The sequence below is a fragment of the Flavobacterium sp. 245 genome, from assembly GCF_004362055.1.
GTDB lineage: Bacteria > Bacteroidota > Bacteroidia > Flavobacteriales > Flavobacteriaceae > Flavobacterium.
On sequence record NZ_SNXB01000008.1, the window covers coordinates 1 to 57,671 of the forward strand.

Genomic DNA, 57,671 nt, shown 5'->3' on the forward strand with positions numbered 1-57,671 from the left:
TACGGCGGAACACCGGCAACAACAATCGGAAGCACGACTGATGCAAGCGGTGGCGATGCGCCTATAACGTATTCATGGAGATCTTCTGCCGACGGTTATACAGCTGACGTAGCAGGCGCTACACTTTCAACTTATACACCTCCGGCAGGACTTACTGCAACGACAAGCTACAGGCGTTATGCAAAAGATGGATCGTGCAGTACTACTGCAGCAGTTTCAATAGGCTCTTGGACAGTAACTGTAAACCCACTCCCAACCGTAAACCCAATCACAGGAGGAGCAACCTCAACTTGTGTTGGTTCATTAACTCCAGCCTTTACAAATACAACGCCTGGAGGAACATGGTCTATTGTAGATGGGACCGGTTCAGCAACTGTAAATGCAGGAGTTGTAACAGGAGTTACAGCAGGAAATGTAACAGTTGTGTATGCCGTGACAAGCGGAAGCTGTTCAAGCACTGCAACAATTCCTTTAATAATTAATCCAAATCATCCCGCACCAACTGCTGCAACACCATCACGACCAACTTGTTCTGCAGGAGCAAGTGTCGAATTAAGTGGTTTACCAGCTTCAGGAAATTTATTACAAAATGATGGTACAACAATAACAACAATTGCTTTCACATCAAGTACACATACTGTTACAGGATTAGTTCCAGGTACTTATAGATTTGCGGTTGATAACGGTTGCACGATAACATACTCAGCACCAGTTGTAGTAGTAGCAAATACTTATAGTGGTGGCACATGGACATATGGTGCTCCAACTTCAGATGACTATATTGATTTTGCAAGTGACTACACTGTAGCTGCAGATGTAACGTACTGCTCTGTTAGAGTAAGCAATAATGCAATTGTAACAGTAGATGGTAAAAAAACATTAACCGTTACAAATGGAGTACATGTTGTTGCTGGAAGTCAATTAATTTTTGAGGACAGCTCAAGTTTAATGCAGACTACTACAAACAAAACGATTAATACAGGAACTATTAAATATAAACGTAAAAGCACCAAAATACGTCAGGCCGATTATGTGTATTGGTCAACACCAGTTTATAATATGACTTTGGGAGCTGTTTCACCATTAACAGATCCTACAAAAATGTATGCTCATAATGGTTCTGGATGGATTTATAAACCAGGAAGTACTATTATGGTTGAGGGTAAAGGTTATATCATTCGTGGCCCGGAAGGAACTTCAAATACGGTACGAAATGATTTTGAGGCAACTTTTACAGGAACTCCTATAAATGGTAGTATTACAAGTGAGGTAATGACTGGTAATAAATTTTATTTAATTGGAAACCCTTATCCTTCAGCTTTATCTGCTGATGAACTTATAAGCAACAATTCAAATTTAACAGGAACACTATACTTTTGGACTCATAATGTTCCAGTAGTTTTAGGCGGTGCTTATCAGTATGGAGCAGATGATTATGCTGTTTATAATTTGAGCGGTGGTACAGGAGTTGGAACACCGGCAGGATCTGGAACTATTCCTAGTTCAGGAAACAACAATAGCGCGCCTACTGGTTTTATTGGAGCTGGACAAGGTTTCTTTGCTGGAATTAAGACTACAGGTACTATAAGTTTTACAAATGATATGCGAACTGGAGGTTTAGATATAAATGGACTACCACTAAACGGTCAATTCTACAAACCTGGGAAAAATTCGAAAGGAACATTGTTAGAGAAACACCGCATTTGGCTGAATATGACGAATACGGAAGGAGCTTTCAAACAACTTCTTGTGGCATATGTACAAGGAGCAAGCAATGCTTATGACGATCGATACGATGGAGAAAGTTTTGATGCTAATAAATATGTAGACTTTTATAGTATTAATGAAAATACCAAATTAGCAATTCAAGGACGTGGTTTGCCTTTTGCAGATACTGATACAGTTCCGTTAGGTTATCGTTCTGCAATTGCTGGAGATTTTACAATTTCGATCAATAATGTTGATGGTAATATGACGACTCAAAAAATTTATATTGAGGATAAATCTACTGGTAAGATTCATGATTTAACAGAAAGCAATTATACGTTTACTACAGCAATTGGAACTTTTACAGATCGTTTGGTTTTAAGATATACGAATAAATCTTTGGGAACAGGCGACTTCGAAAATATTGAAAAAGGTATTACGGTTTCAGTAAAAGATAAAGCGGTGAAAGTGGTTTCTTCAAACGAAGCCATCCAAGATGTTACGATTTTTGATGTCGCTGGAAAATTGCTTTATACTAAAAAGAAAGCAGGAACATCAGAATTGGTGATCTCAAATCTACAATCAAGCAATCAAGTTTTATTAGTTGATATAACGCTTGAAAACGGATATAAAACAACAAGAAAAATTATTTTTCAATAAATAAAAAATAGCTTTAATGCAAAAAAGCCATTTCTCAATCAGAGAAATGGCTTTTTTTATTGGCCTATAAATATCACTAAAAGTGGGTATTGTACAAATATAATCGAGTTCTTAAATTTCAGAAAATTCGCATATTATTAATTAATCTGATTTTTTGGCTTTGATTAGAAAATTACTTTACGCAGTCACTCTGACTGTATTTTTGGGAAATTTTGAATTTTATGGACAACAAGGGAAAGTTGATGTCACTTTTAATACCCTCGACGATGGTTCAATTGGAGATGGATTTGATAATTCTGTTCAGACTTTATCTTTGCAATCCGATCAAAATCTCATAGTTGGCGGTGAATATTTAAACCTTAACGGAATTCCATCTCCTTATTTGACCCGCTTAACGCCAGATGGTACTATAGATGAAAATTTTAATACAGGAAGTGGTTTCAATGGAAAAATTTATGCATCATATATACAGCCCGATGGCAAAATACTTGTAGGTGGTAGTTTTACCTCATACAACGGGATAAATGCAGGAAGACTCATTCGTTTAAATCCAAACGGCAGTATTGATACCTCATTTAATACTTCAATTGGAGCAACCACAGGAATAATCTATGATATTGCAATTCAGTCTGATGGAAAAATAATCATTGGCGGCAGTTTTACAAAATACAATAATAGCACAGCAAATTATGTAGCCCGAATTTTGACGAACGGATCTTTAGATGCTTCTTTTGTAGGTTCGGGGGCATCGACTATAAAAAATGTCAAAGTTTTGAATAATGACAAAATACTGCTGTCAGGAAACTTTACTGTTTTTAATGGTACACAAATCAATAGAATTCTTCGTTTAAATAATGATGGGCGAATTGATTTAACTTTTAATGTAGGAGAAGGTTTTGATAGTGAGGTCAGCACGATGACAGTGCAGTCAGACGGCAAAATTCTTCTAGGAGGAAAGTTTACTAGTTATAATGGCATCACAGCAAACAGAATTATTAGAATAATGCAAGACGGAAGTGTAGACACTTCTTTTTTTGTGGGTTCGGGTTTTAATTCTGGAGCTGTTTTAGCTTTTAAAACAGATTCCTTTGGGAATATAATGGTTGGCGGATCTTTTACAGGAAATTATAATGGAACCAGCGTTAATCGTGTTTGTTTATTAGACAGTTTCGGTCTTTTAAAAAACGATATTGATTTTGGATCGGGCCCGGCAACAGCTTCTGTTTTTGCATTAGAAACTGATGCTGAAGGAGCGTGGTATATTGGAGGTTCATTTTTGGTTTTTGACGGTTTAAACCAAGGAAGATTGGCTAAGATTAATTCAGATGGTGAATACGATACAGGATATTTGGCATCGGGAATTGGGCTTGATAATTCGGTTTATAAAATTTTGTCTTTGGAAGAAGGAAAATCAATGGTATTTGGCAATTTTAAAAAGTTTAATGGTGCTAGTGTTTCCAGAATTGCTAAGCTTTTGGAAGATGGTTCTTCTGATCCTGATTTTAATTTTGGACAAGTCGGTGCTAATAATTTAATTAAAGCAGCGGTTTTGCAGCCAGATGGAAAAATTGTTATAGGCGGAAATTTTACAAAGTACAATGAAACAATGATCAATCGAATAGTACGGATTTTACCAAACGGAGCAGTTGACCCCTCTTTTAATGTGACTTCTGGCTGTAATAGCCAAGTTTATGCAATGGCAATACAACCTGATGAAAAAATTATTGTTGCGGGTGGCTTTACTAAATATAATGATGTAAGTGCTGGCCGAATTGTACGGCTTATGCCTAATGGTTTGAGAGATACTAGTTTTAATTCTGGTGTTGGTGCCGATGCCATTATTGAAGCAATTTTATTGCAGCCTGACGGAAAAATTCTGGTTGCGGGACGATTTACTGCTTTTGATGGAATTCCTTTTCTCCGTTTAGTACGCTTAAATGCAAACGGAAGTATTGATCCAACATTTGCGATTGGAACTGGATTTAATAAAAACATATATGCATTGGCATTGCAGTCTGATCAAAAAATAATTGTTGGTGGCTCTTTTACCACTTTTAATGATGGAGCCCAGAAAAGAATTTTACGATTAAATGCAAACGGAAGTTTAGATGCCACATTTGAGTCAGGTTCTGGTTTTAGTAAAGGAGATGTGCGAAGTATTTTAATACAGGCAGATGATCGTATTTTAGCGGGCGGCACTTTTTCAGGAAGTTATAAAACTACTCCATCGTTGCGATTGATACGATTATTAAAAACAGGAAGTATTGATATGTCTTTTGATGCTCAGCTAAACAACAAATTATTTGCAATGAGTTTTTCGTCAGATTTTAAACTCTTGATTGGAGGAGATTTTAATTCGGTTTCTGGGATTTCTAAACACAGAATTGCCAGATTGAAACTTTGTTTAGAATCAACAATGTGGAATGGAAATTCTTGGTCAAATGGTTTTCCGTCAGGCGGAAAAGAATTATTTTTTAAAGAAGATTATCCAGAATTAACAACAGCTAATGTTTGCAGTTGTACTATTGATGTGGGCAAGAAAGTTACTTTATTGAGCGGAAATACACTGGGAATTGAGTTTTCATATTCTGGCTTAGGAACTTTAATTTTAGAAGATTCAGCAAATTTATATCAATCAGATGATGATATCATCAATACAGGAATTATTCATTTACAACGAAATTCATCACCTATTTTAAAATCAGATTATACGTATTGGTCTTCTCCTGTAAAGACTCAAAAATTGGTTGATGTTTCGCCTTCCTCAACCAAATATTATTCTTACGATCCTGTGGTACGGGTTTGGAATCAAGAAAATGGAACAAATATAATGTCACTTGGCAAGGGATATATTATTCAAGGACCAAAAGATTTCTCGGCAAATGTTCCAGCAAGTTATCAGGCAACTTTTAAAGGAATTCCGAATAATGGAAAAGTGAATGTTAATTTAAAGATTGGAAATGTGATTTTCAATTTAATAGGAAATCCGTACCCATGTACACTTGATGCTGATATTTTTTTGAGAGAAAACGAATCAAAAATAAAAGGGACCTTGTACTTCTGGACGCATAATACTCCTATTTCTAATAACAAATATTCATCTGATGATTATGCTGTTTACAATTTACTTGGTGGCGTTGGTACTCGAGGAAGTCTGGCTAATGGTGTAAACGAAAGTGTTCCTGATAAGACAATAGCGTCAGGACAAGCTTTTTTTGTTGGATGCAAAAATGCGGGTATGATTGAGTTTAATGACAAGATGAGAATGCAGCAAAGAAATTCTACCTTTTTCAAACCTAATAAAAACGGTAAAATTCAAAAAAATGAAATTGAAAAGCAAAGAATATGGCTGAACCTAACGAATGAAGAGGGTGTCTTTAAGCAAATATTAGTTGGATATATAGCTGGCGCTTCAAATTCATATGATGAGAATTATGATGCAGAATCTTTTAATGGCAATGAGTTTGCGAATTTTTATAGTCTTGCAGAAAATAAAAATTTGGTTATTCAGGGCAGAGCTTTTCCTTTCGATAAAACCGATTCTGTCCCGCTAGGTTATACAACCTCGATTAGCGGAGAATTTAATGTAAGCATTGACCATATCGACAGCCAATTTTCAGATTCAAATATCTATATACTCGATAAGGAAAAAGAAATATTGTATAACTTAAAAGAGGGTCCTTATAAATTTAAAACGGAGAAAGGAACTTTTGATAATAGGTTTGAATTGAAATATTTGGACAAGGAATTGAATTTTGATGAATTTGAAAATAATTCGAATGCTGTTTTTGTTTATATAAAAGACAAACTTATTCATATTGAAGCTCCGCAGAAATTTATTAAAGAAGCAACAGTTTTTGATCTTACAGGAAAAATTCTTTATAAAAGAACTAAAATAAATGCGTTTAATTTTTCTATTCCGAATCTAAATTCAAGAAATCAAGTTTTACTAGTAAAAGTTACTTTAGAAAATGATTTTTCAGTCGCTAAAAAAGTGGTTTTTTAAATAGTTTTTTTATTAAAAAATGATCTGTTTGTTTCTTCTCAAACAGATTTTTTTTTGCACTTTTTTTGCAGAATTTGAGTTGGCTAGACGTTTTTTTTGATGATTTTTTTTAAATCATCTCTGATTTTTAAAATTGTCAGGAAGATTCAAAAAAAACAACTTTTACTTATTCAGATGATTTGTAAAATTTAAAAGACCAGTAACATAAAAAAAAACAATTTGAGAGAAATTACTTAAAAAGCAGCGAATTAAAAATAATTTAAAATTATAAACGCTTGTTTTTTAGATAGTTGTTAAAAATTTGTAAATTGTTTAAGCATGTTTTCAAACTATTTGTGCGACAATTCTATAGTTAATTTTTGCACTTTGAATTGAAAACAAACATTTAATTAAAATTGCTTTTTACCGCCCCTCTTCTTCCTAAAATTAAATACTGCATGTTGACATTTAAATACCAAATTTAGGGAATAGAATTACTTTACTACGATTATTTTTTTTACTATCCAGGCCTTGTTGCTAGAATTCCTTCTAGATGTGGTATTTAGAATTGCAGAATAAATTTTCAGTTAAATCTGAATTTAATTTTTGTTATTTAAAAAGCTACAGTATGAAAAAAACATTACTTATTTTAGTATTAGTTTGCCTTCCTGTTTTTCTTTTGGCACAAACTACAGCAACATTTACATTAGGAGGTACACAAACATTTGTTAGCCCTGCAGGTGTCACAAATATCACCGTACAGGCATGGGGTGCCGGTGGTGCCGGCGGAAGTTCAACAAATCCGGGTTTTGGTGGTGCAAGAGGTGGATCTGGTGGAGGTGGTGGTGCTTTTGCTAGTACAGGTTTAACAATAACATCAGGAGAAACATTATCTGTTGTCGTTGGTATTGGCGGGAAAGGCGTTACGAGCGATAATGGAGGCGCAGGAGGATTTTCAGGAATAACTGGATATTCCATTTTAGCAGAAGGAGGAAAAGGAGGCTTATTAAATAATGGAAGTTTAGTTTTAGGTGGTGCAGCAGGCCTTGATGTAAATTCTACAGGAACAACCAGACTTTCGGGAAGTGCAGGAGGAAATGGAGAGTTCGGTTTTACAGATGATACAGGTTCAATTACTAGTTCTGGTGCTGGAGGAAATGGTGCAAATGGCGGTGGTCTTGGAGGAGTAGGCATTGGAACCGCTTTTACCTCTAGTGTTGGAAATGTTGGTGTAGCGCCTGGTGGAGGAGGAAGTGGCGGAAGATCTTCTTTTTTAGCTTCAGCCAGACGTGGCGGTGATGGTGGCGACGGAAAAGTAACTATTAGTTATAACTGTTATATATATAGTTTAACTAATACAACTGCAACAGCTGTAAATGTATGTTCAGGGACATCTTCTGAAATTACTTTGACAGGAAATTTGCCAATAGGACTTTATTCTGTTTCTTATGAAATTCAAGGTACAGCGCAGACTCCAGCATCAATGAAAGTCACTACGGCAGGAACTGGAAGTTTTATTGCCACCGGTTTTACCACTGTAGGAACAAGAACAATAAAAATTACAGCTTTATCATCAGGATCAAGTGCTTTAGCCTCAGAAAATTGCAGTTCACCTATGATCCAAAATAATACAGCAACAGTTACAGTAAATTCATCTGGCACGGCTCCAGTTGCTACTGCAGGAAGTAATGCGACCTGTACACAAATTACGGCAAATTGGCAGGCAGTTGCAGGTGCAACTTATTATGAGTTGGATGTATCAACAGTAAGTGATTTTGCTTCATTTGTAAGTGGATATAATGCACTTAACGTGGGTAATGTGCTATCAAAAGCTATTATAGGCATAGAAGGTACTACATATTATTATAGAATTCGAGCATATAATGGAACTTGTATAAGTTCAAGCTCCAACATTATTACTTATGCAACATTGACTACTCCTGCAACTCCAACTACAAATGTGAGTACAACTATTACTTGTGCGCAATTTACAGCAAATTGGAATTCAGTTCCAGGTGCGACAAGTTATATAATTGATGTTTCAACGGTGAATACCTTTGCGACTTTTGTTGCCGGTTATAATGCTTTAAATGTTGGGAATGTTTTAACAAAAGATATAACGGGATTATCCCCTAGTACAAATTATTATTACCGAGTTCGAGCAGTAAATAATTGTAGAGCTGGTGCTAATTCTTCTGTAAGAACTACTACGACGGTTTCAAACGTAGCTGGCATTCCGGCAGTATCTAATCCAGCAGCGGCGACAGGAAGGACATGTTCGCAATTTACTGCAAATTGGAGTAGTGCAGCAAGAGCAACAAGCTATAGTATTGAGGTTTCAACAGTTGGTGGAATGAATTTTGGAACCGGTATATTGGCTAATTATAATAATTTAAACGTTGGAAATGTTCTCTCTGTAAATATTATAGGCTTAACAGCTAACACACCTTATTATTATCGAGTAAAGTCTATTAATAGTTGTGGAACGACTGGTCCATCAGCAATACAATCTACTAGTACAACTACAGGAGGAACCGGTGCTCCGGCAGCTCCGATCGCGAGTGCAGGTACAGGACAAAATTGTTCACAAATTACTGCAAATTGGGCTTCTTCCCTAACTGCTACTAGTTATAGCATTGATGTTTCAACACAGCCATTGGCTACATTTAATAGTGGAATATTGCCAGGATATAATAATTTGAACGTGGGTAATGTACTAACAAAAGATGTAACAGGCTTGACAGCAGGCACATCATATTATTATAGAGTTCGTGCAACAAATAATTGTGGAACAGGTTCGGATTCAGCAGTAATAACTTATGCGACGGTCGCAGTGCCAACTAAGCCAACTATTACAGCAGATGGTGTTTTGACTATTTGTCAAACAGATGGTGTTAAACTTACATCCAGCTCTGCAACAGGAAATTTGTGGTCAACAGGCGAAGTTTCTCAGGAGATTTTTGTAACGGCATCTGGAAGTTATACAGTAAAAGTAACTGCTGCAGGTGGTTGCAGCAGTGTGACATCAGATCCGAAAGTGATTTCCATTGAAGGATTGCCAACAGCAACAGCAGGCGGTTCTACAACAATATGTTCCAATGGTTCAGCTAAGGTAACGGGTGCATCAGCTTCAAATGGAACTATTAAATGGACTTTTAGCGGTGGGTCGGGATCTCTTGATAGAGATGATATAGTTGATCCAACTTATACTCCCGTTCAGGGTGGTGTAGCTAGGACTGTTATTTTAACAATGACAGTCACCAGCAATAACACTTGCGCACCTCAAATTGCTACGGCAACTTATACAATAAATATTCAAGCGGCCCCTACTGTTTCTATTACGGGTTCTAAAATTATTTGTTCCAATGGTGCTGCGACTGTTGGTGCAGGAGAAGCGAATGTAGCAAATGGTACTGTTTTATGGACGCATGATGGGTTAGGAACGCTTTCGAATAATACAACTTTAACGCCAACTTATACTGCCGCAGCGGGAGATGCCGGAAAACAAGTCACGCTGACTTTGACAGTTACAGCTTCACCACCGTGTGCAACTGCATATACTGTTTCAGATATATATCCTATTGCTGTTCGGCCAGAAAACACAGTAACTACAGCTTCATCATCACCTGTTTTATGTGTTAATACCTTGATGCCAGATATAAGACATACAACAACTGGAGCAACTGGTATAGGAACTCCATTAGGTTTGCCATCTGGTGTTACAGCATTGTGGGCATCTAATACAATCACAATTAGCGGAACTCCCACAAATACGGGAACATTTAATTATAGCATTCCTTTAATCGGTGGTTGTGGCACTTATAATGCAACCGGAACTATAAGTGTAAATTTAAATACGGCTAGTACAGCATCTTCGTCTCCAATAGTTTGTAATCATACCGTAATGGCAAATATTACTCATGCAACAACAGGGGCAACTGGTATAGGCAGTCCGTCAGGTTTACCACCGGGAATAACGGTGGCATGGTCATCAAATACAATTACAATCAGCGGAACGCCTACAAATACAGGAACATTCAACTATACAATCCCTTTAACAGGTGGTTGTGGATCAGTAAATGCCATTGGAACAATAACGGTTAATCCTTTGCCAGTAACGCCTACTATTGGTACAATTGTTCATCCTACGTGCGTTCATCCAAAAGGAAGTATAGAATTAAATGGCTTGCTGACGGGAATTAATTGGATAATCACGCAGTCGGGCACAGTTTCGAATGTTTATAATACTTCCGATCCGGATTTTATAGTTCCTGATTTAATTCCAGGAAATTATACTTTTACTATTCATGAAGGTGTAAATTGTCCGTCTTTGGCAACAATTAATATCGAAATAAAGGCTCCAGTAACAAATGTCTATAGCAGTGGAAGTTGGTCTAATGGAACTCCTGTTGCTACCGATATACTTGAATTCGCAGCTGATTATGATTCGACAGGTGATTTGAGCGGCTGTTCTTGTAAGGTTAATGCCGGAAAAAAAGTTACTATTCATTCGGGTCATACTTTAACCATCGAAAATCAAGTTATTGTCGACTCAGGAAATGATGCAACTTTAATGTTTGAAAATGCGGCTAGTTTGATTCAAGTAAATAATGTGATTAACTCAGGTAATATTATTTACAAACGGAATACTTTTCCGATTCGTCAGGCCGATTATGTGTATTGGTCTACACCTGTAAGTCCACAAGCGATTATAGATGTTTCACCTTTAACTAAAATGGATAAATTATATAGCCATAATGGCTATAATTGGGTGGCAGAAGCACCTTCTAAGATCATGGTTGTTGGAAAGGGGTACATTATTCGTGGTCCTGAAAATTTCTCGAATACTATTAGAAGTAATTTTACAGCACTATTTATTGGGGTTCCTAATAATGGAAATATTTCAGGTGAAGCTGTAGTTGGAGGAAGATTCTTTTTAATAGGGAATCCATATCCATCTGCTTTAGATGCGGATGACTTTATAAATACTAATTCACCAGTTTTAGAAGGCACTCTTTATTTCTGGACGCATAATACTCCAGTAGTATTAGGAGGTGCGTATCAATATGGATCTGATGATTATGCGACTTATAATTTAACAGGAGGTGTAGGTACAGCTGCTGGGTCAGGTGATGATGCTGTGGGAAACAATGCAAGCGAACCAAGTGGTCAAATAGGGGCAGGACAATCTTTCTTTGCTAAAATTGCAACCTCTGGAAATATTGTTTTTGATAACACTATGAGAAATGGAGGTGCAGAGAATGGCCAATTTTATAAACCAAGTAAAGAATCAAAAACAAAAGCTATTGAAAAGCATCGAATCTGGCTAAGTATGACTAATTCTGGTGGAGCTTTTAAACAACTGCTGGTGGGTTATATTGAAGGTGCGAGTAATGAATACGACAATAAATTTGATGGCTTAAGCTTTGATGGAAATAAATACATTGACTTTTATAGCGTTATTAATGACAATAAATTGACAATTCAAGGACGTGCATTGCCTTTTAATGATATTGATTTTGTAAAACTGGGATATAGAAGTACTATTGATGGAGATTTTAAAATAGCTATCAGTAAAACAGATGGAAATATGAATATGCAACCTATTTATTTAGAAGATAAATTAACTGGAACTATTCATGATTTAAGAGAAGGCAATTATACATTTAAGACGGCTGCCGGAACTTTTACGGATCGTTTCGTATTGCGTTACACTAACAAATCTTTAGGAATTGGTGATGTTGAAAATACAGAAAGCAAGGTTTTAATAGCAGTAAAAGATAAAGTAATCAAAGTTAATTCAACTATTGAAACACTTGCTAAAGTTTATATTTTTGATGTTGCGGGAAAACTAATTTATGAGAAATCAAATATTGGAGAAAATGAACTTCAGATCTTAAATCTTCAATCATCTAATCAGGTGTTGCTTATAAAAGTGGCGCTAGAAAACGGAAGTTTAACAACTTCAAAAATTATCTTTTAAAAGAATATACCTTTTCGTTTTATGAAAAACCATTCCATTTCAGGAATGGTTTTTTGTTTTAGAATTGATTGTAAAATAGGTTTTAACATTCTTTTCTTCGTTTTTAAGTGATTCGAATAAACAGCTTACCGGTAATGTTAAAGTCTTTATTTTTAAGTTAAAATTTTTTAGGTATTGTAAAGAAAATCGTACCTTGTTGTTGTTTTAATTCGATAAACAACATAAAAGCCCGTCATACTGCAGATTTAATGACTTTTAAAGAAAACTAATCTAGTTTTTTATTTGCCAAAACGACCGATCATTATTTTTAGATACCTCACTTTGTAAGCAAATATAATTTTGCACGTCTATCTTAATTTGGTAAAAGTTATAGAACATTGTTTTTAAGTTCTGTATAGCTTTTAGGTATTTAAAATTGAAAATGATTCTCATATCCTCTGGAATCTTTTATTAATTTTTAAAATGCTGTCGTATGAAAAAATCTCTACTTCAAGTATCACTTTTTCAAATCTTGATTTTATTTTCAGATTATTTAAAACCACAAAAACAATCTACAGAAGGCAATAAGCTGCAATTGTGTCTTCTTTTAATATTCGTTTATAGTTCTTTATGGGCACAGCCTCCACATACTTATCCATCAGATAATACTTTGTTTGTTCCAGCAGGAGTTACTTCTATGGATGTTGAAGGCTGGGGTGCTGGAGGTTCGGGAGGAGCAGCAAGTGGTGCCATTTTGGATGGAAGAAGTGCTGGAGGTGGCGGCGGCGGTGCTTACGCAAAAGGGAAAATTACGGTTGTACCTGGAGCAACATTAAGTATACGAGTTGCTGGAATTCCTGCCACTGGCGCTTCGGGAGGAAACTCTACTATTTTAGGATTTGAGGGCATTTTTTTAGCAGCTGGAGGAAAAGCAGGAACTGCAAACAATTCTGGTGGAACTCCTGCAGGAGGTAAAGGCGGATTGGATACGGATTCATTTGGCTCAATTAAAAAAACTTCTGGAGTAGATGGAGGTTCTGGCAGTACTGGTCTTATTGGATTGTTGCAAGGTTCTGGTGCTGGTGGAAAAGGTGGTGATACCGGCGGTGGTGCCGGAGGCGCTGGTATTACAAGTGTCGCTTTAGTGAGTGCTCCCGGAAAACCTGGCTCACCTCCAGGCGGTGGTGGTAGTGGTGCAATGAATTCTTTATTGGGAGCACCGCAGGCTGGTGGAGCAGGTGCAGCTGGCCTGATTAATGTAAATTATATATGTCCTTCGTATGGTATTACTGGGGTATCGGCTTCTCCTGTTTGCAGTACATTAGGAAATACAACAATAACACTAACAGGATCTCAGACTTCTTTGCCAGTTGGGGTTTACTCAGTTACTTATAATTTGACTAATCCAGTAAGTAATGGATTAACGGTAGAAACGACAGTAACAACAGCCGGAACAGGAAGCTTTGTACTCTCAGGATTTACTACGGCTGGTACCAGAAATATTACAATAAGTAAATTAACTTCAGGAGCTTGTTTTGCCGATATCTCTTCTAATAATACTGCAAGCATTGTTGTTTCTTCCCCATCAGTTGGGGGAACAGTTGGAGGAGGAACAACTATTTGCAGCGGTTCAGCAAGCGGTGTTTTAACTTTAACCGGAAATACAGGTACCGTTTTAAATTGGGAATCTTCAGTTAACCCATTTTCTGTATGGACTCCCATTGCAAATACAGCAGCAACTTATACTTCTGGTCCATTAACGCAAACAACACAGTTTAGAGCTGTGGTGCAAAACGGCGCTTGTTCTTCAACAAGTTCTATAGCGGCAACCGTCACGGTTAATCAAATTCCGATACCCGCTTTTTCGGTTCAGCCTGGGGCTTCAGTTTGTATTAGTACTGATGTTACTTATACAACACAGCCAGGACAGACAAATTACGTTTGGTCAGTTCCTGGAACCGCGGGAATCGATTATAATATAATTTCTGGTGACATCTCATCTGCCAGTAGTACAGTGACTTTACAATGGGCGACTACAGGCAATAAAACAGTTACGGTTAAATACTCTTCCAATGGATGCCCTGCGGTTGCCAATGCGACTAATACGACATCGGTAATAAAAACGGAACGTGGTGTCGTGAATGGAGGTCTCCATATTTGTCAAGGAAATCCAAGTCCGTTGTTGACATTAAACAATTACGTTGGCACGATTGTCAGATGGGAATATGCCACTACAATACCGTATGTTTGGCAACCCATTAGTCATACCGGAGTTACCTATCAGCCTGGAATATTGACCGAAAGTACAAGTTACAGAGCTGTTGTAAAAAACGGAAGTTGTCCTGAAGATTTTGCAATCGAAACAAGAATTGATGTAGATCCCATTCCGGCCGCACCAAACATTTTTAGCTTTACGCAGCCGACTTGCACAACACCTACGGGAAGTATTACTTTAAATGGATTATCTGGCTCAGGAAATATTTTACAGTCTGATGGAACAGTGATCACGCCACGTGCTTATACAGGAACTTCGTTAACAATTTCAGGATTGCCTATTGGGAAATATAAATTTGCGATAGAAAATAGCTGTTCTGTAACGTATTCAGCTGAAATCACAATTCAATTAAATACTTGGAATGGAAGTTCATGGTCATACGGAACTACAGATCCTTCGTTTGATGATTTAATTGATTTTCAAGGAGATTATGATTTAAGTAAAGATATAAATGCCTGTTCCTGCACGATTAGTAATGATGCCGAAGTTACTATTCAGCACGGAAAGACCTTAAATTTAGTCAAAGGAGTTCATGTTAATTTGGGTAAATTAATTTTTGAAGATGGCGCAAGTTTATTGCAGGCAAGCCCAGACAATAATTTAAACACAGGCAATATTATTTATAAACGGAATACTTTTCCCATTCGCCAAGCCGATTATGTGTATTGGTCAACACCAGTAAGTCCTCAAGCGATTATAGATGTTTCACCTTTAACGAAAACAGATAAATTATATAGCCATAATGGCTATAATTGGGTAGCAGAAGCACCGTCTAAGATCATGGTTGTTGGAAAGGGATACATTATTCGCGGCCCTGAAAATTTCTCGAATACTATTAGAAGTAATTTTACAGCTTTGTTTATTGGAGTTCCCAATAACGGTAATATTACAGGTGAAAATGTAATTGCAGAAAGGTTCTTTTTAGTAGGAAATCCATATCCATCTGCTTTAAATGCAGACGATTTTATAAATATAAATGGCTCAATATTAGAGGGTACTCTTTATTTTTGGACGCATAATACGCCAGTGGTATTAGGAGGCGCTTATCAATATGGGTCTGATGATTATGCAACTTATAATTTAACAGGAGGTGTAGGCACGGCCGCTGGGTCAGGTGATGATGCTGTGGGAAATAATAATACTCCTCCAAGTGGAAATATTGGAGCTGGACAATCTTTTTTTGCAGGAGTAGCTGCATCTGGAACTCTCGTTTTTAATAATTCTATGCGAAGGGGGGGAGATGCAAATACACAATTTTTTAAAACAGATCAAAAATCTAAAAATATAGCTCTTGAAAGAAATAGGGTTTGGCTGAATATGACCAATACTGAGGGCGCGTATAAGCAATTGCTGGTTGGTTATATAGAAGGCGCAACAAATGAATACGACAGAAAATATGATGGCAATAGTTTCGACGGAAATAAATATCTGGATTTTTATAGTATTAATAACGATCATAAACTGGCAATCCAAGGTCGTGCTTTGCCTCTTAAGAATACAGATGCTGTTCCGTTAGGATACCGTACAACAATTGCTGGTGATTTTACGATTTCAATTTATCATGTTGATGGCGCACTAACTTTGACGCCTATTTATTTAGAAGATAAATTGACAAACAAATTACACAACCTTCGTACAGGGAATTATACATTTACCACGGAAGTCGGCACTTTTTCTGATCGATTCATACTTCGATATTCTGATAAATCGCTAGGGGTTGACGACGTTTCGAATGTAGAAAATAATGTTTGGGTTTCAATTAAATTCAAAGACATAAAAGTAATATCAAACAGAGAAGCAATTCGAGATGTTGTGGTCTTTGATCTTTCAGGAAAACTACTTTATGAGAAAAAAAATATTAACGCAACAGAATTGCAATTGCTGAATTTCCGCTCCACAAGTCAAGTTTTATTGGTAAAAGTGACTTTAGAGAATGGAAATACTACCACTAAAAAGATTGTATTTTGATTAACATAATAAATAGAAAAGCAGTTAAAGAATTTAAACTTTAACTGCTTTTCTATTTAAAAATCTTATTTAAGCACTCTTACGGAGATTGTCATGCGTATTTGTGATTGCTTTTCATTCTTATAATCAATCCATTTTTTTCCTTTGAATTTTCGCATCAAAATATTAGAATGTCGCATAACAAAAAATGCTTATAACTCAATGTTATAAGCATTTTAAAAATATTTATTCAGATAGTTGAACGGTATTAATTAAATTTTTGATTTAATCGAATGCTCAACATTTCGTTCAATTGTATGTCCTGGTCTTGTCCATTTTGGCTTTTCGCCTAGTGGAGCAAACTGAGAATCTTCTGCTTCAACCGTTTTTGGCTGTGAAACTTTTGTAAAAGGTTTTTGCGGATTTAATCCTAAAAGCTCAAACATTTTCATGTCTTCGTGCACATCAGGATTTGGCGTTGTAAGTAATTTGTCTCCAGCAAAAATTGAATTTGCTCCAGCAAAAAAGCACATTGCCTGACCTTCACGGCTCATATTTGTTCTTCCCGCAGATAAACGAACTTGAGTATCTGGCATTACAATTCTGGTTGTCGCAACCATACGAATCATTTCCCAAATTTCTACCGGTTTTTCATCTTCCATCGGAGTTCCTTCAACAGCAACTAATGCATTAATTGGCACTGATTCTGGCTGAGGATTTAAAGTTGAAAGCGCAACAAGCATTCCGGCTCTGTCTTCAATACTTTCTCCCATTCCAATAATACCACCGCTACAAACTGTTACATTTGTTTTACGAACGTTTTCTATAGTTTCTAAACGGTCTTCAAAAGCACGTGTCGAAATAACATCTTTATAATAATCTTCAGAAGTATCTAAATTATGGTTGTATGCATATAAACCAGCTTCTGCCAAACGTTGTGCTTGATTTTCAGTAATCATTCCCAGCGTACAGCAAACTTCCATGTCAAGTTTGTTAATGGTACGAACCATTTCTAAAACCTGATCAAATTCTTCGCCGTCTTTTACGTTTCTCCAAGCAGCTCCCATACAGACACGAGATGATCCACTTGATTTCGCACGTAAAGCTTGTGCTTTTACCTGGCTTACACTCATTAAATCATTTCCTTCAACACCAGTGTTGTAACGTGCCGCTTGTGGGCAGTAACCACAGTCTTCTGGACAGCCTCCGGTTTTTATTGATAATAAAGTCGATACCTGAACTACGTTAGGATCGTGATTTTGCCTGTGAATGGTTGCAGCTTCATACAGAAGATCCATTATTGGCTTATTATATATGGCGATGATTTCGTCTTTGGTCCAATTGTGTTTTGTAATGCTCATTGATACAATGTTTTTGAAGCTTCAAAAGTAGTTAAATTGTTCTAATCAACCAATGATGTACACGGTAAATGAATATTTGATAGCTATTTTCAAAAAAGAAACACTCTAAAATCATAAAAATGTATAATTCTATGATTTTAGAGTGCTAAATGTTACGATTTATTTTGAAATATTAATCGGCAGCATATTTGTTGTTCCAATACAGCATCATCATGAGAGTTACGATGACCGAAGAGGCAATTCCTTCAAAAAGTAAACATATGCAATAAGTTGGTACAGAGGGATTTCCTCCAAACATAAAGGTCTCTGATAAGGTTTTTACATAAGCATCTCCACCTCGTGCATAGCTATAAACTAGTAATCCGAAAACACTCATTGACACGCCAACTACTGAAGTTGCCATCGCAGAAACTGCATTCGACACAAAATTGGTTTCTCCTTCATGCAGGTTCATTTGCATAGTTCTGTTTACGCCATAAAAGATAAAAAAGACATTTAGCGTACGTAAATAGAACAAATCTGCAAGACCTAATACATTCATCAATAAAAAATAAATGCCTATTCCAAGGAAAATTAGAAACCCGTTGGTTATTTCTTTAGGTAATTTCATAGTGGTTATTTTTAAAGAAGTTAATAGTAAATATTTGAAAAACAGTGTTCTATATCAAATTTACTAAAAAAATAACTACGATGATTTAAATTTAGACAAAAGTTAAGTAGCAATGTATAGTCCCGATGGGGCATTTGTATGATAAGATTTTGTTTATTTCCAATATTTAGCTCCTAACGGAGTATATGTGATTGAGATTTATCCTGGTAGATTGTTTTATTTGTTGCAATATCTCGTAGAGATTACCTGTTGGTAGGAAATAATTAGAAAGAATAGTTTTGTCCCGTAGGGACTACAGGTAAACCGCGAAATAAATTCATATTGTTGTTGAAAAATATTTTCTAGAACTGAGAAATAAATGCCAAAGCATTTACTTTATCCTGATTTAATTGTGCTTTCAATAAATCAACCGAACCAAATTTCTGTTCTTCACGCAAATATTTCAGTAAAGAAACCTCAATTTTTTTCCCGTAAATGTCTTCATTAAAATCAAAAAGATGGACTTCAATTGTTTGCTTTTCACCGCTGACAGTTGGATTGAAACCAATATTCATCATTCCAAAAACTTCTTTTTGCTCTACAATTGCTTTTACAGCATAAACACCTGTTTTCGGAATTAATTTGTAATCTTCTTCGATTTGAATATTTGCTGTCGGAAAACCAATTGTTCTTCCTAATTGTCTTCCTTTTACAACTTCGCCTGTCAAAAAGTAATTGTATCCAAGATAATCATTGGCCAAAGCCATATTTCCTTCTTGAAGTGCTTTTCTGATTTTGGTTGAACTCACAGAAACATCTTGAATTTCCTGAGCTGAAATTTGCTCTACTTCAAAACCATATTCGGCTCCAAAAGCAATTAAATCATCAATATTAGCGGTTCTGTTTCTTCCAAAACGATGATCATGTCCAATAATTATTTTTTGAATCTGAAATTGATCTACTAAAATAGAATGAACAAATTCTTCTGCGGTTAATCTTGAAAAACTTTCGTTGAAAGGGTGAATTACAAGATTTTCAATTCCTGTTGCTTCTAAAAGTTTTGTTTTTTCGGCAATAGTGTTTAGAAGTTTTATTTCCGATTTCTCTTGTAAAACCATTCTTGGATGCGGAAAAAAAGTAAGCACTAAACTTTCATATTTGCCATTTTCGGTATTCTGAGTAATTCTTTCCAGAATTTTTTTATGACCAATATGCACGCCGTCAAAGGTGCCAAGTGTTAGTATTGTCTTCTTGGTCGAATGGAAATCGTTTATAGAATGAAAAAGATTCAAAACAAATAATTTAAGATGCTGCAAATTTATACTATCTATTTTGAATTTGATGCCAAGGCGAATTGATTTTTTTGAAAGAAGATCGTTTCTTTTTGTGAAAATACGCCAACTCGTCGACTAAAAAACGTTAAATGTCGTTTATATGTAAGAATTTAATTTAATTGACTTAATTTTGATTTATCAACGCCGCCAAATATGAAAAAACTTTTACTCTCTTTATTTTTTATTGTTTTCTGTACTGTTTTAAAAGCCCAAAACACTGATTTGTGGCAAAAAAGCAGTGCAAATTCTCTTTTGAATAAAAGAATAAATGCATCAGATTCGGAAAAATTATATTATAAATTAAATGCACAACTACTTCAAATAAAGTTGGCATCGGCTACAGGAAAAGGATCAAAAAATAACAATGTCGAAATAACAATTCCTAATTCTTCGGGAATTTTAGAGCGTTTCATCGTTTGGGAATCTTCTAATTTTGAGGCTGAACTTCAAGCTAAATATCCTGAAATAAGAGCTTATGAAGGAAGCGGTGTAGATGATAAAACTGCCAAAATACATTTCAGCGTTTCTCCACTTGGGCTTCAGACGATGGTTTTTCGTTCTGATAAATCGACTGAATTTATTGAGGAAAATCCAGATGATAAAACAGAATATGTCTTATTTTCAAAAAACACGTCGGCTTCAAAAAGACTTATTTGTAAAACTGATGATGCGATTTTGAGTAAAAGTAGTACTGGAAAAACGACGAATGCAGCATCAAGCGCTAAAGTTTTTAAAACAATGCGTCTGGCTTTGTCATGTACAGCGGAATATACTGCTTTTTTTGGCGGAACAAAAGCATTGGCACTTGCTGGAATGAATAATACACTGACTCGAGTAAATGGCGTTTTTAATAAAGATCTGGCTGTAAAATTAGTTTTGATTGATAATAATGATGCTGTAATTTATACTGATGCTACTTTAGATCCCTATTCAAATGCTTCTACAGGTGCTGATGGCGCATGGAATCAAGAAGTCCAAACTACTTTGACAAATGTAATTGGGAATGCCAATTATGATATTGGACATTTATTTGGCGCTTCTGGCGGAGGCGGTAATGCCGGATGTATCGGCTGTGTCTGTACAAATCCAACAACGAATGTTCCTTTAGGAAAAGGTAGTGCGTACACATCGCCTTCAGATGCTAAACCGCAGGGAGATACTTTTGATATTGATTTTGTGGCGCATGAATTCGGGCATCAATTAGGTGCAAATCATACTTTTTCTTATGATTCTGAAGAAAGAACAAACGTAAACGTTGAGCCTGGAAGCGGTTCTACAATTATGGCTTATGCAGGAGTAACGGGTGATTATGATATTCAAGATACTTCAGATGATTATTTTGCTTATGTAAGTATCAGACAAATTCAGAATACGTTGGCTAATAAAACCTGTCCGGTAAATACCGCAATTACAAATAATCCGCCGGTTGTTAGTGCGGGTAATGATTTTACAATCCCAATAAGTACCGCTTTTATTCTAACAGGAACAGGCTCTGATGCTGAAGGAGATTCAGTTACTTATAATTGGGAAGAAAACGACAACGCAACTACAACTTCCGGAAGTACAAGTATAGCGTATTCAACAAAACCAGACGGACCGTTGTTTCGTTCTGTAATTCCAAGTGCTAGCACAGTTCGATATATGCCAAGTTACAATTATGTTCTTCAAAACAGGCTTACCACAACTTGGGAATCTGTCTCGTCAATTGCACGAACACTACATTTTACATTGACAGGACGTGATAATGCAGCTCAAGGCGCAGCGCAGACATTTACTGATGATATGGTTGTAAATGTTGTTTCAACAGCCGGACCTTTTGCAGTAACTTCGCATACCAATGATAATGTAAGCTGGTGGCAGGGATTGAGTGAAACGGTGACTTGGAGTGTAAATAATACAAATTCGCTTGCGGGTGCTTCAGCAGTAAATATTAAGTTATCTACTGATGGAGGCGTTACATTTCCTATAATTTTGGCTTCGAATACAGCAAATGACGGTACTGAGACTATTGTACTTCCTACAAGTGTTCCTTCGTCTAAAAACTGCAGAATTCTGATTGAACCAACAGGGAATATTTTCTATGCAATAAACAGCAAACCATTTGCAGTTGGTTATACTTCGAACCCATCTTGTGATACTTATAGTTTTGGAAGTTCATTTTCAATTCCTAATACAACCACTTTTGTTACAAGAACTGTTACTGTTCCAGCATCTGAAGCAACAGTTACAGATGTAAACGTTTCTGTCAATATAACACACGATAAATTTTCTGATATAGAACTTCAGATAGTAAGTCCTGCTGGAACTATTGTCCGATTGTTCAATAAAAACTGCGGATCGACAAAATCTACTTTAGCAATGCAGTTTGATGATTCAGGCGCTGCTTTAGATTGTGCTAGAACGACTGAGCAAATTGTCTTGCCGGTTGATGTTTTGAGTGCTTTCAATGGTGAAAGTACGCAAGGAACTTGGACTCTTAGAGTTAGAGATGCTGTGGTTGGGAACTTCGGAACATTAAATTCGGCTTCAATTACTATTTGCGGTCAGACTTATACGCTGGGAACACCTAATTTTGATACTATTGACTTTAGTCTTTATCCAAATCCAAATAAAGGAAATTTTACAATTAAGTTTCAAAGTGAGTCAGCAACGGGTGTAAAAGTTTTTGTTCACGATATTTTAGGCAAAACGGTTTATTCAAAAACTTTTGAGAGCACATCAAATTTTGATCAAAATATCCAGCTTCCAAACGCCGTTTCGGGAGTTTATCTGGTTACTGTTATTGATGGAGAAAGAAGAACAGTTAAAAAGCTCATTATAAATTAAAATCCAAGTCAGAAAAACAAAATTCAAATTCCAAATTCCAAAAACCAACAAATTGGAATTTGGAATTTTCTTTTTTATGAGTTCGCCATAGCCATGCACACAATACTGATTTTTGCTCCCGGAATTTTTAGTAACGCTTTCGCACACGCTTCCAGTGTTGATCCCGTTGTCAAAACATCATCAACAATTAAAAAGTGTTTGTTGTGGTTTTCTTCAGAGAATTTGACGTCAAAAATGTTTTCAATATTTTCAGAACGGCCAAGAAGATTCTTTTTTGACTGTGTTTTCGAATATTTTTTTCGGTATAAAACAGAATCGTTAAAAGTGAGATGTAGTCCTTCCGAAATTGCTTTGGCAAAAGTAGTAACCTGATTATAACCGCGTTCTTTGAATTTTTTAGGATGAAGCGGTACAGGAATAATAACTTCGAAAGGATTTTTTAATCGAAGTTCTTTTAAATCGTCTGCATACCAATTTCCAAGAACTGTCCCAATTTCTTCATGTCCTTTGTATTTTAAGTTATGAATCAGTTCCTGAACAATTCCTTTTTTGATAAAATACAATAAAGCCGATACGTGCTCAATTTCAACTTTTCCGTAAAATTTTTTTACAGCTTCGTTTTCAGAATCGAGATGATATTGCGTCAGAGGTAATTCGTGACGGCAATTGGTGCATAAAACAGTTTCATTAGTCATTAAAACAGCGTGGCATCCAGAGCAAACTTTCGGGAAAAAGAGATTTATTATAGAATTAAACACATATAGAAAGAATTTAGTTACAAAACTAACGAAATTCAAACTTCAATCTTTATTATTTTTCTTTTTTTTAAAAGGACTTTTTATATTTTTGCATCACTATGGCAAAACAAGAAGATTTATTTAAGAATGTGGTTTCGCACGCAAAAGAGTACGGATTTATTTTTCCGTCAAGCGAAGTATACGATGGATTGAGTGCAGTGTATGATTATGCACAAAATGGTGTCGAGTTAAAAAAGAATATTCGTGAATATTGGTGGAAATCAATGGTTCAGATGAATGAAAATATTGTTGGTTTAGATGCAGCGATATTAATGCACCCAACGACCTGGAAAGCTTCGGGCCACGTTGATGCATTCAATGATCCTTTGATTGATAATAAAGATTCTAAAAAAAGATATAGAGCTGACGTTTTAGTAGAAGATTTTGCTGAAAAAATTAATCTGAAAGCTAAAAAAGAAATCGAAAAAGCAAAAGCTCGTTTTGGCGATGCATTCAATGAAGAAGAATTTGTAACTACAAATGCTCGTGTAATTGAATATTTGGCTAAAGAAAGAGAAATCAGAGAGCGTTTAGGACGTTCTTTGGGCAATGGAGATTTAGAAGATGTAAAAGCTTTGATCGAAGAGCTTGAAATTGCTGATCCTGAAACGGGTTCTAGAAACTGGACAGATGTTAAGCAATTCAACTTAATGTTTGGAACTAAATTAGGAGCTTCTGCAGAATCTGCGATGGATCTTTATTTACGTCCAGAAACAGCTCAAGGTATTTTTGTGAACTTTTTAAATGTTCAGAAATCTGGTCGTATGAAAGTTCCGTTTGGAATTGCTCAAACCGGAAAAGCGTTTAGAAACGAAATTGTTGCAAGACAGTTTATTTTCCGTATGCGTGAATTCGAACAAATGGAAATGCAGTTTTTCGTGCGTCCGGGAGAAGAAATGCAATGGTATGAGCACTGGAAAACAACACGTTTAAACTGGCATTTATCTTTAGGATTAGGAAAAGAGAACTATCGTTTTCATGATCACGAAAAATTAGCGCATTACGCTAATGCAGCGGCAGATATTGAATTCAACTTCCCATTTGGTTTCAAAGAATTAGAAGGAATTCACTCTCGTACTGATTTTGACTTAAAAGCACACGAACAATATTCAGGAAGAAAACTGCAATATTTTGATCCTGAATTAAATGAAAACTACGTGCCATACGTAGTGGAAACTTCAGTTGGTTTAGATCGTATGTTTTTAGCTGTTTTTGCAACATCGTTGCAAGAAGAAACTTTAGAGGATGGTTCATCAAGAACAGTGCTTAAATTGCCTGCAGTTTTAGCGCCAACAAAGGCAGCAGTATTGCCATTAATAAAGAGAGATGGTTTACCAGAAGTTTCTAAAAAAATCATCGAAGATTTAAAATGGGATTTCAATGTTGCTTATGATGAAAAAGATGCAGTTGGACGCCGTTATAGAAGACAAGATGCTCTAGGAACACCATTTTGTATCACTGTTGATCACCAAACATTAGAAGACGAAACAGTAACTATTCGTCATAGAGATACAATGAAACAAGATCGCGTTAAAATTTCTGAATTGAGAGCGATTATTGAAAATGAAGTTTCGATGAAAAACTGGTTGATGAAAATGTAATTTTCTCAATTAAAATTATATAAATCCCAAATTCCTTCTTAGGAGTTTGGGATTTTTTTAATTTTGAAAAATGCATTTCGTCGAACTTTTATGCATTTCATCTTTATGTATTAACATTTTGGTGTAATGTGTTAACAATGAATTATTTGCGTAAATTAATTGTGTAAATTTAATTGCACATCATACGCGAAAATTAGAAAGTGAATCGGGTACTTAAAATACTTTGATTCATTTAAAAATTATTTAAAACAAAATTGAGAAAATATTCCTACATTATAATTGACAATGACGCTGAAAGTGTTTTGAAAACCAGAATCGTTGCAGAAGGTTTTTCGGAATTAACTTTTATAGCATCGGCGACGAATTATCAGCAGGGATTAAATTTGGTTTTAGAGCACAGGCCGTACTTTATTTTTCTAGAAATCGATCCTCAAGACAGCGCAAGTAATTTATCACTCGCTTTCATTGGCGAATTGTATCGATTTTTATCTGTGATACCAAAAATTATTATTACGACTGTCACAAAAGAGTTGGCTTTTGATGCCATTCAGTATGGCGTTTTTGATTATATCTTAAAACCTTTGACTCATGTCGATCTTGTAAAAACACTTTTGAAGCTCGAAAAAGTGCTTTTTGAGTCAAAAGAACAAAAAACTTCTGTAAGTGAATCATCGGTCGCTATTTTAGAAGAAAACGTGTCAGAGGTCAAAATAACACCTTTCATAGAGGAGAAGGAACAAATTGAGGCTAAAGAAGAAGCACCAGTTATAATTCAAGAAGTACAAATACAACAAATTCCAGAGAAACCACTTATTCTTTGTATTAAGTCATATGGCGATTATCGTTACATGAATGCGGCTGATATCTGCTATTTTCAAGCCGATAATAATTCCACTGATATTTATTTAAATTCGGGCGAAATGGTTACCGCTTTTAAAACTTTAAAGCATTTTGAAAGTATTTTAGTACATCCTTTTATCCGAATTCATAATAGCTACATCATCAATCAAAACTACATTTCGAGAATTCATAACGGAAACTCAGTTTGTTACATTAAAAATTCTACTAAAAAGATCCCTTTTTCCAAAACTTACAAAGCAAATGTCGATTTAATCATTGCTAATTTTTCTGCGGGTAATTACATAGAGATCTAAAAACTAGATAATTACACGAATTTGACGTCCAGTGACTATCATTTGGGCATGATCTACCATAAACTTCATTTTTCATGTAAATTTTTTTTGTTGATGGGTATAATTTTACCAAACCGAAACGCAAAGAGCGTACGGTCCCAAAAACAAAAAATCAAAAACACTTAATACCTCAGATCATGAAAAAAACAGCTTTAACTTTCGGATTATTTTCTTTAGTAATGGTAGCAACTTCTTTTACAACTCCTGAAAATACATATTTAGCTTCTTCAGATACTATTAAAATTTTATCTATTGACGGTGGAGCAACAGGAAGAACAAAGAAACTTGATTTTCAAGATATTGATGGTGGTGCGACAGGTAGAACAAAAAAACTTGATTTTCATGGAACAAGTGATCAAGCAAGCTTTGCTAGTGTAAATCAATCATTTGGATCAGATAAAAAAATAGACTAATTTTTAGAAGTAATATATAGCAAGGCTGTCAATTTATTGACAGCCTTTTTTTATGTGCATAGTTTTAGTATTTTTGGTAAAACTCATAAGGACAATTGAAAGAAAAATGTAAAATACTATTACTTTTATTTTTTGCTTTATTCGCTTGCAATAAAGATTTAAAATCAGATCAAGATTTAACTTCTGCCAAGGATAGCCTTCCTACTTTTCTTTCATTAGCAAATGAAAGCAGTCTTCCTTTAGAGATAAAACAAAGCTACAATCAAAAAGCGTTGCGCATTATTTTAGAGCAACAAGATGATTCTCTTAATAAAGTCAATCTTTTTAAAATTGCCAATCGTTATTACAATATGAGCGATTGGAAAGGGTATCTGAGAACCACTAATTTAATTTTAGAAAGAGCGGAAAAATCAAAAGATTCCGTTCATATGGCAAAAGCCTATACTTATTTGGGAGATTATTACGACTCTCAATCTGTTTCTGATAGCGCCTTTATGTATTATTTTAAAGCTGAAAAGTTTTATTTGAAAATAGATGATCAATATAATTTGGCAAAAACATTTTTGAGTAAAGCAAGCCTGCAATATAATGAGGGTGATTTTTTTGAAAGTGAGATAGCAGTTTTCAAGGCTTTAAGCAGTTTGAAAAAGCAAAAAAAAGTGAATGAGTTATATTATGAGAGCTATAATCTTTTAGGGATTTTATATAATGAAAGAGATGAGTACGAAAAAGCACTTGAGTTTCAAAATAAAGCTTTGAAGATTTTAGATGATAAATCAATACCAAATGAGTTGCAATACAGAGCAGCTTCATTAAATAATATTGGCTTTATCTATATGAATATGAAGAATTATGGGCAAGCCAAGCTTTTTTTTGAACGAGGTTTAAAGGAAAAAAATCTTTTTGAAGACCGAGCGGGTCTTTATGCTATTTTACTGGATAACTTGGGTTATTCTAAATTTAAACTTAAAGAGTCTAGCGAATTGCCAGATTTGTTTTATGAATCCTTAAAGATTAGAGATAGTCTTGGTCTTTCGTCTGGTGTTGTGTCTTGCAAAATTCATCTATCTGAATATTTTGCTTTTAAAGGGGACACTTTTAGAGCGCTTCAATTTTCAAAGCAAGCTTTGAGCTTGTCTCGAACATCAAGTAAGCTGGTCAATACTTTAGAGGCGCTTAAACAAACAGCTTCCATAGATCCTAAAAATGCTTCCATTTATTCTGCGGAATATATTCGGTTGAATGATAAGATGTTGAAAGCGGAACGAAAAATGGGAGAAAAATTCTCTCGAATTGAATATGAAACCAATGAAATAAAAGATCAGAATTCGAATCTTCAGGAAAAAAACAGAACTTTAGTATATGTATTCAGTATCTGTACTTTGGTAGGTTTGTTTTTTTATGTTTATAAAACGCAACAGGCAAAAAATAGAGAATTGCTATTCAAACAGCAGCAACAGGTTGCAAATGAAGATATCTATAATTTGATGATTTCACAGCAAAACGAAATTGAATCAACGCGAATTAAAGAAAAGAAAAAAGTTGCGCAGGAGCTGCACGATGGAGTTTTGGGCCGAATGTTTGGTGTTCGAATCAGTTTAGACAGTCTAGATAAAATTGATGAAGCGCAGGCGGCAGCGAAACGAAAAAAATATTTGACGGAGCTGAAACATATTGAAGAAGACATTCGTGAAATTTCACATGATTTAAATAGAGAAAAATCAGAATTAATTAATAATTTTGTCGCGATTCTGATGAAACTATTTGAAAATCAGAGAAACACGTATAATTCAAAATTAATTACGACATTTGATTCTCATATAAAATGGGATCTTGTAAGCAATACTGTCAAAATTAATTTGTACAGAATGATACAAGAAGCGCTTCAAAATTGCAATAAGTATGCAGATGCCGATACGATTACAGTTGAGTTTAAAAGTGAAATAAATTATTTAGTTTTGTCTATTGCGGATGATGGAGTTGGTTTTAATGCGAAGAGAACTAAAAACGGTATTGGATTGCACAATATTCAATATAGAGTCGCGGAATGTAAGGGTACAGTTACTATAAAATCTGCCAAAGGAGAAGGAACACTTCTCACAATTAAAGTCCCAATCGATCAAAAAATTAACCTGCAAAATAATGACATTTGATTTAACAGCTCCAATTTCGCATTTAATCACGCGAAACATTTTAATTGTCGACGATCATCCCTTTATTATTGAGGGATATAAAAACGCTATAACGCGTTATAATCCAAAGGAATATGATTTTCGTATTGCTCAGGCTTACGACTGCAGATCGGCTTATGATTTATTAGAAGATGAATCAACGCCAAAATTTGATGTAGCATTTTTAGACATCAGCATGCCGGCTTATGAGGAAAAAGAAATATTTTCTGGAGAAGATCTGGCAAAGCTTATTTTGAAAAAAATGCCAGACTGTAAAGTGATTCTGCTTACGATGTATACAGAACTCTTAAAAATAAAAACCATAATCAGGACAATTAACCCAAATGGATTAATTATTAAAAACGACCTTACTTTTGATGAGCTTCTTCTTGCTTTTGATAAAGTGATGAAAAACGGAAAATATTATAGCCAGTCAGTGGTGAAAATGGTGAATCAGTCACCACATAATTCTATTGAAATCGATCAATTTGATAAACAGATTTTATTTCATTTATCAAAAGGAACACGAACTGAAGATATGTCGCAATACATTCCCATTTCTTTAGCCGCAATTGAAAAACGTAAAGTCAATTTGAAAGAATTGCTAAAAATAAGATCTGGTTCTGATGAAGAGCTTTTAAAAGAAGCGAAAAGCAAAGGGCTTTTTTAGATTTTAGATTAAAGCACGCGCCACTTGATAAAAAAATATCCCAACAGACTTCATAAAGTCTGTTGGGATATTTTTTTATAATTCAGTAAGTCTGCGACTGAAACCTGAAACCTGCGACTGAATACTAAATCTACTCGCTCAAAGCATCCCAGCCACGTGCTTTTAAAGCAATTTTTGTGTTGGCGCGGGTTACAAGATGGATTCCTTCGTTTTCTTCTGCCATATGGCCAATAATAGAAAAATTTGGATTTCCTTTTATTTTGTCAAAATCGTTGATGTCAATAGTAAACAAAAGTTCATAATCTTCTCCGCCATTAATGGCAACAGTTGTACTGTCGATATTGAACTCTTCACAAGTCGAAATAAATTGCGGATCTAATGGCAGTTTATCTTCATATAAATTACAGCCCACTTTTGACTGTTTGCAGATATGAATAATTTCTGAAGATAATCCGTCAGAAATGTCAATCATTGCAGTTGGTTTTATTTCAAGTGCATGTAAAAGCGTACGAACATCTGTTCTTGCTTCTGGTTTTAGTTGTCTTTCTACCAAATAGGTGTAAGGATCTAAATCTGGCTGGCTGTTTGGGTTTACTTGAAAAACTTGTTTTTCGCGTTCTAAAACCTGCAACCCCATATAAGCCGCACCGATATCTCCTGTTACAACTAATAAATCAGTTTGTTTGGCTCCATTTCTGTACACGATTTCATTTTCATCAGCTTCGCCAATTGCGGTAATGCTGATAATTAATCCTTTTTGAGATGAGGTTGTATCACCTCCCACAACGTCAACTTTATATTCTTTTGCAGCATGTGTAATTCCTTCAAATAATTCTTCAAGAGCTTCTAATGGAAAACGATTAGAAACGGCAACAGAAACCGTGATTTGTGTTGGTTTCGCATTCATTGCACAAATATCAGAGATATTCACGACAACTGCTTTGTATCCCAAATGTTTCAATGGCATGTAAGCCAAATCAAAATGCACGCCTTCGATTAATAAATCTGTTGAAACAACTGCTTTTTTATCTTTAAAATCTAAAACTGCTGCATCGTCACCAATGCTTTTTAAAGTTGATTCTTGTGTAACATCAAAATTTCGGGTTAAATGGTCAATTAGGCCAAATTCTCCTAATTGTCCTATACTGGTGCGTTGCGGATTTTTATCTTCAATCATTTTTCTGAGTTCCAAAGTTATTTAGATGCAAAGGTACAAAGGTTTTTTTTAAAGATGCTAAGATTCTAAGATACTAAGGTTCTAAGTTTTTTTTAGCGTGTTTATTCTGTAGAGGCGCACTACAGTACATCCATGTCTCGTTCTTTCATCATTGTTTACGCATTTTGGGGTGTCTCTACATTTGTCAGATTATCGCTTTAAACTGAAATGAGATCTAAATACTTCGCTGATTTGGTCTTTTGTGTAAAAAACCTGAAACCAATAATCAGAAGAGGGAAGTGGATTTCCGTTATAATTTCCGTCCCAGCCTGGACCCGAAGGACGAAGTTGTTTTATGAATTTGCCATAACGGTCGAAAATGTTTATCACTGCATCTGGCTGTGCAGTAAGATCTGTGATGTTCCAAGTATCATTGTAGCCATCGTTGTTTGGCGTAAAAAATTTAGGATATTTAAGCACATTGGCAAAGAGAATCAGATTGTCGCAGTTTCCTTTTGTGTCTTTTATGGTTACTGCGTGTTCGCCTGAATCGACGTTAGAAAAAACAGTGCTGGTTTGAAAATCGCCATCATCTAATTGATATTCATATGCTCCAAAACCATTGGTTAAGTTTACAATAAGGTCAATGTTATCTTCAAAGGCATCTGTAACGGTTAAAGTTGCAATTGCTGGACTTGACTTTTCGACTTTAACTGTGGTCGAGTTATAACCACAGTCAGCACCAATAGCCGGAGCTATTTTGTTGGGAACTACGGTATAAATTCCTTCTTCTTTTGCAGCATAGTTGGGTCCGGTGCTTATTTTATTTCCGTTGAAAAACCAGTCAATAGTGTATTCGTTAGCGTTAAGTCCCGAGTTTAATTGCGCTGGACTCAATAAAGTTCCTGTTTGAAAATCGACACAGATTACGCCATTTTTTATTGCAAAATCTTTCAAAGGATAAATGGTAATGTTAAAATCATCTTGTGAAGTACAATTGGAATTTGTTGGCGCTGCTGCATAGATGTACATTCGCTGCGAAGCGTTTATTTGCTCGCCAGCAACATAATGCACTCCTGTTGCATTTGGCCCGCTATAGTATTGTCCGGTTGCTAAAACAGGCAATGTATAGCTTTTGCAGACGGCAATATCTGGAATGCTGGCTAATTTTGGCGTAGAAGAAATATTTACCTCAAAGCTCTTTTCGCTGGAACAAGTAAGTCTATTTCCTGCAATTGCATAAACATAAACGGTCTGTGAAGTGGTTAAAACTGTTCCAGCCGGAATAATGGTGCCTTTTCCTCCGGGCTGTGAATAGTAATTACCCAATTTTAGAGGCGGTAATGTATAGTTGTCGCAAACAGTTATATTGTCGAAAGTGCCAACATCGATTCCGTTAATATTAATTTTAAAAAAGGTTTCATTGCTGCATTTTGCAAAATCAGGCCATTCGTTATAGATATAAATGGTTTGAGTTGTGCTTATTATTGTTCCCTCAGCAAGGAGGCTTCCTGAACCATTTGGTCCTCCTGTTGCAGCATAATATTGTCCGTTTTTTAATCTAGGAAGCCTAAAATTACTACAGGTGACGACATCTGTAAAATTGTCGACAAGAGGCAATGGTCTGATTTCGACAACAAAGCTATGTTCGTTGTTGCATTCTGTTCCAACGGAAAATATATAAATCGTCTTTGTTTCGGTAATTTTATCTCCAGCGATCAATGGAGTTCCGCCACCATTTGTATCGGTAAAATAATTGCCATTGGTCAACGCAGGCAATGTATAACTGTTGCATTCTAATCTATTGCTTGGTGTGTCAACTAAAGGCAGCGGTTTTATGGTAATCTGATATTTTAGATCAATTGTGCAATTGGGTGAAGTTGTAGTAACGGCATAATAATATATTGTTTGTGAACTAGTAACTACTGTTCCAGCTGGAATATTTTTGCCTTGACCGCCGGGACTGTCATAATAACCGCCTATTTCTACTGCCGGTAAAGTATAACTTCCACATTCAGAAATTGGGACAAAACGTTGGGAGTTAATAATGTCTATTTTAAAGGAGTTTTCATTAGTGCATCTTCCATCATTTGCAAAAACATACAATGTTCGGCTAGTGGTTATTTGATCGCCGGCATTTAATCCATTTCCCAAACCTCCTGACAGCGAATAATAATTTCCATTTAGCAATGGCGGTAGGATATAGGAGTCGCAAGTCACTATATTATCGGGCTTATCAACTTGGGGTAAGGGATGCACAATAAATGGAACCGGTATGTCACGGCACACTGCTCCATCAATTACGGCATAATAATATATCGTTTGGCTAGAAGTAAATGATGTACCTCTAGGAATAGGATCTCCTTTTCCTCCAGGTTCAGTAAAAAAGCCACCTGCAAGTACAGTAGGAACGATGTATGTGCCACAGTCTTCTTTTGGAAATTCTATTTTGTCAATAAATGTGAGACTAAATGTGTTTTCATTAGTGCAATTGTTAGGCATGGGACCGCTGTAAATATAATAAGCCCCAGGTTGGGTAATTACATCTCCGGCATTTAGTCTTGTTCCTGTTCCATTTGGGCCAGTGTAATAAAAGCCAAAATTTATAGGAGGCAATGTATAACTGCTGCAGGCAATAACATCTGGAAGATCATTTACTTGTGGAAGTGCATATATAATGATATTGAAATTCACAGTTTGATAACAGAAAGAATTCTGAATGCTTTCAACTCTAACCCAAATTGTTTGTGGCGACTGCGATAAGGAAGAACTAAAAAATGCAGGATTTAAAATGCGATTTGAACCACTATTCGCTTCTGTTTGGCTCAAATGATAGGTAATTTTATAATCAGAAGGATTTAACCCATTCAAAATGTTACTTTCCTGAACAGTTAAATCAACTGGAACCCTTCCTGATCTTGTATTGCAAAAACTTAAATCGGGAGGTTTTATAATGTTTATTGGAGCGGTGACAAGCAAGTCAAATGAAATCAAATTGTTGCAAAAAGTACCGTTGTTATTTAGAGGAATTGCTTTGATATATATTGTTTGATTGCCAACACTTGTAAACGAGTTTAATTGATTTTGTGGGATTGCGGGAGCGTTTGCATTGGCTGCTGCCAAAGTGCTGAAATATAAAAGAGAATATGCTGCGCTATCAAGTCCTAAAGTAGTTAGGTTATTCTGAGTTAAATTATAACTATATATTCCATTTGTTGTATAACAGGCAATTAAATTTTGAGCAGGTTTAACTACTAAGTCTGTAATTTTTACTTCATCTTTTATAATACATCCAGAAAGAGTGGCAGTAACGCCATAAATTCCAGATTTATCAATAGTCAATGAACTGTTTGTTTGGCCAGAAATAACAGTGCCGTCAAGAGTCCATTCATATGAATAGTTTCCGACAAGTCCAGATTGGAGTGTGATTTTTTCGCCTTCGCAAATGGTTCTGTCTGGGCCTAAATCCATGGCTGTGATAAAACTGCCACCTTTTATAAAGACCGCCGAATCGTAACTGCTGTCATTGTAATCGCCTATTGCCAGTTTTATACTGTACGTTCGATTTGGAATTACGGGCGAAGTGGCTGTTAATACTTTAGTTTCACCTCTCATATTTATTGCTGATGATGGAGGATCAGTCACATTATAATGATCAAATAAATTAGCATTGGCTGATAAACAGGAAGAATTATATTGGCTGTCTCTTATGTTTTTTACCGAAACAGGCGTTGATGTGCCGGGAAGTACCGCAAGATTTGTAGCAACTCCAGTTGTTAAATCGGTTAAAATAAAGGCAAAAACATCGCTGAAACCACATTGAAATTCACCATATTCATTTGAAGCAAAAAGAAAATCAAAACTAAAATTACTTGACAAAGGTGTGAACTCAAACTGAATATAACTCACATCGGTAATGGGCACCATTTGTCCATTGTTGTCGCTAATTGTTTGCAGATCATTGTCACTGCTATTATTTAATTGACTGCTTTCGTTGCCAGCGGTGTAGATTCCTTCTGTATGTTTCGCTATTCCATTTCGAATAATAATACCTTCTGAAATTGGGAAATTAGGATTTGTATTTGTGAATTTGCCAATACCTTGATGTGATGAAAATTTAAAGTTGCTTTCGTTTGCGCAGGCATTTTTCATCAACTCTTCGCGAACAAGCTCAGGAATACTCAAAGTTGTAGTGTCCACTATGATCCCCTGTGACAAAGATATAGTCGAGTAAAATAATAAAAATAGAAGTAGAGATTTTCTCATTATCCTGATTTTATTAAATGGGGAGTTTAAAGATACGAAGGTTTTTTATTTTAAATCAATGAATGTCAGTATTTTACATTAATTATTGTCTGCTTGTAAAATGTCTTTGCAAAATCAGATGAACGTTTTATGCAATCTCTGGCTAATTTTTTAAATTATTTTTTTACTGCTGACAAACTGTTGTCACCAGCCCATTTTACTTTTGATGTATAGAAAAATTAAAACTTTAAAACCATGAAAACATTAGAAGCACAAGTAATCACTTCAGAAGATTTATTGAAACACTGGCAAGGGCACAGAGCACTAACACGCAGATTAATTGAGTTATTTCCTGAGAAAGATTTCTTCGAATTCTCGATTGGAGGAATGAGACCTTTTTCAAAATTAGTCGATGAACTTTTGGCAATTGCGGCTCCGGCTCTTAAAGGAATTGTAAATCGTGACAGTCAGCCTTATACGGAAGGTGCCGAAAAACTGATTTTTAAAGCGCAGTATCTTGAAAAATGGGATGAAGCGACTGAAGAAATCAATAAATATTGGGAACAATTATCTATTGAAGATTTTAGCGAAAAATTTAACCTTTTTGGCCAATATGAATTTCCAATCATTCAAAATATTTTATATTTTATTGATAATGAAGTACATCACCGTGGTCAGGCTTATGTATATTTAAGAGCTTTAAATATTGAACCTCCATTTTTTTGGGAAAGATAACTTGCAATTCGTTGTAACTTTATTCAAAATCTAAAATTTACTGTTATGAGTTTAAAAAAGATAATGTCAAATTATGCCGATTATAATTTATGGGTAAATCAGCAATTTATAAATTGGCTTTCGCCGAAATCAGACGAATTGCTTTATGCAGAAGTACCTTCGAGTTTTTCAACTATTATAAAAACCCTTGATCATATTTGGTCAACAGAAGAATATTGGTTTTCTGTTATTTCTGAAACCGAGATGTCAGAAAAAAAGCCAGAAACAGAATTATCAAGAGAGGAAATCTTTGCAGGCTTATTAAATTCATCTACAAAATTGAAGCATCTTATCAATTCATTATCAGAAGAAGATTTGAGTAAAGAAGTTAAGATCGTAAATCCGTGGTTTGAATGCGAACTGCCAATTTCGGAATATTTGATCCAGGTTATTAATCACGGCACGTATCACCGAGGCCAGATTGTAACAATGGGACGAAATATCGGAATTACTGATGCATCAAACACAGATTATAATTTTTACAATGTTGTAAAACAGAGATAAAACAAAAAACTCCCGAAGATAGTCTCTCGGGAGTTTTTTTATAAAAGCCTTTGTTTGTTTATTTCTAATAACTCTAATGCACGAACTTTAAGCCTTTCGGGTTCCAGAATTGTGGCATAATCTCCAAACATTAAAAACCAGCGCGCAAATCCACTTTCGATATCACGGCACATAAAGGTCATTTCGATTTTTCCATCAATTTCTTTTTCAGAAACATAGCCATGATATTTTTTTTCAGAGGCTAAATATCTCGCTATTTTTTTCTCGATTAAGATTCGGACTTTTGTAGTTGGACAGGTTTCTGTTTTAGTCAGATAGGTTTCGAGCGCATCGTGTTCAATTGTAAAGTCGGATTCTGTTTTTCGTATGCCTTGAATTCTGTCTGTTCTAAACTGACGATAATCTTGCCGTAAATGACAATATCCTAGAAAATACCAATTGTTATTATCATGAAAAACGCCTACAGGTTCAATATTCCGCTGTGTAGTTTCGTCGGTATCAAAAGTTTTGTACTGAAGCAATATTTGTTTTTTCTCGGCAATACCTTCAAAAAGAACCGCTAACGTATTTGGCGAATTATCATTGAACATCGGCTCCGCCGTTTGCATTACAACTCTCGATTCAATATTTGAAACCCAATCTTTATCAGTGCTTCTCAAAACCGATTTTAGTTTATACATCGCCGATGCATAATGATTTCCTAAAGAAGGATCAGTAAATTTCTGCATTAATTTTTCGGCGGCAATAAAACTGCTGACTTCTTCACGCGTGAACATTACCGGCGGCAATCTATAACCTTCCATCAAAGCATAACCAACTCCGGCTTCACTGTAAATAGGAACTCCAGAAGCTTCAAGAGTTCGAATATCTCTGTAAATTGTTCGAAGACTGCAGTCAAAACGATCTGCCAATTCTTGTGCTTTTACAATTTTCTTGGATTGTAATTGAATAAGAATAGCTACAATTCGGTCAAATCGTTTTGGGGTTTCGTCCATTTTTTAAGGTGCAAAGGTTCAGAGATTCAAAGTTACAAAGGTTAAAGGTTTTGAGAAATAAAAAAGCTGTCCCAATTTGGAACAGCTTTGTATGCAAATCTCTGAACGATTTAAAATCTATACAAAAGACCAAACTTAGGCTGATCAAAGATGTTTTCGAACAGGTTGATGTTTAATTCGAATGTATTTGAAGAAGGACCATTTTCTGGAGCTACACTATTATAAGATAAAATGTTAGCAAGAACAAAAGTCACCGCAATATTTTTGGTTACAAAGTAGTTTAAACCCACATTTATGTTCGCAGTAAGGCTGTTGCTGTCATCAGAATTTCCGGGAGTCTCAACTTTGTTTCTACCATAGCCTAATCCAACTTCGCCATACGCTTTAAAGCGTTTTTTGTCTAATTCTAATACATAGTATCTTGCAAATCCGCCAATACCGAAGATATTGGTTTTAGTGTTAGTAGATTCATATTCATCACTTGAAAAACTAATTTGCGCGCCAACGGCAAATTTGTCATTGAGGAAATATCCAAATTTGGGATTAAAAGCATAAAAATCGCGATCACCGCCAGTGGCAATTTGCAAAGCACCTTCTATAAACATATCACCATGAGCAAAGGTGATTCCTTTTGCAGTATTCATTTCAGAATTAACCTGATCTTCTTGCTGGGCATTTGCAAAGTAAAAAGTAAACAAAGCTAAAATAATTGAAAATTTGGTTTTCATAATCTTACAGTTTAAAAGTTGTAGGATTAAAAATACATTTTTTATTGTAAAATTAACTTTAAGTTCGATGAACTGCGTTAAAAATCAGATGTTTAAGTTTTTTTTATTTAAAAAATAAGATTAATCGTACTTAAAATATCTTTATTTTTAACTAACTGGTAATCAGTTTAAAGGAAAAAACAAAAAACCCGATAACATAAGTTTATCGGGTTTAAGTCTATATTCTATTTTCTTTATTCTTTTTTCTAAATAAAAAAAATCTAGTCATTAAGTTTCAAAACAGCCATAAATGCCTCTTGTGGAATTTCAACGTTTCCAACTTGTCTCATACGTTTTTTACCTTTTTTCTGTTTTTCAAGCAATTTACGCTTACGCGAAATATCTCCACCGTAACATTTTGCAGTAACGTCTTTACGAAGTGCTTTAATCGTTTCACGAGCGATGATTTTCGCTCCAATTGCAGCCTGAATCGGAATGTCAAATTGCTGTCTCGGAATCAATTCACGTAATTTTTCGGTCATTTTTTTACCAATGTTGTACGCGTTATCTTCGTGAATCAATGCAGAAAGCGCATCTACAGTCTGAGCATTTAAAAGGACATCCAGTTTTACTAATTTCGAAGTTCTCATCCCGATAGGAGAATAATCAAAAGAAGCATAACCTTTAGAAACTGTTTTTAAACGATCATAAAAATCGAATACAATTTCCGCCAAAGGCATATCAAAATTCAATTCAACACGTTCTGTTGTCAAATACGTTTGATTCGTAATTTGACCACGTTTTTCGATACATAAACTCATTACGTTTCCTACGAAGTCGGCTTTTGTAATGATAGTTGCTTTAATATAAGGTTCTTCAACTCTATCTAAACGAGAAGGTTCAGGTAAGTCAGAAGGGTTATTTACAACAAATGCAGTTTCCGGATCTTTTTTGGTGTAAGCCAAATACGAAACGTTAGGAACTGTAGTAATTACAGTCATATCAAATTCACGCTCTAAACGCTCTTGGATAATTTCCATGTGAAGCATTCCTAAGAATCCGCAACGGAAACCAAATCCTAAAGCCGCAGAGCTTTCAGGAGTAAAAACTAATGAAGCATCATTTAATTGCAATTTTTCCATAGAAGAACGCAAATCTTCGTAATCTTCAGTATCAACTGGATAAATTCCAGCAAATACCATTGGTTTTACATCCTCAAAACCAGTAATCATATTCGTTGTCGGCGTTTTGGCATCGGTTAGAGTATCTCCAACTTTTACTTCTTTCGCTTCTTTAATTCCAGAAATCAAATATCCAACATCTCCCGAAGAAATCACATTTTTAGGAACCTGATTTAATTTTAAAGTTCCAATTTCATCAGCAAAATATTCATTGCCTGTAGCCATGAATTTAATTTTTTGCCCTTTTTTGATTTCACCATTTACAACTCTAAAAATTACTTCGATTCCACGAAACGGATTGTAAACCGAGTCAAAAATCAAAGCCTGCAATGGCTCATCAGGATTTCCTTTTGGAGCAGGTATTTTTTCGATAATAGCCGCCAAAATATTTTCAACACCAAAACCTGTTTTTCCAGAAGCGTGAATAATATCTTCCAATTTACATCCAAGTAAATCAATAATATCGTCACTAACTTCCTCTGGATTAGCACTTGGCAAATCGACTTTATTTAAAACCGGAATAATTTCCAAGTCATTTTCTAAAGCCAAATATAAGTTCGAAATAGTCTGCGCCTGAATACTTTGCGCAGCATCAACAATCAAAAGCGCACCTTCGCAGGCAGCAATCGATCTTGAAACTTCGTATGAAAAGTCAACGTGACCAGGAGTGTCAATCAAATTCAGGATATATTCTTCACCTTTATAAGTATATTCCATTTGTATGGCGTGACTTTTTATGGTAATTCCACGCTCGCGCTCCAGGTCCATGTTGTCAAGCAATTGTGCTTTTTCTTCACGAGCTGTAACGGTTTGTGTAGCGCCCAATAATCGGTCTGCCAGTGTACTTTTACCGTGGTCAATGTGTGCAATAATGCAAAAGTTACGTATCTTCTTCATTTTAATATATCAGTTCTCTAATCGAGTTTAAATCTTTTTTTGGGTATAAATTGCACTGCAGCAATTGCTTTAGCGCATGTTATTAAGGCGCAAAGATAGCGCAAAGTTTTGGATTCTGAAATGTAGTTGTAGGATACTTGCCTGCCGAAATTCAAAACGGGTATTAAAATTCAAAATTGAATCCTTTTTCGGTCAGTTTTTTGTAAATATCAGGATCAAATTTATACAATTTTGCAGCTCTGTGCGAAACGTCTTTTTGTTTTTCATCAAGTGCAACAAGGAGTTTCATGTGGAGAATTTTTCGTCGGAAATTAGATTTATCCAATTCAATCCCAAGAATTTCTTCATAAAGATGCATCAGCTGCAGTAAAGTAAATTTTTCAGGTAAAAGATTAAAACCAATTGGCGCCTGACGCACGCGGTTTTGCAACTGCATCAAACTGAAATCCAGAATTTCGTTGTGGTCAAAAATCAAATCCGGAATTTCGCTTATTTTGTACCATTTTGCTTCTATAACTTTTAAACTCGCTTTGATATTATAATCTTCGCGGTTTACCAAGGTATAATAGCCAATAGTAACAACACGTCGTTCGCTTACGCGGTTCGGATTTGTAAATGCTTTTAACTGCTCCAAGTAAATATTGTCAAGCTTTGTAAGTTCATAGACAATTCGTTGTGCAGCATCATCAGCACTTTCGTCTTTTTTAAGATAACCGCCCAGCAACCCCCATTTTCCAATACTTTCTCCTTCGGCATGCTGCACTAATAGCACTTCCAGATTAGCTTTATTGAATCCGAAAATAACGCAGTCAATCGTAATGCCATCTACGGCTGTGCTGCTATCAGGTATTTCATTTTTTCTTGGAGAAGGAAATGTCATTTTGCTTTTTATAAACAGTGTTTAAAATTCGAAATTAAATCCTTTCGCTTAATTTATTGTAAATCTCAAGATCAAATTTATACAATTTTGTGTCTCGTTGCGAAACATACCGCTGTTTTTGATCTAAAAAACTAATAATGACATAATGCAGAATTTTTTGCCTGAGATTTGATTGGTTCATTTTGATGGCTAAAAAATGCCTTTCTAATTTACTTCCAGATTGACAAAATGCGCTTCATTGTTTTTATTATCTAATTTTAAGAAAAGAAACAGCTAATTAGTAAAAATAAGTGCTAATTAATTTCAGTTAAATGAAAAATAGGCATGATATTTTGCCAAAATAGAAAATTAGCATTATACTTGTGGTCGAATTAACCATAAGATATTTTAGTTTAATTAGAGGTTTAAAAAATAAACTTGCTGGTTGACCAAAGCATAAACGTGTTTATAAGAAATAAAAGCCCTGTTGCAGATGATGTTTGTGTAATTTAAAGCTTTAATTACTTAGATATGTAAAACTAACCGGTAGGTGATTGATACAGTCATGTAATGGTATGTTTATATTTGTTTTTCAAAAATTTTCAAAAATTATATCAAAATGAAAAATAAAAGAAAATATTTAAGCGGCAGCCTGGCAGTACTACTGCTGGCAGTAATAACCTTATTCACGTCATGCAATAAAAACGAAGAGGCTTTCAGCAACCGAAAAGTTTCTTTTAATTCTGATTGGAGTTTTCATCTCAATGACAGCATCGTTGATAAAGATACTATTGGAGCGGCAACAAAATGGAGAACATTAAATGTTCCTCATGATTGGAGCATTGAAGGAAAATTTGATGAAAAAAGCCCTGCAGGTTATGGCGGAGGTTCTTTAAATGGCGGTTTAGGCTGGTATAAAAAAACATTCAAAGTTGCGGCAGAAGACAGCGCAAAAATAACTTCAATCACTTTTGATGGTGTTTACAAAAACAGTGAAGTCTGGATAAACGGACATTTTTTAGGAAAACGCCCAAACGGATATATTGGTTTTCAATATGAGATTTCGCCCTATTTAAATTATGGAGAAAAAAACAATGAGATAATTGTTAAGGTTGACAATTCAAAACAGCCAAATTCGCGCTGGTATTCGGGTTCAGGGATTTTTAGAAATGTCTGGATCGAAACGACAGATAAATTACATGTTGCACAATGGGGAACTTATGTGAAAACGCCAAAAGTTACTGCCGAAAAAGCTTCTTTAAATTTTGAAACTACGATTCAAAATCAAAATGCAGCTTCAAAAAAAGCAGTCGTAACAACTACTATTTTTAAAGAAGATACTAAAGTAACATCTGTTACTCAAAATATAACTATTGGTGCAAATGCCAATCAGATTATCAAACAAGAAGCACAAGTTGAAAAACCAATTTTATGGTCTGTAGAAAAACCTGAATTGTACACAGCGGTTACAGAGATTTCGGTAGATGATAAAATTGTCGATCAATACAAAACCAATTTCGGAATCAGAGATTTTAAATTTGATTTAGACAAAGGTTTCCTTTTAAACGGAAAACAAGTAAAAATTAAAGGAGTTTGTATGCATCACGATTTAGGCCCATTAGGAGCTGCAATCAATACAAGAGCGATCGAACGTCAATTAGAAATTCTGAAAGGAATGGGGGTAAACGGAATCAGAACTTCTCATAATCCGCCTGCTCCAGAACTCTTAGATCTTTGCGACAAAATGGGGTTCATCGTTATGGATGAAGCTTTTGATATGTGGAAAACAAACAAAACAAAATACGACTACGCAAACGACTGGGAAAAATGGCATAAAAAAGATTTGATTGACCAATTGCTTCGTGATCGTAATCATGCAAGTATTTTTATTTGGAGTATCGGAAATGAAATTCCAGATCAATGGAGCGAAACTGGAGTACAAATTGCCAAAGAATTAACTGGAATTGTACGTGATTATGATAAAACCCGACCAATTACAGCCGCTATGAATCCGCCGGTAAATATGAATATGGATGAGGTGACACTGCAATTTGAAAAAAAGAATGTTCAAGTTAATCCAATTGCTGCCTCTGGAGTTTTAGATTTAATTGGATATAATTATGCACATCAAACGTATGAGCACCATAAAGAATACTTTCCTAAAACACCTTTTATCGCAACCGAAACAACTTCAGGTCTGGAAACGCGAGGTTATTATGACAATGTTTCGGATGTTGTAAAAAAATGGCCGGTAAGATGGGATCTTAAATTTACTGATGGAAACCCTGGCAATACGGTTTCGGCTTATGATCAGGTTCAGGCGCCTTGGGGTTCTACGCACGAAGCGACCTGGAAAGTGGTTAAAAAGCACGATTATCTTTCTGGAATGTACATTTGGACTGGTTTCGATTATATCGGAGAACCAACTCCTTATGAATGGCCATCAGTAAGTTCGTATTTCGGAATTGTAGATTTGGCTGGTTTCCCAAAAGATGTCTATTATATGTACCAAAGCGAATGGACAGACAAAACGGTCCTGCATATTTTTCCGCATTGGAACTGGAAAGTCGGACAAACGGTTGATGTTTGGGCTTACTATAATAAAGCAGATGAGGTTGAACTTTTTCTTAACGGAAAATCAGTTGGAATCAGAAGCAAAAAAGGAGATGACTTGCATGTAATGTGGAGAATTCCTTATCAGGCTGGAACGCTAAAAGCGGTTTCTCGCAAAAATGGAAAAACAGTTTTAGAAACCGAAATAAAAACGGCTGGAAATCCTGAAAATTTAAAATTGACTGCAGACAGAAGTACCATTAAAGCAGATGGAAATGATTTGTCGTTCATTACAGTTGATATTTTGGATGAAAATGGAACTTTGGCTCCAAATGCAAATAACGAAATCAACTTCTCTTTAAAAGGAAATGGAAAAATAGTAGGCGTTTGCAGCGGAGATCCAGTAAGCCACGAATCGTATAAAGGTTTCAAACATACTGCTTTGAACGGAAAATGTTTAGTGATTGTTCAATCGGATATTCAATCAGGAAGATTAGAATTAACCGCGAAAGCAAAAGCATTAAAATCTGCAACAATTGTAGTTACATCAGAATAATAAGTTTGCGGGTTTAAAAGAACAGCAGATGAAAAATAGTTTTTATTGAGTTTCTAAATCGGGCGAAAGCCTAATTTTTGCCCGATTTATTAAAAAATGAATTAAGAAAATATCATGAAAAAATATCTGATTCTTCCCGCGTTATTACTTTCAATTTTGATTGGATACAGCCAGAAAAATAAAAATGCTTACGAATTGGCCTCGCCAAACGGGAAAAATAAAATCAAATTTGAGCTGGTAAAAAATACGCCAAAATATGCTGTTTCACACGGAAAAATTGAAGTGATTTCTCCATCAGAAATGGGATTTTTGTTAAAAGGAAATGAAGATTTAAGTTCAAATTTTGATATTGAAAACGTCAAAACTTCTTCTTTTGATGAAACTTGGGAACAAGTTTGGGGAGAAAAGAAAGACATTAGAAATCATTACAATCAATTAATTGTTGATTTACAGCAGAAAAGCGGAAACAAAAGAAAATTACAAATTCAGTTTCGTGCTTTCGACGACGGAGTTGCATTTCGATATGTTTATCCAAAACAAAATGTAAAAGACAGTATTTTCATTATGGATGAAAAAACAACTTTTAATTTAAAAGAAGACGGAAAAGCATGGTGGATTCCGGCAAATAGAGAAAATCGTGACGAATATCTTTTTAAAGATTCGCCTGTAAGTACACTCGATACGGTTTTAACACCGCTTACAATTGAAAGTAAAAGTGGTTTAGCCTTAAGTTTTCATGAAGCAAATTTGGTCGATTTTGCCAGTATGACTTTGGTAAATATAAAGGGAACCGAATTAAAATCGGATTTAGTGCCGTGGGCAGATGGTGTAAAAGTTCGTGTGAAAGAGACTTTTACTTCTTCTTGGAGAACGATTCAAATTGGAGAAAATCCAGGTGATTTGATTACCTCTTATTTGGTTTTAAATTTAAACGAACCAAATAAATTAAAAAACACAAACACTTATTTCAAACCGTATAAATATTTAGGAATTTGGTGGGGAATGCACATTGGAAAATACACTTTTTGGGAAAGTGACAAACAAGGCGCAACAACCAAACACGCCGAAGAATATATTGATTTTACGGCCAAAGAAGGTTTCCATCATTTATTGATCGAAGGCTGGAACAAAGGCTGGACGCCGGGCTGGTATGAAAACCGTATGCACATGTTCAGTTTTACCAAAACTGCTGACAATTTCGACTTAGAAAAAGTAGTGGAATACGGAAAGAAAAACAACATCGAATTAATCGGATATCATGAAACAGGTTCAAACTTGATTAATTACTTAAAACAAGTTGACGAAGGTTTTGCTTTATACAAAAAACTCGGAATTCATACGGTGAAAATTGGTCATGTAGGCTCTAAGCTAAATATGAAACAAATGCATTTTGGGCAGTTTGGAGTAAATTATTTCAGATATATTTTAGAAAAAGCGGCACAACATGATCTAGCCGTATTATACCACGAATCAATAAAAGATACTGGCGAACGAAGAACGTATCCAAACATGGTTTCAAGAGAAGCGGCGCGTGGACAAGAATACAATGCTTGGAGCGAAGGAAACCCGCCCAACCATTTAAGTATTATTCCGTTTACAAGATTGCTTTCTGGCCCAATGGATTTTACGCCTGGAATTTTTGATGTTGAGGTGAAGCAAGGATATGCGGGAAAAAGAATTCAAGGAACAGTTGGACAGCAATTGGCATTGTATGTAACGATTTATTCTCCAATTCAAATGCTTGCCGATCTTCCTGAAAATTACGAAGGAAAACCAGCTTTAGAGTTCTTAAAAGATGTTCCAACAGATTGGGAAGACACTAAAATCTTGGAAGGGAAAATTGGTGAATATATCACAACGGCAAGAAAAGACAGAAATAGTGCCGATTGGTATTTAGGAACTTTGACAAATGAAAAACCAAGAAATGTAGCAATTTCATTAGCATTCCTTGATCCAAATGCAACTTATGAAGCACAAATTTATGTTGATGCCGAAGGCACTGATCAAACGCACAATCCAGAAGCAGTTGCCATTTCGAAGAAAACGGTAAAAGCTTCAGATGTTCTTAAGTTACATCTAGGCGGAGCCGGCGGTGGAGCTGTAAGATTCAAAAAATTATAATTATTTTAGATTTAAAAACCACATAACTATCAAAAACTAAAAACCACAATCAATGAAAAACAAATTTATATACTTCTCAGCAGCGCTGACGCTTATGTTTTTTGTTTCGTGTAAAAATGAAACACAAAACTCAGGTTCTGAAACGGTTCAGAAAGAATATCAAGGAAAAGAAATCGGATCAGAACATGATGCCGAAATAGATAAATTAGTTTCTCAAATGACGCTTGAGGAAAAAATTGGAATGTTGCACGGAAACAGTATGTTTAGTACAGGCGCTGTAGAACGTTTGGGTATTCCCGAATTAAAAATGGCCGATGGACCGCTAGGAGTTCGTGAGGAAATCTCGAGAGACAGCTGGGCACCAGCCGGATTAACTAATGATTTTGCAACGTATTATCCTGCGGGTGGCGGTTTGGCTGCAACTTGGAATGCTGAAATGGCGCATACTTTCGGAAATAGTTTAGGCGAAGAACTGCGAGCAAGAGATAAAGACATGCTGCTTTCGCCAGCAATTAATATGGTCAGAACACCGCTTGGAGGAAGAACCTATGAATATATGTCTGAAGATCCGTTTTTGAATAAAAAAATTGCGGTGCCTTTGATCGTTGGTTTACAGGAAAAAGACGTAATGGCGTGCGTAAAACATTATGCAGCAAACAATCAGGAAACAAATCGTGATTTTGTAGACGTTCAAATGGATGAGCGTACACTGCGCGAAATTTATCTTCCGGCATTTGAAGCTTCGGTAAAAGAAGCAAAAGCATATGCAATAATGGGCGCTTACAATAAATTTAGAGGAGAATATTTATGTGAAAATGATTATATGCTGAATAAAATTCTTCGTGATGAATGGGGATTTAAAGGCGTTGTAGTTTCAGACTGGGCTGCGGTGCATTCAACAGTGAAATCACTAAAAAACGGACTCGATATTGAAATGGGAACACCAAAACCATTCAACGAATTTTTCTTGGCAGATAAATTAATCGCTGCTGTAAAAGCGGGAGAAATTGCAGAAACTGAAATTGATCTTCATGTAAAACGTATTTTAAGAGCTTTGTTCCAAGTAAAAGCAATTGGCGCAAAAGATCGTACGAAAGGAAGTATTTCTACAGAAGCGCATTATCAAGATGCTTATAAAATTGCTGCGGAAGACATTGTATTATTGAAAAATAGCAACAATGCATTGCCTTTAAAACTAGACGGAGTTAAATCTATTGCCGTAATTGGTAACAATGCGATGAAGAAAAATGCTTTAGGCGGATTTGGAGCTGGAGTAAAAACAAAAAGAGAAGTTACACCGCTTGAAGGTTTAAAAAACAGATTGCCTTCTTCTATAAAAATCAATTATGCCGAAGGTTATTTAGAGCGTTATGACGAAAAAAACAAAGGAAAACTCGGCGATATTACATTAAACGGTCCCGTAACTATTGATGAATTAGATCCAGCAAAAGTACAAGAAGCGGTTGAGGCAGCTAAAAAATCTGATGTTGCGGTGATTTTTGCAGGTTCAAATCGTGATTATGAAACAGAAGCTTCTGATAGAAGAACTTTGAAATTGCCTTTTGGTCAGGAAGAATTAATCAAAAAAGTATTGGCAGTAAATCCAAGAACTATTGTGGTCATGATTGCCGGAGCTCCATTTGATATTGATGAAGTTACTAAAAAATCGCCTGCTGTAGTTTGGAGCTGGTTTAATGGTTCTGAAGGAGGAAATGCATTGGCTGATGTGTTGCTTGGGAAAGTAAATCCGTCAGGGAAACTGCCTTGGACCATGCCTAAAAATATTATGGATTCGCCAGCGCACGCTACAAAAAGCTTTCCAGGCGGAAAATCGGTAAATTATGCAGAGGGAATTTTGATAGGTTACCGTTGGTTTGATACTAAAAATATTGCACCGTTATTTCCTTTTGGTTACGGATTGTCATACACCACTTTTGCTATTGAAAACAGTAAAACAGACAAAACTTCTTATACCTCAAATGACGTAATTTCTATTTCTGCTGAAGTAAAAAACACAGGCAAAGTTGACGGAAAAGAAGTTGTTCAAGTATATTCTTCGAAAACAGATTCTAAAGTAACCCGCGCTTCAAAAGAGTTAAAAGGCTTCAAAAAAGTATTCGTAAAATCGGGCAGTTCAGAAACGGTTACTATTCAAATTCCGGTAAAAGAATTGGCCTATTATGATGTTTCAGCTAAAAAATGGACAGTTGAACCCGGAAAATATACTTTAAAAATTGGCAACTCATCAAGAGATATCAAAACAGAGATTGCTATAACAATTCAGTAATTAAAAAAAACAATGGGAGCGAAAGATCAAATAATACGGTCTTTGATTCTCAAGTTTTAAATACTATGATCGAAGGATCACAGTAAAATAAAAACAGTAAATTTACCATATAAGGAATATAAGTGATTTAAGTTCAACCTCACAGTTAGCTTGACGTTACTTATGTTCCTTATATGGTTTACTATTTATATTAGAAAAAATGAAAAAAATTATAGTCTTTTTTTTACTTGCATGTGGCATAATTGCAAATGCCAATGTCAAAATGCCGCTACTATTTTCAGACGGAATGGTATTGCAACGCAATAAAGCAATCCCTATTTGGGGTTTTGCTGATACCAATGAAAAAGTAGAAATTCATTTCAATAAACAAATCAAAAAAACACAGGCCGATAAAAACGGAAAATGGACAGTCAATTTAGATGCTGAAAAAGCAGGCGGACCATTTGAACTTGTTGTCATCGGAAAAAATAAAATCACGATTAAAAATGTTTTAGTTGGTGAAGTATGGATTTGCAGCGGACAATCAAATATGGAATTTCAGGTTTCTAAAACCATAAACGCCGAACAAGAAATGAATAATGCCGATTATCCAATGATTCGCCATTTTGGTGTTGAAAGGGATTTAAGCGGAAAACCAAAAGACGATTTAAAAGCTGGAAAATGGGAAGTTTCTAGCAAAGAAACGGTTGGTAATTTTACCGCAGTTGGGTTTTATTTTGCCCGAAAATTATACGCCGAATTAAAAATTCCAATCGGAATCATCAATACTTCTTGGGGCGGAACCAATGTTGAAACCTGGACAAGCCGTGAAGCATTCGAGAATAGCCCAGAATTTAAAAACATGATTGTCGATGTTCCGGTTATGGATGTTGATTCTATTTCAAAATTGTACGCACAAAAAATGAAAGAAAGAATCGAGAAAATTCAAGGAGCTCCAGTAAGTACAGCAAATGAGAATACTTTCAAAGAAGTTTCTTTTGATGATGCTTCTTGGGGCGAATTAAATACGCCAAGTATATGGGAAAGTCAGCATCTTGGCGATTTAGATGGTGTAGTTTGGATGCGAAAAACCATTACACTTTCCGCAGAAGACATTAAAAACAAAGCAACTTTAAGTTTAGCAAAAATCGACGATGAAGACATCACGTATGTAAACGGAATTGAAGTGGGAAAAAATACCCAATGGGATGCCAGACGTATTTATCAAATACCAGAAAACGTTTTAAAAGAAGGGAAAAATGTAATTGCCGTGCGAATTGTGGATAATAGTGGAGGTGGAGGTATTTATGGAGAATCTGAAGATTTAAAGTTAACCGTTGGCAGCAAAGTTCTTCCGCTTGACGGAAAATGGAAATTTAGAGTTATTGCTGTAAAAACGGCTTTATCGCCAAATAGTTATCCTTCTTTATTATATAATGCAATGGTAAATCCGTTGGTTCCTTATGCTATCGAAGGTGTTTTGTGGTATCAGGGCGAGACTAATGTTTGGCGCGCCAACCAATATAAAAAAGCGTTCCCATTAATGATCACTGATTGGAGAACAAAATTCAAACAAGGTGATTTTCCTTTTTATTTTGTACAATTATCAACTTTCGATGAGTTTGGAGGAAACAGCAAAAAAGGAAGCCGTTGGGCAGAACTTCGCGAAGCACAATCGGAAACTTTAAAACTGAAAAATACCGGAATGGCTGTTACCACAGATATTGGAAACGCAAAAGATATTCATCCAACAAACAAACAAGACGTTGGATTACGTTTGGCAGCAATTGCCTTAAATAATGTTTACGGCAAAAAACAAGTTTTTAGCGGACCCACATACAAATCTCAGGAAATAAAAGGAAACCAAATTATTCTGACTTTCGATAACATCGGTGGCGGGTTGTCAACGCCAAATGACGCCGAATTAAAAGGTTTTGAAATTGCTGGTACCGACAAAGTTTTTCATGCCGCGAAGGCAATAATTAAAGACAACAAAATAATTGTTTTAAGCGACGAGGTTCAAAATCCCGTTGCGGTGCATTACGGCTGGGCCGACGACGATACGCAGATTAATCTTTTCAACAAAGAAAAATTCCCTGCATCGCCTTTCAGAACAGATAATTGGGAAATGGCTTCGGCAAACGAGAAATATAAGGTTAGTAAATAGTTATTAGTCCTTAGTTACTAGCCCTTAGTGATTAGTCTTTAGTGATTAGTAAATGCGGTCGGGCTATCCGCTCCGCGGTGGCGGATTGTTAGTGTCCCTCGCGCGCATAAAATGACTATAAACCTCATTTAAGTTTTTTATCCTAACAGGTTTTGAAAACCTGTTAGGTATCACATAGATTTTTATTAGTTTTAGATATTCAATAAAAACCTAACAGGTTTTCAAAACCTGTTAGGATAAGATAACCAGATATGATTAAAAAAACATTTTTCATCTTACTTCTCACATCTTACTATATAAACATTTCGGCGCAATCCAAACATGTTTTATGGTACAATCAACCGGCAGAATTCTTTGAAGAAAGCTTAGTTCTAGGAAACGGAAAAATGGGCGCAACAGTTTATGGAGGCGCAAATTTAGATAAAATTGATCTTAATGACATTACGCTTTGGTCAGGCGAACCTGTAAATGCAAATATGAATCCGGAAGCTTATAAAAACATTCCGGCTATTCGCGAAGCATTAAAAAATGAAAATTACAAACTGGCAGAAGAGCTCAATAAAAAAGTTCAGGGAAAAAATTCCGAATCGTACGCGCCGTTAGGAACATTAGAAATCAATAATTCTGAAAAAGGGAAAGCGGTAAATTACCATCGGGAATTAGATGTTTCGAATGCAATATCAAAAGTGAGCTATGAAATGGCGGGCATAAAATATACTCGTGAATATTTTGTCTCAGCTCCAGATCAAATTATGATCATCAAACTGACTGCCGACCAAAAAGGAGCTTTAAATTTTGATATTAATTTAAAAAGTCTCTTACAGTCAAATGTCGAAGTGAAAGGGAATATCTTGGTCATGACAGGTGTTGCGCCAATTCATGAAAATGCCGGTTATGCTGTTTTGCCAAAATATCTGAGCATAAAAGAAAGAGGAACAAAATTTACCACTTTGGTCCAAATCAAAAAAACAGACGGAAAAATTACAACTTCACGAGAAGCTTTAACCTTAAAAGATGCAACAGAAGCCATTATTTTTGTTTCTGTTGCAACAAGTTTTAATGGCTTTGACAAAAATCCTGCGACCGAAGGTGTAGACGATATAACAATGGCATTGCAAAATTTGAACAAAGCCTATGCAAAATCATTCGACAAATTAAAAGAATCTCATATTGTCGATTATCAAAAATTCTTCAATCGTGTAAATTTGGATTTAGGAAAAACTACAGCACCAGATTTACCCACAGACGAACGTTTACTCCGATATTCAGAAGGGAAAGAAGATAAAAATCTAGAAATCCTGTATTTCAATTTCGGGCGTTATTTGTTGATTAGTTCATCAAGAACAATTGGCGTTCCCGCAAACTTGCAAGGACTTTGGAATCCGTATTTAAAACCGCCTTGGAGCAGTAATTATACGATGAATATCAATCTCGAAGAAAATTACTGGCTGGCAGAAAACACTAATCTTTCTGAAATGCATTTGCCACTTTTGAGTTTCATTAAAAACCTTTCGGTAACCGGAAAAGTTACGGCTAAAACTTTTTATGGAGTCAAAGAAGGCTGGGCAGCAGCACATAATTCTGATATTTGGGCAATGACCAATCCGGTTGGGCAATTTGGAAAAGAAGAACCAATGTGGGCGTGCTGGCCAATGGCAGGCGCATGGCTGAGTACGCATATATGGGAACATTATGTTTTTAGTCAGGACAAAGTGTACTTAAAGAAAGAAGGTTATCCGTTGATGAAAGGCGCGGCCGAATTTTGTCTGGGCTGGCTGACAACAGATAAAAATGGAAATTGGATTACTTCGCCTTCAACATCACCGGAAAATCAGTATAAACTTGCAGACGGATTTGTGGGCGCAACACTTTATGGAGGAACTGCAGATTTAGCCATGATTCGCGAATGTTTTGATAAAACAATAAAAGCCTCGAAAATATTGAATGTTGATGCCGATTTCAGAGAGAAACTTGAAAAAACGCTTAGTAAATTTCATCCTTATCAAATTGGAAAAAAAGGGAATTTGCAGGAATGGTATTTTGACTGGGAAGATAAAGACCCTAAACATCGTCATCAATCGCATTTATTCGGGCTTTTTCCTGGAAATCATATTACGCCTTTAAAAACACCAGAGTTAGCCGAAGCATCAAGAAAAACACTTGAAATAAAAGGTGATGAAACTACAGGCTGGTCAAAAGGCTGGAGAATTAATTTGTGGGCAAGACTTTGGGACGGCAATCGTGCTTATAAAATGTATCGTGAATTATTGCGTTACGTTGATCCAGACAAAAAGAAAACAGAAAAACCAAGACGTGGCGGAGGAACGTATCCTAATTTGTTTGATGCGCATCCGCCTTTTCAAATCGACGGAAATTTTGGAGGTGCAGCAGCCGTTGCCGAAATGCTTGTGCAATCTGATGAAAATGAAATTCGTTTGCTTCCTGCTTTGCCAGATGCTTGGGAAGAAGGTTCAGTTATTGGGATTTGTGCCCGAGGCGGATTTGAAATCGAAATGAGCTGGAGCAATAAAACGATTCAAAAATTGATAGTTTCTTCTAAACTTGGTGGAAACACAACATTAATTTTCGGTGATAAAAAACAAAATATTACACTTAAAAAAGGAGAGAAGTTAGAGGTTAAATTCTAAATTTTATTTTGAAAAAGAATGCCATCCTGAGCGAAGTCGAAGGCTAGCTTGTTATAAATGGTCTTCGACTTCGCTCCGCCTGACAACATGTTATAAACCCGACAGGTTTTTAACCTGTCGGGTTTGTTTTTTAAACACATAGAAACATAGATTTTATGTTTTGTTTAAAATAAAGAGAACTAAAAGAAAAACACATTTTTCACACATAGCTATGTTTATTTAAACAAGTGAAACGCCTTTAACCGCAAGGAAAACTATGTTTCTATGTGTTTAAAAAAATCATTCCAATTTATAACTATATCCCAATTGCAAATAAAACGGAATCAAAGGCGTACTTTTAAAATCTTCATTCATTACTTTTCCAGCTCTTAATATAAGATCGCTTCGATTAAAAGAATAACCGCCCTGAATCCCGAAATTGAAATTCCCGCCTGTTGTGGGTTCAAACCAGCCATTTTTAACATCGGGATAAACATCTTTATAAATAGCAGTATGTTTGAAATGGGTGACAATGGCTTTGTCAAAACCAAATTCTCCAGCAATGAACCATTTTGGTTTGTAATATCCAATGGTTGTCGATGCATCGGCACCAAAATTTTGCAAAGTCACCAGAGGATTTCCATACCGCCTATAAATTCCGTGAAGCGCTGCATTAAAATAGAAATTTTCAGTGTGGTAGAAATTAATTTGTCCGCCAATTTTAGTTTTAAAATCATCAAAAATAACTTCTCCTGAAGCAAGCGAAAAAGAACTTTCCAGAATAATAGGTAATTTGGTTTTTAAATGATAGCCGTAACCAAAGCCATAAGTAAAACTGTATTCCCATCCAGCATTGACATTTAAAATGTGTTTTTCTTCATTTTTCAGATTTTTCCAGTTTGTATTTTGTGCTTGCAAAATGTTGGAGGTGAAAAGTGAGATGAGAAATGTGACAAATAATAGTAGTGCTTTCATGGCTTTTATTTTAAATTATTTAAATAATTCATCACAATTGGATGCACGTTTTCCCATTTGAAATAAATCATTTCATGGCCAGTTCCTTTCACTTCTTCAATAGCTGCATTTGGAAAATACGCGGCCTCTTTTTGGGCAAAATTCAAACCATAGGACTGATTTAATTCGCCATATAAAAACAACACTTTAGTTGTGTACTGATTTAAATTGGTAGTAAAATCAAAACCATCATTTTCGGCGATGTCTGTAAAACTTTCTAAAACAGTTGTTCCAATTCTCCAAAATGGCGATGGCCCAGGAATGCCTTCTTTATTGCCTTTTGCATAAGAGAAACTCGTAGCAATCCCGAATTTATAATCAAGAATTTCGTGCTGATTTTCTTTTCCAGTCAAAAATTGGTCAACATATAAAAGATTGCTGGTGACTTCTGAAAATATCTCGATTTTCCGGCTCATTTCGCCATATTCATCTAATAGTTTTTTGTTCAGCCCGCCGGGTTCAGCGAGAATAAGGCCGTTGATTTTATCAGGATACGAATTGACATAAGCAGTTCCGAGCATTGCGCCCCACGAATGCCCAAAGAGAAACACTTTTTGTTCTGGAGAAGTTCTGTAATGCTTAATGACCTCTGTCAAATCATCTAAAACAAGCTGAATAGAATAACTTTTTTTATCATGCCTTTTTGATAATCCAGAGCCGCGCTGATCGTAGAAAATTACATAGTAACCATCAGTTGCAAGCTGTTGCACATTCAAGCCGTTTCGGTAATCAGAACCTGGACCGCCGTGCAAAAAGATAAGCATTGGATTGTTTGGATTTCCAAAAGCCTCCGCGTGAAGCTGTGTTCCGTTGACTGAAATTGAAGGTAATGAGGAATCCTGATCGACTGTTTTCGGAACTAAATTTCCGATGCCGTTTATGTCATTTTCATTTTCACATCCAAGAAAAAAGAAGATCGAAACAGCTATTACAGCTGTATAAATTACATTGGTTTTCATTGCATAAATTTTTAAAATTTCTGCAAAGATGTGTTTCGGTACTATATGAGTCGCCCCAACTTGTAAGGTGGTTCTTTTTTGTGCTAAGGTGCTAAGTTTTTTTGTGTTGAAATTTGCTCGCAAAGTCGCAAGGTTGCAAAGTTTTGAAAAAGATTGAACAAAGAAAAACTTTGCAACCTTGCGACTTTGCGAGATTAAAAAATTACTTTGCTTAAAAAAAACTTATTTCAAATATTCAGAAGGGGAAAGTCCAGTTGCTTTTTTAAAGTTTCGGTTAAAAGCTGTTTTTGAATTAAAGCCACATTCGAATGCAACAGAAAGCAAAGTGAATTTTTGATTTTCGGGCAAAAGAATCCGTTTTTTGAATTCTTCTACGCGTTGTGAATTAATATAATCGTAAAAATTTTTCCCTTCGGCTGAATTGATTACCTGCGAAAGAATATTAGAATGAATGTTTAATTTTTGCGATAAATCGGCCAAAGTCAAATCAGGGTTTTGATACAATTTTTCATCTGTCATTATCTGAGTTAACTTTTGATGAAGCGACTGAAGTTCAGAATTGCTTAAACCTGATTTTTCATATTTTATTTTTTCTGATAAATTTTCAAGAGAAGAAATAGTTGAAATTTTGTCTTCAGAAATAGTTTGATTCGTAAAAATTCCAACTTGTTTTATTCCAAAAAAGCCAATGAAAATTAGATAAAAAACAACAACCGAAAAGATATATTCATCATTAAAAAAGATAACCACAACCCAGATAATGCTCGAGCCGAGAATTAAATATTGAAGCCAGCTGAGGTTGATTTTTTCGGTAAAAGAAAATGCTTCAGAAATATTTTTTCGATGTTTTGAAAGTTTTTGGAGCGAAAGCAGTGCATAAACAATTCCAGAAAAAAGAATTGCGGTATAAAGAATCAAAATCAAATCTTCATAACCTTTTCCTTCATTTTCAAAAACCTTTAATTTTTCTTCAAAAGAAAGCTCAAAAAACGGAATCAAAATTAAACAGGCTACTACAAAAGGCAAAAAATGCAAAAGATTGTATTTTTTGTGCCGATTCTGATTCGTCAGTGCCGAAGTGTATAAAAACAAAAAAGGTCCTTGAAGTAATGGCATTGGGAGTTCAAAGCCTAATAAAAATGGAAATGAAGCAAAATCATTTTTATAATGCAGATAGTACAAAAACAAATGAAATCCGGTAAAAAACAGCCAGAACGCCAGAATCTTATCCGCTTCACTTTTATTTTTTTTGCTTGCAAGAATAACAACCAGAAAAAAGGTGATTATTATGCCCGTTAAATACAACATATTGGTTTTTGCTTTTGGTTAAATAAGCTGTTGGAAATACGAGGCAAGATAATTTATTTCCTTCAAATATTTGAAAATGAAATGTTTTCTAAATATTATTTAATATTTGAAGACAAACTAAATTATTCTTTTTCAGTTTCTGATGTTTCATCAGGTTTTTTGCTACTCTCTTTTTTAAAGCTTTCGTACCATTTTTCAATTGAAGGATATACAAATGACGCCACTTTTTTTACCGGATTGTAAAAAATAGATTTGTCTAAAGTTTCTTGTTTGGCAAAAGTATTATTGAAGTTTATTTTTTCGAATAAAGCAATAAAAATACTCATGATCAAGATGGTTTTTAAAACTCTAAAAAAGCCTCCGCCTAATTTATTTGCCCACCCCAGAAAAGCAAAATCAGCAATTCCGGTTAAAATTTTGGCTAAAAAGTAAACGCCAATCACAACGAGAATAAACGTTAGAATAAAAGCCGTAATTTGAATAGTGCTAGGATTCCATGAAACATGTTTCATGATCATTTCTTTCATTATAGACGAAAATTTAATCGCAAGATAGATTCCTAATAATAAGGAAATAAAAGAAGCAACTTCTACAAAAAGTCCGTTTTTAATTCCTTTGTATAGACTATAACACAAGATTCCTCCAAAAATAATATCAAAAAGGCTCATAAATTTCAATTGTTTTATTGAGGCGCAAATATATGTATTTTTAGGTTCAGAGGTTAAGAGAAACAAAGCCTCAGAGGTTTTTTTAAATCAAAATTTAGCCCTGAAGCCTCGAGATGCTTATTTAGTATCATAGCAACTTTTTAATGTATTTAATTTTTTAAGGTGTTTGAGATCGAAGTCCGTATCTTTGCAAGCAAAAATTTATGTTTTGGAATTTATAATTCACAATTCATAATTCATAATTAAATAAATGTCTAGAGATACACAACTAAAAGAGCGCTGGGAAAAGCTCGTCGATATACTTTCAAATCAATTTTCGCAAGGAGAAGATTTAGATTTAGATGCCATTATTTACCTAATTGGAGTTCAGGAATTAGGAAAAGTTCACCGAGAATTCAAAAAAGATGAAAAGCTGAACTTAATGCACATTGCAATCTGCAGATTATTAGAACCATACGGATTCTACGAATTTGAATATTTTGATGAAGACGGCTGGCCACATTACAAAGTAAAAGAGCAGTTGCCAGCATTAAAAGCTGGTGAACAATCGGTTTTAATGAAAGAAGCCATTGTGAGCTATTTTTTAGAAAGAAAGTTTATAGAGTAGTTTTTGGTGACACTCA

At 35.3% G+C, this 57,671-nt stretch carries 32 protein-coding genes; 18 read left to right on the forward strand and 14 right to left on the reverse strand.

Annotation, left to right across the window (positions count from 1 at the left end):
* The 4 genes from EV145_RS15310 to EV145_RS15325 all read left to right on the forward strand — a co-directional run.
* Positions 1-2,367: T9SS sorting signal type C domain-containing protein (locus EV145_RS15310; RefSeq protein ID WP_133526077.1), on the forward strand; the 2,367-nt coding region annotated here is incomplete at its 5' end.
* A 202-nt stretch (positions 2,368-2,569) separates the two neighbouring features.
* Complete coding sequence (locus EV145_RS15315; protein WP_243739271.1) at positions 2,570-6,373, forward strand: T9SS sorting signal type C domain-containing protein; 3,804 nt, start codon at positions 2,570-2,572, stop codon at positions 6,371-6,373.
* 607 nt (positions 6,374-6,980) lie between these two features.
* On the forward strand, positions 6,981-12,335 hold the full coding sequence (locus tag EV145_RS15320) for a T9SS sorting signal type C domain-containing protein (RefSeq protein WP_166638469.1): 5,355 nt from the start codon (positions 6,981-6,983) through the stop codon (positions 12,333-12,335).
* A 472-nt stretch (positions 12,336-12,807) separates the two neighbouring features.
* Positions 12,808-16,557, forward strand: a complete 3,750-nt coding sequence (locus EV145_RS15325) for a T9SS sorting signal type C domain-containing protein (protein WP_133526080.1) — start codon at positions 12,808-12,810, stop codon at positions 16,555-16,557.
* Positions 16,558-16,808: 251 nt separating this feature from the next.
* Here EV145_RS15325 and bioB read toward each other — a convergent pair whose 3' ends face one another.
* The 3 genes from bioB to EV145_RS15345 all read right to left on the reverse strand — a co-directional run bounded on the left by bioB (position 16,809) and on the right by EV145_RS15345 (position 19,778).
* The gene (gene bioB, locus EV145_RS15335; protein WP_133526081.1) at positions 16,809-17,897 is read right to left on the reverse strand and encodes a biotin synthase BioB; all 1,089 of its coding nucleotides are present in this window, start codon (positions 17,895-17,897) and stop codon (positions 16,809-16,811) included.
* A 172-nt stretch (positions 17,898-18,069) separates the two neighbouring features.
* On the reverse strand, positions 18,070-18,507 hold the full coding sequence (locus EV145_RS15340; RefSeq protein ID WP_133526082.1) for a hypothetical protein: 438 nt from the start codon (positions 18,505-18,507) through the stop codon (positions 18,070-18,072).
* 341 nt (positions 18,508-18,848) lie between these two features.
* The gene (locus tag EV145_RS15345) at positions 18,849-19,778 is read right to left on the reverse strand and encodes a bifunctional riboflavin kinase/FAD synthetase (protein WP_133526083.1); all 930 of its coding nucleotides are present in this window, start codon (positions 19,776-19,778) and stop codon (positions 18,849-18,851) included.
* Positions 19,779-19,973: 195 nt separating this feature from the next.
* Between EV145_RS15345 and EV145_RS15350 the strand changes: the two genes are divergently transcribed.
* Positions 19,974-22,646, forward strand: coding sequence for a reprolysin-like metallopeptidase (locus tag EV145_RS15350; RefSeq protein WP_133526084.1), 2,673 nt, complete (start codon positions 19,974-19,976; stop codon positions 22,644-22,646).
* 74 nt (positions 22,647-22,720) lie between these two features.
* Here EV145_RS15350 and EV145_RS15355 read toward each other — a convergent pair whose 3' ends face one another.
* Positions 22,721-23,341: a phosphoribosyltransferase family protein gene (locus EV145_RS15355; RefSeq protein ID WP_133526279.1), complete on the reverse strand. Its 621-nt coding sequence runs from the start codon at positions 23,339-23,341 to the stop codon at positions 22,721-22,723.
* 161 nt (positions 23,342-23,502) lie between these two features.
* Between EV145_RS15355 and EV145_RS15360 the strand changes: the two genes are divergently transcribed.
* From EV145_RS15360 to EV145_RS15380, 5 genes are all read left to right on the forward strand, one after another.
* Positions 23,503-25,044 carry a glycine--tRNA ligase gene (locus tag EV145_RS15360; protein WP_133526085.1) on the forward strand — a complete coding sequence of 514 codons (1,542 nt, stop codon included), beginning with the start codon at positions 23,503-23,505 and terminating at the stop codon, positions 25,042-25,044.
* A gap of 254 nt (positions 25,045-25,298) precedes the next feature.
* Entirely contained in the window at positions 25,299-26,198 is a 900-nt protein-coding gene (locus EV145_RS15365; RefSeq protein ID WP_133526086.1) for a LytR/AlgR family response regulator transcription factor, read from the forward strand.
* A gap of 176 nt (positions 26,199-26,374) precedes the next feature.
* A complete protein-coding gene (locus tag EV145_RS15370; RefSeq protein ID WP_133526087.1) occupies positions 26,375-26,650 on the forward strand; it encodes a hypothetical protein in 276 nt (91 codons plus the stop codon).
* A gap of 95 nt (positions 26,651-26,745) precedes the next feature.
* Positions 26,746-28,803 carry a tetratricopeptide repeat-containing sensor histidine kinase gene (locus EV145_RS15375; protein ID WP_243739273.1) on the forward strand — a complete coding sequence of 686 codons (2,058 nt, stop codon included), beginning with the start codon at positions 26,746-26,748 and terminating at the stop codon, positions 28,801-28,803.
* On the forward strand, positions 28,793-29,491 hold the full coding sequence (locus tag EV145_RS15380; RefSeq protein WP_133526088.1) for a response regulator transcription factor: 699 nt from the start codon (positions 28,793-28,795) through the stop codon (positions 29,489-29,491). The genes EV145_RS15375 and EV145_RS15380 overlap by 11 nt, the downstream gene beginning before the upstream one ends.
* A gap of 130 nt (positions 29,492-29,621) precedes the next feature.
* Here EV145_RS15380 and thiL read toward each other — a convergent pair whose 3' ends face one another.
* The gene (gene thiL / locus EV145_RS15385) at positions 29,622-30,668 is read right to left on the reverse strand and encodes a thiamine-phosphate kinase (protein ID WP_133526089.1); all 1,047 of its coding nucleotides are present in this window, start codon (positions 30,666-30,668) and stop codon (positions 29,622-29,624) included.
* Between the two features lie 189 nt (positions 30,669-30,857).
* A complete protein-coding gene (locus tag EV145_RS15390; protein ID WP_133526090.1) occupies positions 30,858-34,913 on the reverse strand; it encodes a T9SS type B sorting domain-containing protein in 4,056 nt (1,351 codons plus the stop codon).
* A gap of 234 nt (positions 34,914-35,147) precedes the next feature.
* On the opposite strand from EV145_RS15390, the gene EV145_RS15395 reads away from it, so the two are divergent.
* Both EV145_RS15395 and EV145_RS15400 read left to right on the forward strand, forming a co-directional pair.
* Positions 35,148-35,627 carry a DinB family protein gene (locus tag EV145_RS15395; protein WP_133526091.1) on the forward strand — a complete coding sequence of 160 codons (480 nt, stop codon included), beginning with the start codon at positions 35,148-35,150 and terminating at the stop codon, positions 35,625-35,627.
* Positions 35,628-35,672: 45 nt separating this feature from the next.
* Complete coding sequence (locus EV145_RS15400; protein WP_133526092.1) at positions 35,673-36,170, forward strand: DinB family protein; 498 nt, start codon at positions 35,673-35,675, stop codon at positions 36,168-36,170.
* A 38-nt stretch (positions 36,171-36,208) separates the two neighbouring features.
* Here EV145_RS15400 and EV145_RS15405 read toward each other — a convergent pair whose 3' ends face one another.
* The 4 genes from EV145_RS15405 to EV145_RS15420 all read right to left on the reverse strand — a co-directional run bounded on the left by EV145_RS15405 (position 36,209) and on the right by EV145_RS15420 (position 40,830).
* On the reverse strand, positions 36,209-37,165 hold the full coding sequence (locus EV145_RS15405; RefSeq protein WP_133526093.1) for a helix-turn-helix transcriptional regulator: 957 nt from the start codon (positions 37,163-37,165) through the stop codon (positions 36,209-36,211).
* 110 nt (positions 37,166-37,275) lie between these two features.
* Positions 37,276-37,893, reverse strand: coding sequence for an outer membrane beta-barrel protein (locus EV145_RS15410; RefSeq protein WP_133526094.1), 618 nt, complete (start codon positions 37,891-37,893; stop codon positions 37,276-37,278).
* Between the two features lie 260 nt (positions 37,894-38,153).
* Positions 38,154-39,950 carry a translation elongation factor 4 gene (lepA, locus tag EV145_RS15415; RefSeq protein ID WP_099717971.1) on the reverse strand — a complete coding sequence of 599 codons (1,797 nt, stop codon included), beginning with the start codon at positions 39,948-39,950 and terminating at the stop codon, positions 38,154-38,156.
* 163 nt (positions 39,951-40,113) lie between these two features.
* Positions 40,114-40,830, reverse strand: a complete 717-nt coding sequence (locus EV145_RS15420) for an NUDIX hydrolase (protein ID WP_133526095.1) — start codon at positions 40,828-40,830, stop codon at positions 40,114-40,116.
* Positions 40,831-41,428: 598 nt separating this feature from the next.
* Between EV145_RS15420 and EV145_RS15425 the strand changes: the two genes are divergently transcribed.
* The 5 genes from EV145_RS15425 (at position 41,429) to EV145_RS15445 (ending at position 53,120) form a co-directional block, all read left to right on the forward strand.
* The gene (locus EV145_RS15425) at positions 41,429-43,918 is read left to right on the forward strand and encodes a glycoside hydrolase family 2 TIM barrel-domain containing protein (RefSeq protein ID WP_133526096.1); all 2,490 of its coding nucleotides are present in this window, start codon (positions 41,429-41,431) and stop codon (positions 43,916-43,918) included.
* Between the two features lie 114 nt (positions 43,919-44,032).
* Positions 44,033-46,039, forward strand: a complete 2,007-nt coding sequence (locus EV145_RS15430) for a glycoside hydrolase family 97 protein (protein WP_133526097.1) — start codon at positions 44,033-44,035, stop codon at positions 46,037-46,039.
* Between the two features lie 52 nt (positions 46,040-46,091).
* Entirely contained in the window at positions 46,092-48,326 is a 2,235-nt protein-coding gene (locus EV145_RS15435; RefSeq protein ID WP_133526098.1) for a glycoside hydrolase family 3 C-terminal domain-containing protein, read from the forward strand.
* A gap of 199 nt (positions 48,327-48,525) precedes the next feature.
* A complete protein-coding gene (locus tag EV145_RS15440) occupies positions 48,526-50,472 on the forward strand; it encodes a sialate O-acetylesterase (protein ID WP_133526099.1) in 1,947 nt (648 codons plus the stop codon).
* A 251-nt stretch (positions 50,473-50,723) separates the two neighbouring features.
* Complete coding sequence (locus tag EV145_RS15445) at positions 50,724-53,120, forward strand: glycosyl hydrolase family 95 catalytic domain-containing protein (RefSeq protein WP_133526100.1); 2,397 nt, start codon at positions 50,724-50,726, stop codon at positions 53,118-53,120.
* A gap of 279 nt (positions 53,121-53,399) precedes the next feature.
* Here EV145_RS15445 and EV145_RS15450 read toward each other — a convergent pair whose 3' ends face one another.
* The 4 genes from EV145_RS15450 to EV145_RS15465 all read right to left on the reverse strand — a co-directional run bounded on the left by EV145_RS15450 (position 53,400) and on the right by EV145_RS15465 (position 57,048).
* The gene (locus tag EV145_RS15450; RefSeq protein WP_133526101.1) at positions 53,400-54,074 is read right to left on the reverse strand and encodes a hypothetical protein; all 675 of its coding nucleotides are present in this window, start codon (positions 54,072-54,074) and stop codon (positions 53,400-53,402) included.
* A gap of 5 nt (positions 54,075-54,079) precedes the next feature.
* Positions 54,080-55,072 carry an alpha/beta fold hydrolase gene (locus tag EV145_RS15455; protein ID WP_133526102.1) on the reverse strand — a complete coding sequence of 331 codons (993 nt, stop codon included), beginning with the start codon at positions 55,070-55,072 and terminating at the stop codon, positions 54,080-54,082.
* Between the two features lie 222 nt (positions 55,073-55,294).
* On the reverse strand, positions 55,295-56,380 hold the full coding sequence (locus tag EV145_RS15460) for a helix-turn-helix domain-containing protein (protein WP_133526103.1): 1,086 nt from the start codon (positions 56,378-56,380) through the stop codon (positions 55,295-55,297).
* A gap of 122 nt (positions 56,381-56,502) precedes the next feature.
* Positions 56,503-57,048: a CvpA family protein gene (locus EV145_RS15465; RefSeq protein WP_133526104.1), complete on the reverse strand. Its 546-nt coding sequence runs from the start codon at positions 57,046-57,048 to the stop codon at positions 56,503-56,505.
* Between the two features lie 250 nt (positions 57,049-57,298).
* On the opposite strand from EV145_RS15465, the gene EV145_RS15470 reads away from it, so the two are divergent.
* On the forward strand, positions 57,299-57,655 hold the full coding sequence (locus EV145_RS15470; RefSeq protein ID WP_133526105.1) for a hypothetical protein: 357 nt from the start codon (positions 57,299-57,301) through the stop codon (positions 57,653-57,655).
* Positions 57,656-57,671 lie beyond the last annotated feature (16 nt).

Excerpts from the sequence above, each read along its gene's own strand:
- EV145_RS15320 (WP_166638469.1), top strand. The coding sequence starts at position 6,981 with ATGAAAAAAACATTACTTATTTTAGTATTAGTTTGCCTTCCTGTTTTT.
- EV145_RS15325 (WP_133526080.1), top strand. The coding sequence starts at position 12,808 with ATGAAAAAATCTCTACTTCAAGTATCACTTTTTCAAATCTTGATTTTA.
- bioB (WP_133526081.1), bottom strand. The coding sequence starts at position 17,897 with ATGAGCATTACAAAACACAATTGGACCAAAGACGAAATCATCGCCATA.
- EV145_RS15340 (WP_133526082.1), bottom strand. The coding sequence starts at position 18,507 with ATGAAATTACCTAAAGAAATAACCAACGGGTTTCTAATTTTCCTTGGA.
- EV145_RS15350 (WP_133526084.1), top strand. The coding sequence starts at position 19,974 with ATGAAAAAACTTTTACTCTCTTTATTTTTTATTGTTTTCTGTACTGTT.
- EV145_RS15355 (WP_133526279.1), bottom strand. The coding sequence starts at position 23,341 with ATGACTAATGAAACTGTTTTATGCACCAATTGCCGTCACGAATTACCT.
- EV145_RS15360 (WP_133526085.1), top strand. The coding sequence starts at position 23,503 with ATGGCAAAACAAGAAGATTTATTTAAGAATGTGGTTTCGCACGCAAAA.
- EV145_RS15370 (WP_133526087.1), top strand. The coding sequence starts at position 26,375 with ATGAAAAAAACAGCTTTAACTTTCGGATTATTTTCTTTAGTAATGGTA.
- EV145_RS15380 (WP_133526088.1), top strand. The coding sequence starts at position 28,793 with ATGACATTTGATTTAACAGCTCCAATTTCGCATTTAATCACGCGAAAC.
- thiL (WP_133526089.1), bottom strand. The coding sequence starts at position 30,668 with ATGATTGAAGATAAAAATCCGCAACGCACCAGTATAGGACAATTAGGA.
- EV145_RS15390 (WP_133526090.1), bottom strand. The coding sequence starts at position 34,913 with ATGAGAAAATCTCTACTTCTATTTTTATTATTTTACTCGACTATATCT.
- EV145_RS15395 (WP_133526091.1), top strand. The coding sequence starts at position 35,148 with ATGAAAACATTAGAAGCACAAGTAATCACTTCAGAAGATTTATTGAAA.
- EV145_RS15400 (WP_133526092.1), top strand. The coding sequence starts at position 35,673 with ATGAGTTTAAAAAAGATAATGTCAAATTATGCCGATTATAATTTATGG.
- EV145_RS15405 (WP_133526093.1), bottom strand. The coding sequence starts at position 37,165 with ATGGACGAAACCCCAAAACGATTTGACCGAATTGTAGCTATTCTTATT.
- EV145_RS15410 (WP_133526094.1), bottom strand. The coding sequence starts at position 37,893 with ATGAAAACCAAATTTTCAATTATTTTAGCTTTGTTTACTTTTTACTTT.
- lepA (WP_099717971.1), bottom strand. The coding sequence starts at position 39,950 with ATGAAGAAGATACGTAACTTTTGCATTATTGCACACATTGACCACGGT.
- EV145_RS15420 (WP_133526095.1), bottom strand. The coding sequence starts at position 40,830 with ATGACATTTCCTTCTCCAAGAAAAAATGAAATACCTGATAGCAGCACA.
- EV145_RS15425 (WP_133526096.1), top strand. The coding sequence starts at position 41,429 with ATGAAAAATAAAAGAAAATATTTAAGCGGCAGCCTGGCAGTACTACTG.
- EV145_RS15430 (WP_133526097.1), top strand. The coding sequence starts at position 44,033 with ATGAAAAAATATCTGATTCTTCCCGCGTTATTACTTTCAATTTTGATT.
- EV145_RS15435 (WP_133526098.1), top strand. The coding sequence starts at position 46,092 with ATGAAAAACAAATTTATATACTTCTCAGCAGCGCTGACGCTTATGTTT.
- EV145_RS15440 (WP_133526099.1), top strand. The coding sequence starts at position 48,526 with ATGAAAAAAATTATAGTCTTTTTTTTACTTGCATGTGGCATAATTGCA.
- EV145_RS15445 (WP_133526100.1), top strand. The coding sequence starts at position 50,724 with ATGATTAAAAAAACATTTTTCATCTTACTTCTCACATCTTACTATATA.
- EV145_RS15450 (WP_133526101.1), bottom strand. The coding sequence starts at position 54,074 with ATGAAAGCACTACTATTATTTGTCACATTTCTCATCTCACTTTTCACC.
- EV145_RS15455 (WP_133526102.1), bottom strand. The coding sequence starts at position 55,072 with ATGAAAACCAATGTAATTTATACAGCTGTAATAGCTGTTTCGATCTTC.
- EV145_RS15460 (WP_133526103.1), bottom strand. The coding sequence starts at position 56,380 with ATGTTGTATTTAACGGGCATAATAATCACCTTTTTTCTGGTTGTTATT.
- EV145_RS15465 (WP_133526104.1), bottom strand. The coding sequence starts at position 57,048 with ATGAGCCTTTTTGATATTATTTTTGGAGGAATCTTGTGTTATAGTCTA.
- EV145_RS15470 (WP_133526105.1), top strand. The coding sequence starts at position 57,299 with ATGTCTAGAGATACACAACTAAAAGAGCGCTGGGAAAAGCTCGTCGAT.